The organism is Eubacterium sp. 14-2, from assembly GCF_000403845.2.
Classification (GTDB): Bacteria; Bacillota; Clostridia; order Lachnospirales; family Lachnospiraceae; genus Petralouisia.
This window is the reverse complement of record NZ_KE159568.1, coordinates 1,185,400-1,243,070: the sequence shown is the minus strand read 5'-3', so window position 1 is coordinate 1,243,070 and position 57,671 is coordinate 1,185,400. Positions and strand designations below refer to the sequence as shown.

48 protein-coding genes, 1 tRNA gene and 1 other RNA gene (1 of these 50 running past the window's edge) are annotated in these 57,671 nt (G+C 44.2%); 38 read left to right on the top strand and 12 right to left on the bottom strand.

What is annotated here, in order from left to right; genetic code table 11:
- Positions 1-783, bottom strand: the 5' portion of a protein-coding gene (locus C805_RS22550) for a putative DNA modification/repair radical SAM protein (protein WP_016216349.1). The gene continues 570 nt to the left of window position 1, outside the view; 783 of the gene's 1,353 nt are visible here — the first part of the coding sequence; the start codon lies at positions 781-783; its stop codon lies off the left edge, out of view.
- A gap of 187 nt (positions 784-970) precedes the next feature.
- On the opposite strand from C805_RS22550, the gene C805_RS22545 reads away from it, so the two are divergent.
- The 4 genes from C805_RS22545 (at position 971) to C805_RS22530 (ending at position 4,956) form a co-directional block, all read left to right on the top strand.
- Positions 971-1,903 carry a SpoIID/LytB domain-containing protein gene (locus tag C805_RS22545; protein ID WP_016216348.1) on the top strand — a complete coding sequence of 311 codons (933 nt, stop codon included), beginning with the start codon at positions 971-973 and terminating at the stop codon, positions 1,901-1,903.
- 122 nt (positions 1,904-2,025) lie between these two features.
- Positions 2,026-2,814 carry a M23 family metallopeptidase gene (locus C805_RS22540; protein ID WP_016216347.1) on the top strand — a complete coding sequence of 263 codons (789 nt, stop codon included), beginning with the start codon at positions 2,026-2,028 and terminating at the stop codon, positions 2,812-2,814.
- Between the two features lie 208 nt (positions 2,815-3,022).
- Complete coding sequence (locus tag C805_RS22535) at positions 3,023-4,462, top strand: hypothetical protein (RefSeq protein WP_016216346.1); 1,440 nt, start codon at positions 3,023-3,025, stop codon at positions 4,460-4,462.
- 224 nt (positions 4,463-4,686) lie between these two features.
- Positions 4,687-4,956 carry a GIY-YIG nuclease family protein gene (locus C805_RS22530; RefSeq protein ID WP_016216345.1) on the top strand — a complete coding sequence of 90 codons (270 nt, stop codon included), beginning with the start codon at positions 4,687-4,689 and terminating at the stop codon, positions 4,954-4,956.
- Positions 4,957-5,053: 97 nt separating this feature from the next.
- Here C805_RS22530 and C805_RS22525 read toward each other — a convergent pair whose 3' ends face one another.
- Positions 5,054-5,719 carry a PAQR family membrane homeostasis protein TrhA gene (locus C805_RS22525; protein WP_016216344.1) on the bottom strand — a complete coding sequence of 222 codons (666 nt, stop codon included), beginning with the start codon at positions 5,717-5,719 and terminating at the stop codon, positions 5,054-5,056.
- Between the two features lie 238 nt (positions 5,720-5,957).
- On the opposite strand from C805_RS22525, the gene C805_RS22520 reads away from it, so the two are divergent.
- The 4 genes from C805_RS22520 to C805_RS27625 all read left to right on the top strand — a co-directional run bounded on the left by C805_RS22520 (position 5,958) and on the right by C805_RS27625 (position 9,693).
- Positions 5,958-7,550 carry a DEAD/DEAH box helicase gene (locus C805_RS22520; protein WP_016216343.1) on the top strand — a complete coding sequence of 531 codons (1,593 nt, stop codon included), beginning with the start codon at positions 5,958-5,960 and terminating at the stop codon, positions 7,548-7,550.
- A gap of 110 nt (positions 7,551-7,660) precedes the next feature.
- Entirely contained in the window at positions 7,661-8,512 is an 852-nt protein-coding gene (locus tag C805_RS22515; protein ID WP_016216342.1) for an RNA polymerase sigma factor, read from the top strand.
- Between the two features lie 18 nt (positions 8,513-8,530).
- The gene (locus C805_RS22510) at positions 8,531-9,214 is read left to right on the top strand and encodes a DUF2461 domain-containing protein (protein ID WP_016216341.1); all 684 of its coding nucleotides are present in this window, start codon (positions 8,531-8,533) and stop codon (positions 9,212-9,214) included.
- A 170-nt stretch (positions 9,215-9,384) separates the two neighbouring features.
- Positions 9,385-9,693, top strand: a complete 309-nt coding sequence (locus C805_RS27625; RefSeq protein ID WP_081640369.1) for a DUF4368 domain-containing protein — start codon at positions 9,385-9,387, stop codon at positions 9,691-9,693.
- Positions 9,694-9,732: 39 nt separating this feature from the next.
- On the opposite strand, the gene C805_RS22505 is transcribed toward C805_RS27625, so the two are convergent.
- Together C805_RS22505 and C805_RS22500 are read right to left on the bottom strand one after the other, a co-directional pair.
- Complete coding sequence (locus C805_RS22505; protein WP_016216340.1) at positions 9,733-10,317, bottom strand: ANTAR domain-containing response regulator; 585 nt, start codon at positions 10,315-10,317, stop codon at positions 9,733-9,735.
- Positions 10,318-10,349: 32 nt separating this feature from the next.
- A complete protein-coding gene (locus C805_RS22500) occupies positions 10,350-11,561 on the bottom strand; it encodes a glutamine synthetase family protein (protein ID WP_016216339.1) in 1,212 nt (403 codons plus the stop codon).
- A gap of 445 nt (positions 11,562-12,006) precedes the next feature.
- On the opposite strand from C805_RS22500, the gene C805_RS26560 reads away from it, so the two are divergent.
- The 5 genes from C805_RS26560 (at position 12,007) to C805_RS22485 (ending at position 17,531) form a co-directional block, all read left to right on the top strand.
- Complete coding sequence (locus tag C805_RS26560) at positions 12,007-12,171, top strand: hypothetical protein (RefSeq protein ID WP_022751429.1); 165 nt, start codon at positions 12,007-12,009, stop codon at positions 12,169-12,171.
- Between the two features lie 36 nt (positions 12,172-12,207).
- The gene (locus C805_RS22495) at positions 12,208-13,965 is read left to right on the top strand and encodes an ammonium transporter (RefSeq protein ID WP_016216338.1); all 1,758 of its coding nucleotides are present in this window, start codon (positions 12,208-12,210) and stop codon (positions 13,963-13,965) included.
- Positions 13,966-14,187: 222 nt separating this feature from the next.
- The gene (purF, locus tag C805_RS22490) at positions 14,188-15,606 is read left to right on the top strand and encodes an amidophosphoribosyltransferase (RefSeq protein ID WP_016216337.1); all 1,419 of its coding nucleotides are present in this window, start codon (positions 14,188-14,190) and stop codon (positions 15,604-15,606) included.
- Positions 15,607-15,626: 20 nt separating this feature from the next.
- The gene (locus C805_RS26060) at positions 15,627-15,803 is read left to right on the top strand and encodes a carbamoyl-phosphate synthase domain-containing protein (RefSeq protein WP_022751428.1); all 177 of its coding nucleotides are present in this window, start codon (positions 15,627-15,629) and stop codon (positions 15,801-15,803) included.
- 396 nt (positions 15,804-16,199) lie between these two features.
- Positions 16,200-17,531 carry an MATE family efflux transporter gene (locus C805_RS22485; protein ID WP_016216336.1) on the top strand — a complete coding sequence of 444 codons (1,332 nt, stop codon included), beginning with the start codon at positions 16,200-16,202 and terminating at the stop codon, positions 17,529-17,531.
- A 172-nt stretch (positions 17,532-17,703) separates the two neighbouring features.
- Here C805_RS22485 and C805_RS22480 read toward each other — a convergent pair whose 3' ends face one another.
- The 5 genes from C805_RS22480 to tadA all read right to left on the bottom strand — a co-directional run bounded on the left by C805_RS22480 (position 17,704) and on the right by tadA (position 20,192).
- Positions 17,704-18,246 (bottom strand): NADH peroxidase, encoded by a 543-nt coding sequence (locus C805_RS22480; RefSeq protein WP_016216335.1) that lies wholly within the window; start codon positions 18,244-18,246, stop codon positions 17,704-17,706.
- Positions 18,247-18,342: 96 nt separating this feature from the next.
- Positions 18,343-18,741, bottom strand: a complete 399-nt coding sequence (locus C805_RS22475; protein ID WP_016216334.1) for a Fur family transcriptional regulator — start codon at positions 18,739-18,741, stop codon at positions 18,343-18,345.
- Between the two features lie 156 nt (positions 18,742-18,897).
- The gene (locus C805_RS22470; protein WP_016216333.1) at positions 18,898-19,371 is read right to left on the bottom strand and encodes a hypothetical protein; all 474 of its coding nucleotides are present in this window, start codon (positions 19,369-19,371) and stop codon (positions 18,898-18,900) included.
- A 28-nt stretch (positions 19,372-19,399) separates the two neighbouring features.
- Positions 19,400-19,661, bottom strand: an RNA gene (gene ffs, locus C805_RS26055) — signal recognition particle sRNA large type.
- Between the two features lie 51 nt (positions 19,662-19,712).
- Complete coding sequence (tadA, locus tag C805_RS22465; RefSeq protein ID WP_016216332.1) at positions 19,713-20,192, bottom strand: tRNA adenosine(34) deaminase TadA; 480 nt, start codon at positions 20,190-20,192, stop codon at positions 19,713-19,715.
- 76 nt (positions 20,193-20,268) lie between these two features.
- On the opposite strand from tadA, the gene C805_RS22460 reads away from it, so the two are divergent.
- Entirely contained in the window at positions 20,269-20,844 is a 576-nt protein-coding gene (locus C805_RS22460) for a GNAT family N-acetyltransferase (RefSeq protein WP_016216331.1), read from the top strand.
- Positions 20,845-20,850: 6 nt separating this feature from the next.
- Here the strand turns inward: C805_RS22460 and C805_RS25525 are convergent, their stop codons facing one another.
- Positions 20,851-21,930, bottom strand: a complete 1,080-nt coding sequence (locus tag C805_RS25525) for a DUF6128 domain-containing protein (protein ID WP_016216330.1) — start codon at positions 21,928-21,930, stop codon at positions 20,851-20,853.
- An 88-nt stretch (positions 21,931-22,018) separates the two neighbouring features.
- Entirely contained in the window at positions 22,019-22,663 is a 645-nt protein-coding gene (locus C805_RS22455; RefSeq protein WP_016216329.1) for a DUF5105 domain-containing protein, read from the bottom strand.
- Positions 22,664-22,919: 256 nt separating this feature from the next.
- Between C805_RS22455 and C805_RS22450 the strand changes: the two genes are divergently transcribed.
- Positions 22,920-23,855, top strand: a complete 936-nt coding sequence (locus tag C805_RS22450; RefSeq protein ID WP_016216328.1) for a helix-turn-helix domain-containing protein — start codon at positions 22,920-22,922, stop codon at positions 23,853-23,855.
- 658 nt (positions 23,856-24,513) lie between these two features.
- Here the strand turns inward: C805_RS22450 and C805_RS22445 are convergent.
- Positions 24,514-24,602: transfer RNA gene (locus C805_RS22445), tRNA-Ser, on the bottom strand.
- Between the two features lie 246 nt (positions 24,603-24,848).
- Between C805_RS22445 and C805_RS22440 the strand changes: the two genes are divergently transcribed.
- The 23 genes from C805_RS22440 (at position 24,849) to C805_RS22345 (ending at position 57,338) form a co-directional block, all read left to right on the top strand.
- Complete coding sequence (locus C805_RS22440) at positions 24,849-25,922, top strand: 6-phosphofructokinase (RefSeq protein ID WP_016216327.1); 1,074 nt, start codon at positions 24,849-24,851, stop codon at positions 25,920-25,922.
- A gap of 2 nt (positions 25,923-25,924) precedes the next feature.
- Entirely contained in the window at positions 25,925-27,520 is a 1,596-nt protein-coding gene (gene dnaX, locus C805_RS22435) for a DNA polymerase III subunit gamma/tau (protein ID WP_016216326.1), read from the top strand.
- 23 nt (positions 27,521-27,543) lie between these two features.
- Complete coding sequence (locus tag C805_RS22430; RefSeq protein ID WP_016216325.1) at positions 27,544-27,897, top strand: YbaB/EbfC family nucleoid-associated protein; 354 nt, start codon at positions 27,544-27,546, stop codon at positions 27,895-27,897.
- Between the two features lie 20 nt (positions 27,898-27,917).
- Complete coding sequence (gene recR / locus C805_RS22425; protein WP_016216324.1) at positions 27,918-28,514, top strand: recombination mediator RecR; 597 nt, start codon at positions 27,918-27,920, stop codon at positions 28,512-28,514.
- 90 nt (positions 28,515-28,604) lie between these two features.
- Positions 28,605-30,356 carry a LysM peptidoglycan-binding domain-containing protein gene (locus C805_RS25520; protein ID WP_016216323.1) on the top strand — a complete coding sequence of 584 codons (1,752 nt, stop codon included), beginning with the start codon at positions 28,605-28,607 and terminating at the stop codon, positions 30,354-30,356.
- A 111-nt stretch (positions 30,357-30,467) separates the two neighbouring features.
- The gene (locus C805_RS22420; RefSeq protein ID WP_016216322.1) at positions 30,468-31,652 is read left to right on the top strand and encodes a DUF5711 family protein; all 1,185 of its coding nucleotides are present in this window, start codon (positions 30,468-30,470) and stop codon (positions 31,650-31,652) included.
- 12 nt (positions 31,653-31,664) lie between these two features.
- Complete coding sequence (locus tag C805_RS22415; RefSeq protein ID WP_016216321.1) at positions 31,665-32,405, top strand: CvpA family protein; 741 nt, start codon at positions 31,665-31,667, stop codon at positions 32,403-32,405.
- Between the two features lie 945 nt (positions 32,406-33,350).
- Entirely contained in the window at positions 33,351-40,907 is a 7,557-nt protein-coding gene (locus C805_RS22410; RefSeq protein WP_016216320.1) for a fibronectin type III domain-containing protein, read from the top strand.
- Positions 40,908-40,932: 25 nt separating this feature from the next.
- The gene (gene srtB / locus C805_RS25515) at positions 40,933-42,096 is read left to right on the top strand and encodes a class B sortase (RefSeq protein ID WP_016216319.1); all 1,164 of its coding nucleotides are present in this window, start codon (positions 40,933-40,935) and stop codon (positions 42,094-42,096) included.
- 36 nt (positions 42,097-42,132) lie between these two features.
- Positions 42,133-43,689 (top strand): leucine-rich repeat domain-containing protein, encoded by a 1,557-nt coding sequence (locus C805_RS25510; RefSeq protein ID WP_016216318.1) that lies wholly within the window; start codon positions 42,133-42,135, stop codon positions 43,687-43,689.
- A 559-nt stretch (positions 43,690-44,248) separates the two neighbouring features.
- Positions 44,249-44,524 carry a flagellar biosynthesis anti-sigma factor FlgM gene (flgM, locus tag C805_RS22405; RefSeq protein ID WP_016216317.1) on the top strand — a complete coding sequence of 92 codons (276 nt, stop codon included), beginning with the start codon at positions 44,249-44,251 and terminating at the stop codon, positions 44,522-44,524.
- Positions 44,525-44,539: 15 nt separating this feature from the next.
- The gene (locus C805_RS22400; RefSeq protein WP_016216316.1) at positions 44,540-45,052 is read left to right on the top strand and encodes a flagellar protein FlgN; all 513 of its coding nucleotides are present in this window, start codon (positions 44,540-44,542) and stop codon (positions 45,050-45,052) included.
- 87 nt (positions 45,053-45,139) lie between these two features.
- Entirely contained in the window at positions 45,140-46,840 is a 1,701-nt protein-coding gene (gene flgK, locus C805_RS22395) for a flagellar hook-associated protein FlgK (RefSeq protein ID WP_016216315.1), read from the top strand.
- A 13-nt stretch (positions 46,841-46,853) separates the two neighbouring features.
- Positions 46,854-48,704, top strand: a complete 1,851-nt coding sequence (gene flgK / locus C805_RS22390) for a flagellar hook-associated protein FlgK (protein WP_016216314.1) — start codon at positions 46,854-46,856, stop codon at positions 48,702-48,704.
- A 15-nt stretch (positions 48,705-48,719) separates the two neighbouring features.
- Positions 48,720-50,249, top strand: coding sequence for a flagellar hook-associated protein FlgL (flgL, locus tag C805_RS22385; protein WP_016216313.1), 1,530 nt, complete (start codon positions 48,720-48,722; stop codon positions 50,247-50,249).
- A 12-nt stretch (positions 50,250-50,261) separates the two neighbouring features.
- Positions 50,262-50,726, top strand: coding sequence for a flagellar assembly protein FliW (gene fliW / locus C805_RS22380; RefSeq protein WP_016216312.1), 465 nt, complete (start codon positions 50,262-50,264; stop codon positions 50,724-50,726).
- A 1-nt stretch (position 50,727) separates the two neighbouring features.
- Positions 50,728-50,943 carry a carbon storage regulator CsrA gene (gene csrA / locus C805_RS22375; RefSeq protein ID WP_016216311.1) on the top strand — a complete coding sequence of 72 codons (216 nt, stop codon included), beginning with the start codon at positions 50,728-50,730 and terminating at the stop codon, positions 50,941-50,943.
- Positions 50,944-51,496: 553 nt separating this feature from the next.
- Positions 51,497-52,066, top strand: a complete 570-nt coding sequence (locus tag C805_RS22370; protein ID WP_016216310.1) for an RNA polymerase sigma factor — start codon at positions 51,497-51,499, stop codon at positions 52,064-52,066.
- Positions 52,067-52,241: 175 nt separating this feature from the next.
- A complete protein-coding gene (locus C805_RS22365) occupies positions 52,242-52,718 on the top strand; it encodes a flagellar protein FlaG (protein ID WP_016216309.1) in 477 nt (158 codons plus the stop codon).
- A gap of 11 nt (positions 52,719-52,729) precedes the next feature.
- On the top strand, positions 52,730-54,664 hold the full coding sequence (fliD, locus tag C805_RS22360) for a flagellar filament capping protein FliD (RefSeq protein ID WP_016216308.1): 1,935 nt from the start codon (positions 52,730-52,732) through the stop codon (positions 54,662-54,664).
- 15 nt (positions 54,665-54,679) lie between these two features.
- Positions 54,680-55,066 carry a flagellar export chaperone FliS gene (gene fliS / locus C805_RS22355; RefSeq protein WP_016216307.1) on the top strand — a complete coding sequence of 129 codons (387 nt, stop codon included), beginning with the start codon at positions 54,680-54,682 and terminating at the stop codon, positions 55,064-55,066.
- 1 nt (position 55,067) lies between these two features.
- Positions 55,068-55,544: a flagellar export chaperone FlgN gene (flgN, locus tag C805_RS22350; protein ID WP_016216306.1), complete on the top strand. Its 477-nt coding sequence runs from the start codon at positions 55,068-55,070 to the stop codon at positions 55,542-55,544.
- A gap of 39 nt (positions 55,545-55,583) precedes the next feature.
- Positions 55,584-57,338 (top strand): AAA family ATPase, encoded by a 1,755-nt coding sequence (locus tag C805_RS22345; RefSeq protein WP_016216305.1) that lies wholly within the window; start codon positions 55,584-55,586, stop codon positions 57,336-57,338.
- Positions 57,339-57,671 lie beyond the last annotated feature (333 nt).

The window sequence follows — 57,671 nt, the reverse complement described above, 5'->3', positions numbered from 1 at the left end:
AAAGGCCGAGTAAAAGACACGTTTGAGCTGAAATTTCTGATAGAGACTTTCTGCCACGCTCATAATCTGAAAATCATTCTCCGGTGTGGCGCCGATAATCATCTGGGTAGACTGGCCGGCCGGGACGAACCGGGGCGTTTCCCGGTAAACCATCAGCTCCTGTTTGTTGTCAGTGATACGGTTCTGAATCTGGCGCATGGGTTTTAAAATAGTAGTCCGGGATTTACAGGGAGCCAGCTGCCGCAGACTGTCTGCTGTGGGAAGTTCCAGATTGATACTCATACGATCCACCAGATATCCCGTCCGTTCAATCAGGGCGGGGTCAGCGCCGGGAATGGACTTCACATGAATATAGCCGTTGAAATGATGGATTCGGCGGAGCCTGAAAATGGTCTGATAGATGAGATCCATGGTATAATTGGGGCTGACCATAATACCGGAACTCAGGAACAGCCCTTCAATGTAATTCCGACGATAAAATTCCATGGTAAGGGTGCAGATCTCATCGGGGGTGAATGCGGCGCGCTTTACATCTGTTGTACAGTTGTTCAGACAGTAGGCGCAGTTAAAAATGCATTCGTTGGTAAATAATATTTTCAGAAGTGAGACGCACCTTCCATCTGCAGAAAAAGTATGACAGACACCGGGAGCGATGGTATTCCCAATGCCTGTTTTGGTGCCTTTACGGTCAATGCCGCTGGAGGTGCAGGCCACATCATATTTGGCCGCGTCAGACAGGATGGTCAGTTTCTCCAGCAAATCTGTATTTTTCTGTAAATTCATAAGAGAACCCCTCCAGTCCTGAATAATATGAAAGAACTCATGTTCTGTAATTATCATAACACAGGAGAAAGGAAAAAGCAACAGAAAAAGAACGTTTGTTTGTAAATTTCAGAAGGCCTGGGCTATGGGGATGAGAAGCTCATAATTTTTCCTTTTCCGGCATATAGTCAGAAAAGGGGGTGCTGTTTTGAAAGAAAAAATAAAAACGTTTCTGGCGGTCTGTGTGCTGATTCTCACGGTACCGTATATTGTAACCCTTTTGTTTCAGAATAATCAGACAGGCCCGGACAGGGAAAAACTCAGAGATGTGCTGGGGGAAAATACCCCTCAGGTAATGGAAACGGGAGATGAGGAGCTGGATGTGGAAGAATATCTCACCGGAATTGTGGCTAAAGAAATTCCGCTGGACTATCAGATGGAGACCATCAAAGCTCAGACCGTAATTGCCAGGACAGAACTGACGGCCGCGCTGGCCACGGAGGAAAAAATTCTGCCGGAATCCATGTCCAGGGAGGAAATGCTGGAACTCTGGGGCCAGGATGGATTCGAGGAAAATTACCGGATTCTGACGGCTGCTGCAGAGGCTACCAGGGGTGAAATTCTCTGCTATGATAAAAATCCCATTCAGGCTGCTTTTCATGCTGTAAGCGCGGGAAAGACCCGCAGTGCCAGGGAGGCTCTGCAGAGAGAAGATGAGCCCTATCTGGAGTGTGTGGACAGCGGCATGGACATCCCTTCTCCTGATTTTCTGAAAGTGATTTTTCTGGAAAAAGAGGAATTTTTAAAAAAGGTGAAAGAAATCTGTCCGGAATTTCAGGGAGAAGCAGAGAAAATCGCTGAGTCTGTGGTTGTGGCAGAGCGGGATTCCGGTGATTATGCCACAAAGGTAACAGTGGGAGAACAGACCATAACAGGAGAAGAGTTTCGAAATCATTTTAAGCTGAATTCTTCCTGTTTTTATCTGAAGGAGGTGGAAAACCAGGTGCGGATTGTCACAAAAGGCCTGGGACATGGCCTGGGATTCAGCCAGTATGGGGCAAATGCCCTTGCAAAAGAAGGAAAAGATTATAAAGCCCTTTTGGAATACTACTATAAAGATATTTCCATTGAGGAAAAATGAGGGGAAGTTTTCCGGTGTTCCATTTGAAAAAGTGAAGTAAAATTTTCTCATAAATCCTGTATAATACCAGTTTTTCCGGCAAAAATAAGAAGGAAAATCAAACAGAAATGGAAGGTGACAGGATGAGAAATAAAAAATTTGCAGCATTTTTTAACCGGAAATCCTATATTGTGGCAGCAGTGATTATGATTGTGGCAGCTTTTGGAATGACTGGACTGTACTATGCGCAGCAGGAGCGGGAACAGGAAGCTCAGCTGGCAAAAGAGAGAGAAGCTCAGGTGCAGCAGGCAAGAGAAGAGGATGCAGCCCGGATGAAAGCGGCACAGGAACAGGCCAGAGCAGAAGCAGCCGCTGAAGCCAAAGCAAAAATCAAAGCCAGAGAACAGGAAGAAACCACAGAAGAAGTCTCTAATATGATTAAACCCCAGGAAGATAATTTTATGGATGAACCTGAGGTGGTATCAGAAGTAAGCAGTCCGGTGGAACCGGAACTTCATTTTGATGCGGCAGCGGATCTGAGCTGGCCTCTGCAGGGAAATGTGATCCTGAATTATAATATGGATCAGACGGTATATTTTGCAACGCTGGATCAGTATAAGTACAATCCCGCTGTGATTATTCAGGCAGAAGTCAATACGCCGGTTAATGCGGTGGCTTCCGGTAAGGTAACTGCAATTGAGACCAGTGAAGAGACAGGAATTACCATGACTGTGGATCTGGGAGACGGTTACAGCGCCCGGTATGGACAGTTAAAGGAAATTCCCAAAAATCAGGGAGACTATGTGGAGAGCGGTGAAATTATCGGCTATGTGAACGAGCCCACTAAATATTATTCGGTGGAAGGCGCAAACCTTTATTTTCAGCTTCTGAAAGACGGTGCGCCGGTGAATCCCATGGAACATCTGGAATAAGAACAGGAAACTGCTGCATCATGGATGAAACCGTCAATGGTGCGGCAGTTTTTTTCTGGCGGAAGGGACGGAGAAACTCCGGAAATTTTATGGAATAACAGATTTTTTTATGCTAAAATACAAAAAAGAAACAAATGAACCTGGAAAAACACAGGATAACAGTCCGGTTTTATCTGAAACAGGACAGAAAATACAAAGGAGCGGGAGCATGGTAATATTTTCAACAATGTTTTATGTGAAAAAAGAATTAACGAAAGAGAAAATGGCAGAGCTTGCTTTTGAATGGGTAAATAAGAGCCAGCACTATGGATTTGGAAATCTTGTCTGGAACGGGGAAGATTTCTATGAACGGGAATGTGAAAAACAGAAATTTTCCCTGATTGTGTCAAATGATAACAGAACCATGGCAATCCGGCTGGAAAACAGGGACGGCGATATTCTCTGGACCAGTGATTTTACCTTTACAGAAAGCGATGGCAGAAATCTGCTGTTTGTACGTCTGAACCGGGACGCCATGGATAAGGAAAGCATTGTGCCCCACCGGTTCCATCGTCCAAGGCTGATGAAAGAGATACTGCGGGCAGGCTACGGAGCAGAAGATAACAGGCTGCTGATTTCAGATAAGGAAGTTCTGATTACCAGGCAGAATATAAATCTGGCGGAAGATGTGATATGCGGAAGAACAAAATATCTGCTGCCGGTGGTATATGTTACCAAACGGTTTATGGACAGTACAACCATTCTGGATACAGAGGAACTGGCAAAAGATCTGGCGGGGACAGCCCATGTACTGGTGGAGGAAAGTACGGACATAACGACAGAGCTGAAGAAAAGAACGGGAGGGGAAAATCCCTTTAACGGAGCAGTACATATTTATTATACGGACAAGGTGGGCAACAGGATAATCCCTGAGGCATTCAGTAAGTCCAATACGTTCAGAAATGACATTGTAGATGCTGTATGCAGGAGACTCTCTCAGGTGAAGGTTGAGGATAAATATACCTGGGAAACCATAAAATATCAGAAACTGCTGGAAAAGAGCCAGCAGTATAAGGAAGAAAATAAGGGATTGGGAGAAGCCTTTGAAAAAATATTGAAGTCAATGGAAGAAATAGTAAAATCAAAGGAGGATAAATGTGGGCAACTGGAAGCAGAGGCAAATGAACTGAGAGGCAAGGTGCAGTATTACGAACATGCACTGCAGAACAGGAAAGGCGGGCAGACAGGAGATATTGTATTTTCATGCAGTGAAACGGAATTTTTTGAAGGTGAAATCAAAGATATGATTCTGGAACTGCTGGAGCGGGAAAAGAAACAGATGGATGATGATCCCAATCAGGTGGGCTGGAGAATTTATCATGTGTTAAAGGCAATTTTAGCGGAAAATGAAATTACAGGAAAAGGGAAAATCCTGGAAACGGATTTGAAAGATATCTTAAGCAGGGTGGGCAGGCTGAATGCCAAAGACAAAAGAAGATTGCAGGAACTGGGATTTATCAGCAAAGACAGGAAACATAACAAACTGTATTTTCACGGAGATGGCAGGTATATGATTACACTGGGAAAAACGCCCGGTGACGGACGTGCATCTGCCAATGCGGCTTCAGAGGCAGTAAAAACCATTGTATGCCGCATTCAGAAAGTTTAACCGGGCAAAACAGGCACTGATTTCCATGTTTTTCATAACATAGAGTATAGAGGAAAGCGACAATCCGCAGCACGGTTTCATCATTCCGGAATGAAATTTTTTTATACTTTAAACGGAGATCGGTTTATGCCCATGTACCACGGAAAACATACCAGCGTTACGTGCTGCTTTGCATACAGGAGACTGCCTGCAGTCTCTGTACATAACAGGAGCCAACAGACAGAATGAAAGAAAAACAGAATGTTACTTATATTTTACAGTGCAGCGACGGTACCCTGTACACAGGATGGACCAATAATCTGGAAAAAAGGCTGGAGCGGCACAATGCGGGACAGGGAGCCAAATACACCAGAGGACGGGGCCCGGTGAAACTCATGTATATGGAAGAACATGAGACCAGGCAGGAAGCCATGCAGCGGGAAGCCTGGATTAAAAAACTTACCCGAAAAGAAAAAGAAGCCCTGATCCATGGACAGGCTTCCGTTATAAAGTGATATGGTATTGCCGGAGTCATACAAAAGGGGCAGGGAAAATCCCTGTCCCTTTTGTATTCTATAGGAAATTCCTCCGGATTTCCTATAGAATACAAAATCAGAGAAGAGGCATATTTGCCACAAAACAGTACATCATAATAAAATGACACACACTGCCGCCCATAACGAACAGATGAAAAATCTCATGGGAGCCGAAATTTTTATGTCTGGAATTGAAAATCGGCAGTTTCAGGGCATATATGACACCTCCGATGGTGTAAATAATACCTCCCGCCAGCAGCCAGCCAAATGCCTGAGGAGAAAGAGAGGTAATAATCTGGGTAAAGGCCAGTACGCATACCCAGCCCATGGCAATATATAATATAGAAGAAAACCATTTCGGGCAGGTAATCCAGAAGGCTTTTACAAGGATTCCCACAAGGGCGATGCCCCAGACCAGAGCCAGAAGACCATAGCCCGTCCGGCCTCCCAGAACAATTACGCATACCGGCGTATAGGTTCCGGCAATCAGCACAAAAATCATCATATGATCCAGTTTGCGCAGGATACGGTTTGTTGTTTCAGATAAATCCAGTGCATGATAGGCGGCGCTGGCGCCGTAAAGTAAAATCATACTTATAATAAAAATAGAAAGAGAAGCCACATGAACCATGTCCGGATTCATGGAAGCACGGATTAACAGCGGAGTGGCGGCAAACAGAGCCATCAGCATTCCGATAAAATGGGTAATGGAACTTCCTGGGTCTTTCAACTTGAATTTCATAATAACATATCCTCCTTTTTGCAACATCTTAAGTATGTCATCGACAGTTATAGTATATGTAAAAGTAATGAAAATATGATTACATAGTATTAAAAACTACATTGACCATAAACAGATACTACACCATAAAGAGGGTAAAGTCAATAAGATGAGGAATATTTTAGAAAATAATTTGACAATAGCCCATTTCTCTGCTATGATTAGCAACAGACTTTGTGTGAGAGATGAAAGGAATTATATGGAAACAGTAAGATTTGACGAATTAAATTTATATCCTCAGATATTAAGAGGAATCCAGGAGATGGGATTTGAGGAAGCCACGCCCATTCAGAGCAAGGCAATCCCCATTGTAATGGAAGGCGTGGACGTAATCGGACAGGCACAGACAGGAACCGGAAAAACAGCGGCATTTGGAATTCCGTTGCTGATGAAGGTGAATCCCCATGACAAAAGTACCCAGGCTATTGTTCTCTGCCCCACCAGAGAACTGGCTATCCAGGTGGCGGAGGAAGTCCGCTGTCTTGCAAAATACATGCACGGTGTGAAAGTGCTTCCTGTATATGGCGGACAGGATATTGTAAAACAGATTCGCTCTTTAAAAGGCGGCGCTCAGATCATCATCGGAACACCAGGACGAATTATGGATCACCTGAGGCGCAGAACCATCAAGTGCGAGGAAGTAAATACCATCGTACTGGATGAGGCGGACGAAATGCTGAACATGGGATTTCGGGAGGACATAGAGACAGTTCTGGAATATATCCCGGAGGAGAGGCAGACGGTGCTGTTTTCTGCAACCATGCCGAAACCCATTCTGGATATTACCAAAAAATACCAGAAAGACGCAGTGACCATTAAAGTAGTAAAAAAAGAGCTGACGGTTCCGAACATCGAACAGTATTATTATGATGTTAAGCGCAAAGATAAAGTAGAAGTCCTGAGCAGGCTTCTGGATGTCTATGATCCCAAACTTTCCCTTGTGTTCTGCAATACCAAACGGATGGTGGATGAACTGACCAACGCACTGCAGGGCCGGGGTTACTTTGCGGAAGGACTCCACGGAGATATGAAACAGATGCAGCGCGACAGGGTTATGAATCATTTCCGCAACGGCAACACGGAGATTCTGGTAGCCACTGATGTGGCTGCAAGAGGAATTGATGTGGATGACGTGGAAGCTGTCTTTAACTTTGACCTTCCCCAGGATGACGAATATTATGTACACCGTATCGGCAGAACCGGACGGGCAGGCAGAACCGGGCGCTCTTTTACCTTTGTAAAAGGAAAAGAAGTCTACAAGTTAAAAGACATCCAGCGTTACTGCAAAACCAAGATTCTGGCCCAGAAAGTGCCCAGCATGGAAGATGTGGTGCAGGTAAAACTGGAGAAAATCATGGATCACATCGGAACTGTAATCGAAGAAGAAGACCTGACCTCCATGGTAAATATGATTGAATCTCAGGTAAACGAGGCCGATTACACTGCCATGGACATTGCAGCGGCTTTCTTAAAGCTGGCCCTTCTGGGAGAAGAAGAAAAGGCCCAGAGCGGTCTGGAAAATTATGAATTCGGCGATACAGGCGCAGAAGAAGGCATGGTGCGGCTGTTTATCAATATCGGGAAAAAGCAGCATGTGAAACCGGGAGATATTCTGGGAGCCATTGCCGGAGAGTCCGGTATGCCCGGAAAACTGGTGGGAGCCATCGATATGTACGATAAGTATACCTTTGTGGAAGTACCGCGGGAATATGGAAAAGAAGTGCTGCAGGCCATGACCAATTCCAAGATCAAAGGAAAAAGCATCAATATTGAGCCTGCAAATCAGAAATAAATAATACAGGGGGTGCCCCGTCAGAACAGATGATGAAAAATTTGTTTTGGCGGGGTTTTCCTGTCACAGAACCGGACGCAGCGCGTCTGATTATACAGGAGGTAAAAAACATGAAAAATAAAACAAATGAAGAACTGTCCCTTTTGATTGACCAGGCAGTTGCCGGGGACAAAGAAGCTCTGGAAACCGTGATTTCCAGCGTTCAGGATCTGATTTTTAATCTGTCTCTGCGAATGCTGGGAACTTTTGCAGATGCGGAGGATGCGTCACAGGATATTATACTGAAAGTGATTACTCATCTGTCGTCTTTTCGGAAAGAAAGCGCATTTTCCACTTGGGTATTCCGTATCGCAGTAAACCATCTGAAAGACTACAAAAAACATATGTTTGCAAATTATCCCCTGAGCTTTGAATATTATGGTGACGATATCAAAAACGGAAAACTGCAGGATATTCCGGATCTGAGTCAGAATGTGGAACAGGCGGTTCTGGAAGAAGAACTGAAAATGGCCTGCACCAACGTACTGCTTCAGTGTCTTGATACAGAGAGCAGGTGCATTTTTGTGCTGGGAACCATGTTCCGGACAGACAGCCGGATAGCCGGAGATCTTCTGGATATGACGCCGGAAGCCTACCGCCAGAAACTGTCCAGAGTCCGAAAGAAAGTGGCAGATTTTCTGGAAACCTACTGCGGAGAATACGGAAAAGGAACATGTAAATGCAGAGACCGGGTGAATTATGCCATTCAGAATCACAGAATTAATCCGGCCAGTCTCGACTATGTATCAGCGGGAATCATTCCGGAAGAAAAAATGCAGAACGTAAAAGAAGCCATGGAAGAGATTGACGGTCTGGCCGCAAAATTTTCTTTCTGTAAATCTTATGAATCTCCGGAGCATCTCAAAAAGTTTGTACGGGAATTTCTGGATTCGGCTTCACTGAACATAGTGAAAAATTCATAGGAGAAGGGAGAATAAAAAATGAATACATCGTTGATACTGGATTACCTGAAGGAATTAAGCCAGAACAATAACCGGGAGTGGTATCATGCCCATAAAGAAGCATACCGGCAGGCAAATGCAGAGTTTGAGGAATTTTTGCAGGAACTTATACTGAAAATCGGAGAATTTGACAGCAGTATTCTGCACCATGAACCCAAAAGCCTGACCTTCAAGCTGGTGCGGGACACCAGGTTCAGCCATGACAAATCCCCTTATAATCCCTCCTTCCGGGCCCATATCGGACCTCAGGGCAAACTGCCGGTGCCGGTGGGATATTATCTTATGATAAAGCCTGGAAACCAGTCCTTCCTGGGAGGAGGCCTTTTTGCAGATATGTTCAAAGACGCCACAAAACTGGTGCGGGATTATATTCAGGAACATCCGCAGGAATGGGAAGAAGTCATCTGTCAGAAAGAATTTCAGGAGAATTTTCAGGTTCAGGGTGCTGCCCTGAAAAATGTGCCCCGCGGTTATGACAAAGAACACTCCCAGGCAGAATTTCTCAAATATAAAAGCTGGTACCTGGAATATCCGCTGAAAGATGAAATAATCCAAAACGGAGAAGAATTTCTGACACTTGCAGTCTCCATGTTCCGGAAGATGAAGCCCTTTAACGACTGCCTGAACCTGGCGCTGAAAGGCTTCCAGATGCCGGAGCGGTAAAATCAGAAAACAGAATAAAGTAAAATACAGCAGGCAGCCCCATTGCAGATGATGCGACTGCCTTATATTTGTAAATATAAAAGTGTTATTATTAAGCAGATTATGGTATAATTCAGTTTGACAATTGGGATTTTAAGTGAGACCACGAGTAAGTTTCCCTTAAAAGCTGAATGACGAACGTTTTTACAAGCTGTCAGATGGATATCAGGCTGATAGCCGTCACCAGGAAATACACCCGTATTGACGAGCTAACGCCCGAAACCTTAAATACCTTTGTGGATAAAATCCTGGTCCACGAATGCGAGAAAAAATACGGGAAACGGACACAGGACACTGACATCTGCTATTCCTGTGTGAGGATTGCAGATAATCCAACAGATGAAGAAATCATCCAATGGAATACGCTGTGTGGCATGGCGCCCTGGACTGGCGGGCTCCCCTTCTGCATACCCTGTTGCCAAAATATTGATTGGCAATAGGGTATCTGGCAGGAGGTGGCAAACGCTTTTATGGGGACATTACATATAAGTCTTAATGATTTCTTCAGCAATGGTTTGTTTTGTAATGCAGCGATCCATTGCCTGTTTCTCGATATAACGGTGAGCATCGGGTTCATTCATTTTTAATTCGCTGATTAAAATCCATTTCGCCTTGTTAACAATACGGATCTCTGCCATTTTTTCTTTGACAGACAGGGATTTCTTTTCAAATTGTCTCAGCCGCTCTCTGGCGCTTTCCATCCAGCTAAGAGCATGTATCATGGTTGGCTTTGATGTTGGCTTTGACAGCGTGAACACACCGTATTCAGCAACCTTGTCGTGAATTCCGGCATGTACATCGCTTTTTACCAAAAGCAGCACAGCAGATTGTTTACTGGTACTGGTGTCAATCGCAAAACGAACACCAATATCATCAGGCAAAGGCGCGTTGATAATGACAAAATCAAATGTTTTTTCAGCGAGTATCCGTTCGGCGGCGTTGACACTGGCAGCAGTATGGAGCGGGGAATATCTTGTTTCGGGAAGCAGGTCGGCAAAGGCAGAGGTGAATTTATCTGTTGCAGACACAATGAGTATACTGTAAACCCGTTCTCTTAAACTCATTTTGCACCTCCTTCTTTTTTCTTTGGCTTAAATTATTTATTACAGTAGATGTCTAATATAGCGTCCGGTATGTTTTTTTTGATAAAATTGCTGTTTGCAGCTATCGCACAGGCAGATTTAAGATTGCAGGGCAGCTGTTTAAAATTGGCAAGGGTATTTACATCTGCTTTATACAGATTGATATCCGCAGGAGCCGGCAGCTCCAGTTTATTCTCAATCCCATCAAGAATGGCATAGATTATCAGGGCAAATATCAGATAAGTATTTGCTGCCGGATCAGGAGAACGCAGTTCAACACGACGGTATTCGCCGACAGCTGCAGGGATTCTTACAAGCTGTGAACGGTTTTCGCTGGACCAGGAAATATATTTTGGCGCTTTGTTGCTGCCAAAACGACGATAGGAACTTTCAGTTGAATTTAAAAATACTGTCATATCAGCGACTTTATCCAAAATCCCTGCAATCAGGTATTTCACATTGTCTGCATCATAAGATGATTTGACTGATATATTGATATGGAAGCCGTTTCCTGGTTTGTTTTCCAATGGTTTCGGGCTGAAATCAGCGCAAAGGCCATTCCGCCGGGCAATTGTTTTTACAACTGTCTGAAACGTCATGGCGTTGTCTGCGGCGGTCAGAGGATCAGAATAGCGAAGATCAATTTCGTTTTGTCCCGGTCCTTCTTCATGATGTGAGCTTTCCGGCTGTATTCCCATCTGCTCCAGAGTCAGGCATATTTCGCGGCGAATATTTTCACCTTTGTCTTCCGGGGCGATATCCATATAAGTTGCGTTATCATAAGGTTCTTTGGTTGGATTTCCATTGTCATCCAACATGAACAGGTAAAACTCCTGCTCTGCGCCAAAGAAAAACTGATGTCCGGAAAGTTTTGCTTTTTGAATTGCGTTTTTTAAAATAGAACGGGTATCACATTCAAATATTTTGCCATTCGGATAAGTAATGTGACAGAACATTCTTACTACACTTCCATGCTCCGGTCTCCATGGCAGAGGCGTCAATGTGTCTGCTTCAGGATGCAGGAACAGATCAGAATGGTTTTCATCGCCAAAACCAGCTATGGCGGATGCGTCAATGGCGATGCCATATTCAAAAGCACGGGAAAGTTCCTGTGGCATAATGGATATGTTTTTCTGCCTGCCGAATACATCGCAAAAGGCGAGGCGGATGAATTTTACATCTTCTTCATGTACATATTGGATGACCTCTTCTTTGGAATATTTCATAAGCCTACCTACTTTCTTTTAATTTGCTGCATATCTTTCAGAATAAATCAAAAAAAGCAAAATTATCCACTACCAGGGCAGGTGATTTCTACTCTGAAAATGAACGCCTTTGCTCACACTAATTTATATTAGTACAACAGATGAAGCGCTTTGTCAATATTTTTTGACACGATAAAAAAATAAAAAAAGGATTGACAAATGATTTTTAAGGGTGTATTATCCAACACGTAAAGGCAAGGGCGTCTTTGAGGGAAAGTTCTCAGAGACGCTTTTTACTTTTCAGTGAAAATACATAAAATTTGGGATAAAAGGCAAGGGAGTCTTTTGCGGCGCAGGGAAAAGCGCCATGAAAGCTATCCCTGTCTTTTTATTTTCAAATTGAAAGGAGCAGGATTATGAAGAATGTATCAGATTTTTTGGATGTAAAGTATTCGATGACAGAGTGATGAAAGCAAATTTATCGGCAAAACTGACAATTGAAGCAAATACCATGAGCGATATGGCAAAGATGGGAGAATTAAGAGTTGCCTGTGATGAGGCAGAAACGATGACGGCAAAGAAATACTGGCCATTTCCAATTTATGGCGATTTACTCTTTGGCGTAAAATAAGTTGATAAATTTAACTTCTGATTGGAGGAAGAAGATATGGAAGAAGCTATGAAAGCATTTGTGCAGGAAACAGTATCCGCCGAAGTGTTCGGAGTCTGGTTTTTAATTGGCGCTGCATTGGTGTTCTGGATGCAGGCAGGTTTTGCAATGGTAGAGGCGGGTTTTACCAGGGCAAAAAATACAGGAAATATCATTATGAAGAACTTGATGGATTTTTGTATTGGAACCGTAGTATTTATACTGATTGGTTTTGGTTTACTGATGGGAGAAGACCTGTGGGGATTTATCGGAAGACCGGGATTTGATTTGTTTACTGCATATGCGGAGTTTGATTTTTCAAGTTTTGTATTTAACCTTGTATTCTGTGCCACAACGGCGACCATCGTATCCGGTGCAATGGCGGAACGTACAAAATTTCTGTCCTATTGTATTTATTCCGGTGTAATTTCTGCCTTGATCTATCCAATTGAAGCACACTGGATATGGGGAGGAGGATGGCTGGCGCAACTTGGATTCCATGATTTTGCCGGTTCCTGTGCGATCCATATGACAGGCGGTATTTCTGCATTAATTGGTGCAAAAATTCTTGGTCCCCGTATCGGAAAGTTTACCAGAGATACGAGTGGAAAAGTTGTGAAAGTAAATGCAGTTCCGGGACATAGCATAGCATTCGGAGCGCTTGGGGTATTTATTCTTTGGCTCGGATGGTATGGATTTAATGGTGCGGCTGCAACTTCTATTGCACAACTTGGTTCTGTTTTCCTGACAACAACAGTCGCACCTGCGGCTGCAACTGTTGTATGTATGCTCTTTACATGGATCAAATATGGAAAACCGGATGTTTCCATGTGCTTGAATGCATCGTTGGCAGGGCTTGTTGCAATCACAGCACCGTGCGATGTGACGGATGCATTTGGTGCAATTGTGATTGGAGCAGTTGCAGGCCTTTTGGTTGTGTTTGGCGTGTGGCTTCTTGACCATATACTTCGCATTGATGATCCGGTCGGGGCAGTTGCCGTGCATTGCATGAATGGGATCTGGGGTACACTTGCAGTTGGATTATTTGCTACAGATAAGGCTCCCGGATACAGTATTGCAAATGCTTCGGGAGAAACTTTAACTGGTCTGTTTTATGGCGGTGGGTTTGACTTGTTGAAACTTCAGTTTATCGGCTTTGCCAGTGTAGCAGTATGGACAGCAGTTACCATAACTATTACATTCCTTGTAATCAGAGCAATTACAGGCCTTCGTGCAGACAGGGAAGAAGAAATGGCTGGCCTTGATGCAGCAGAACATGGCCTTCCTTCTGCGTATGCAGGTTTTGCAATGCTTCCGGAGTATATTGAAGAAGGAACTGATTTTGTTGCGGTATCCGGTGATATCCCGGTTGCAGAAGCGATTCCGGTTAAGAAAGTTCCTGCATTTGAAGAAGGAACTCCGAAACTTACAAAGATTGAAATTGTCTGCAGGGAATCCAAATTTGAAGCTTTAAAGAATGCAATGATGAAGTTGGGAATTACTGGTATGACAGTATCCCATGTCCTGGGATGCGGGGTTCAGAAAGGCAAACCGGAGTACTATCGCGGCGTACAGGTAGAGGCGAATCTTCTTCCCAAAGTACAGGTGAATCTTGTAGTTAGCGCGATTCCGATCTGTAAAGTGATTGAAACAGCGAAGAAAGTACTTTACACAGGGCATATTGGAGATGGAAAAATTTTTGTCTATGATGTAGAAAATGTAGTGAAAGTAAGAACCGGAGAAGAAGGATTTGACGCCCTTCAGGATGTGGAGTAAAAGCCAGGACAGATGGAAACTAAATATTGCAATGGCGGTTTCATCCGGAATTTAAAAGCCGTCCCAGGAAGCGGCGCTTACACGGATATTTGGCGAAAGCCGCGAGGGTAAGTGCCCTGTGGGTACAAATCCCCTGCTTCCTGGGGCTGCACCGGAGCATGCGAAGAACTGCAGCTGCGACTTATGAGCAGAATACTCTATATAACAGGAGGAAATAAAGTTATGGCTATCCATGAAGAATGCGGCGTATTCGGAGTGACAGGTACAAAAAAGGAAAATGTTGCAGGCATTGTTTATTATGGGCTATATGCCCTGCAGCACAGAGGACAGGAAAGCTGCGGAATTGTTGTGAATGATGACGGTGCATTTTCTTCCTGCAAAGATCTTGGGCTTGTCAGTGAAGTATTTTCTAAAGATACATTATCTCATTTCCCGATGGGGAATATGGCGGTGGGACATGTAAGGTATGGAACAACTGGAGGAAATACAAGAAATAACTGCCAGCCTGTTGAAGTCAACCACCAGAAAGGCAAGATGGCGCTGGCGCATAATGGAAATCTGAGCAATTCTTTGGAACTTCGCGACAATCTGGAATTATCGGGAGCAATTTTCCATACAACCAGCGATACGGAAACCATCGCTTATGTGATTACAAGAGAAAGGCTTAGGACACCATGTATAGAGGAAGCAGTCAGCAATACAATGAATTTACTGGAAGGCGCTTATTCGTTGGTTTTGATTTCTTCTACAAAGATGATTGCGGCAAGAGATCCATACGGGTTCCGGCCGCTTTGTTATGGAAAAATGGCAGACGGGGCATATGTGGCTGCATCCGAAAGCTGTGCATTGTCAGCGGTAGGAGCAGAATTTATCCGTGATGTGCTGCCGGGAGAGATTCTGGTGTTTACAAAAAACGGTGTGGAATCAAGGAGAGAACACTGTGAAAAACAAAACCAAAGAACCTGTATTTTTGAATACATCTATTTTGCAAGGCCGGATTCTGTTATAGATGGCATATCTGTGCATGAATCCCGTATGAAAGCCGGAGAATTACTGGCAGAGAGTTATCCCAAATGCGCGGATATTGTGATTGGAGTTCCCGACAGCGGATTGGATGCCGCATTGGGGTATGCGAAAAAATCAGGAATTCCTTATGGGATTGGGTTGATAAAAAATAAATATATTGGAAGGACATTTATTTCTCCAGGACAAAATGAACGTTTGGACAAAGTCAGGATTAAGCTGAACCCTGTCAGGAATGTAATCAATGGAAAAAGAGTTGTACTGATTGATGATTCCATTGTCAGAGGGACAACCAGCAAATGTATTGTAAATCTTTTGCGTGATGCCGGAGCGAAAGAGATCCATATGAGAATTTCCGCGCCTCCATTTTTATATCCCTGTTATTATGGAACGGATATTGATTCGGAAGAAAAACTGATTGCATGTCATCATAGCGTGGACGAGATTGCACGTATGATTGGAGCAGACTCTCTGGGATATTTGCCGGTAGAGAAACTGAATAAACTGATAGACAGTGAAGACTATTGTGCTGCCTGCTTTCAGGGAAAATATCCCACGAAAATCCCGGCAAATTTATGTAAGGACCGTTTTGAAAGGAAATTGTCTGAACGGGTTTGAGATAAAGAAATGCATATACGATGAAAACATATGACAGAATACTTATTTTGTCCGATGGCAGCGAATACTGTGGATATGGTTTTGGTTCTAGGCTTGAAAAAATTACGGAAATTGTATTCAATACCTCTCCGGTAGGATATCAGGAAATCCTTATTTATTTGGCGGAAGAACCATGCAGATTGTGGCATACTGGGTAAACCATCGGAAGGCAGCGTTGAAATCCTGAATGCAATACGCGCCGGATATGTCAGTTATGTCATCAATACCCGTAATGAAAGCCATGAGGCGAGTAAGATTGAAGCTACATGTCTCCTTTACATTTCCTCTTCTGCTTTTATGAATATTTGTATAAGACTTGACAAACCTAATCATTTCTGTTAGCTTATACAATAGTTATCGGAGGACTTATAAGCGTAAGTATAAGACCGGATAAGATAGCGGGCATACGGTTTGTCGGAGGGTTACTCTTGCGTATGAGAGTGCCGGATAAGAAAACCGTTCCTGTTCGTTTTTCTTATCCGGTTTTTTATCTTATAGGAAAGACCTTGTCACGCTAACGTGTGAAAGTATTTGCAAAAAAGGAGGAAAAGGCAATGAATTTGCTAAATGGAAACATCAAACCAATCTATTTCAAGTATTTGTCTGCTGCTTTTGGAAGTGCAATGATTACTTCGGTATATTCACTTATGGATATGGCAATGGTCGGACAATATCAGGGCCCGGACGGAACGGCGGCATTAGCTGTTGTTGCTCCTGTATGGAATATTATTTACAGTCTGGGGCTGCTCATGGGAATTGGCGGCTCTGTAATTTTTAGTACAGTCAGAGGAAAGGAAACACAGAAAAGCGGAAACGAAAATGAGTATTTTACTGTTGCAATTACAGGCTCTGTCATTCTTGCTTTCGTGTCATGGGCGGCAATTATATTTTTTGACAAGCCAATCTTATTGTTTTTTGGTGCGGACAGCAGCCTGCTTTCATTGGCTGAATCTTATTTAACGCCAGTAAAAGCAGCCATTCCGCTGTTCCTGTTCAATCAAATGCTGGCAGCGTTTCTGCGAAATGACAATCACCCCGGACTTGCAACTGCCGGCGTATTAGCCGGGGGATTGTTCAATGTTATTGGCGATTACATTTTTGTATTTACTTTTGACATGGGGATTTTTGGTGCGGGACTTGCAACGGCAGTTGGCTCCGGGATTTCGTTTGTGGTTATGCTTTCCCATTTCTGGTCTGGGAAAAATACGCTGGTTCTCCGAAAACCGACTGGGATTGCGGGAAAATTGCGGGAAATATCGGTTACTGGCTTCCCGACATTTTTTATTGATATTGCAATGGGGATTTTGACAGTGCTTTTCAACCGTCAGATTATGAAATATTTGGGCAGTAACGCACTTGCTGTTTATGGCCCTGTTATCAATGTAAGCACGATTGTTCAGTGCTGCGCTTATAGTGTGGGGCAGGCTGCACAGCCAATTATTTCTATTAATTTCGGCGCAAAGAAATGGGAGCGTATTAAAGAAACTTTGCGGTATGCCCTATATACTGTTGGAGCGTTCAGTATATTTTGGACTGCCCTCAGTTTGATTTACCCTGATTTGTATATTTACATTTTTATGAAGCCAACAAAAACAATTTTGGATATTGCACCCGCAATAATCCGTTGTTACAGTATTTCTTTTATATTGCTGCCGCTGAATATTTTCTCCACTTATTATTTTCAGGTACTGATGAAGCCAGGAGCCGCTTTTTGTGTATCTGTTTTCAGAGGCCTCATTGTCAGTGGAATTTTAATTATGCTGTTACCGATTGTGGCAGGGGCAAATTCCTTATGGTTTGCAATGCCGGTTACAGAATTAATAGTTGCCGTTTATGCTGTATTTATGATGAGTAAATATACAAAAACGTTATCAAAAAAGGTATAAGCGAAATATGTGGAATTCAGCGATTCATTATACATATCAGGGGACAATGTAATGAAAAGTAAAAATTCAAACCCACTTTCAGACACAACCATCTGCACAAAAATAAGGGTATGTCAGATTGCTCCAACATACCCCTGAATTCTCAAAAATGTTGATTTTACAGCATTTCCTCTTAGCCGAAGTATCTCTTTAACAGGCCTGCAAATGCTTTTCCATGTCTTGCTTCGTCACGAGCCATCTCATGAACGGTGTCATGAATAGCGTCAAGGTTTGCAGCTTTTGCACGTTTTGCCAGGTCAGTTTTTCCGGCAGTAGCACCGTTTTCAGCTTCAATTCTCATTTCCAGATTCTTTTTGGTGCTGTCAGTTACTACTTCACCAAGAAGTTCTGCAAATTTAGCAGCATGTTCTGCTTCTTCATAAGCAGCTTTTTCCCAGTACAGGCCGATTTCCGGATAACCTTCTCTGTGGGCAACTCTTGCCATTGCCAGATACATACCAACTTCCGTACATTCTCCGTTGAAGTTTGCTCTTAAATCTTCGATAATATCTTCGGAAACACCCTGAGCAACACCGATTACATGCTCGGAAGCCCATGACATTTCTCCGGACTGCTCTGTAAATTTGGAAGCAGGAGCGTTACACTGAGGACATTTCTCCGGTGCTGCATCTCCTTCATAAACATAACCGCATACATTACATACAAATTTTTTCATAATGATTTCTTCCTTTCTGTTCCTTTGTTTTATATGAGTAAAAATTAAAAACAGTAATTATTACTGAAATTAAAATAGCATATCTTAAGATTCCTGTCAAGAGATATTTTTATTTTTTTCTTTTTCCATACAATCTCTGCAGGTACCCAGAAAATAAGTGATATGCCCGTGAATTCTGCCCTCAAATTCATTGCCGGCAATGATGTTGATATGGTCGATATTTTCCATTTTTAAATCCATCACACTGCCGCATCCGGTGCAGAGAACATGATAATGGGGAGATGTATTTCCGTCGAAACGGTCAGGGCCTATACCGGTCGAAATTTTTCTGATCTCCCCCAGCTCTGTCAAAAGAGATAAATTACGGTATACGGTTCCAAGACTGATATTGGGAAATTCTTTTTTCACATTCATGTAAACCGTTTCGGCAGTAGGATGCTCACAACAGTCAGCAAGGAATTCCCGGATGCTTTCCCGTTGGCGGCTGTATTTCATCAATGTTCCTACCTCCTGTAATAATGATAATTATTATTGATTCCTGTCTAATATAATACCCCGGCGCAAAAATGTCAAGTGCCGGGGCAAAGTAAAATATTTCCATATTTCAGATAATGATGACTTTTGTTGCGCTGTTATGCAGTCACAGAGGGATCAGCAGTCCTTACTGTTTTCAGAAGATGACCCAGAACCGCTGTCAGATTGTTCCGAACCGGAGTTGCCGGAAAATATACCATAACTTCCTTTACGGGCAGGCAGGTTGATATATTTTTTGATGGCAAACAGAATTCCGATACTCAGAATGGTAATGAGATTTTCCACCACCGTGGTATGATCCAGAATCATATGACGGGCCACAAGAAATATCAGAACCTCCAGCACCGTATCTTCACTGGGCTGACAGAGCATTTTCAGAAACTCAATGCCAATCAGTATATTGAACACATGTCCCACAAAAATCAGGAAAGCAGTATTAGAACTCCTGTCATTCCAGTAATCCAGAAAAGAACCGCCCAGAGAGCTGCATGCAATCAGAATGGCGGCCAGAACCACAAGGGCCATCAAAAGCTCCAGGAAATTACAGGATTCATAGAGGATATTTCTGATTTTGCGCAGTAAATTATTCAAAGAAATTCTCCTTTTTTGAAATTTAAATCCGAGCGTTCTGCTTTGAATCCTGACCATGGGCGTTACTTTTACAGTTAGCTCGGCCCAGGCGCCCTTACGGCACATGAAAGATTCTGCTTAGTGCTGCTTTGTTCCCAACCTGACACGGTTCACAGAGTTCCATTGCGTAAGACCCAGACGTCATCACCACTTATAAAAGGCAGCCCCACAGGCAAAAACCCGGGGCAGAACATCACTCCAACTATAGCGGATTGTTGGTACAGGGCACCGCTACCGCCCCAGCTGCTCGGAGTCTTAAGTATATCCTTTTTAAAGGAAAATGTCAACTGTTCCGGAAGGGTTTATTCCATTTGTTTCTCCAGACGCTTCGTTTCCCGCAGTTTTCGGAAAAATTCACTGAGCATGGTGGAACATTCTTCTTCCAGTATACCCCGTACCAGCTCCACCTGATGATTGAAGGCAGATATCTGCAGCAGATTCAGCACGGAGCCGGCACAGCCTGCCTTGGGATTCATGCTGCCCATGACCACCCGGTCCATTCTGGACTGGACAATGGCTCCTGCACACATCTGGCAGGGTTCCAGAGTCACATACATGGTGCAGCCCTCCAGCCGCCAGTCTCCCAGCTTTTTACTGGCCTTTTTTATGGCGGAAAGCTCTGCATGGGCCAGGGTGTTTTTGTCCGTATTCCGCCGGTTGTAACCTCTGGCAATGATTTTATTTTCATATACAATGACGCAGCCAATGGGGACCTCCTGAATTTTTTCTGCCTTTCTGGCTTCCCGGATGGCGGCCTTCATAAATTTTTCTTCCTGGTTCATAGGCGCTCCTGTTTTTTTCTCAATAATTGTGGTAAGATAATAATATTATTATACAGGAAATCAGGAGAACATACAAATGAATCTGATGTATCAGACCAAACGTCTGGAATTAAAAATACTGCCGGATACAGCCGCTCCCCAGGTACTGAAATTCCATCTGGACAATCAGGAAATATTCGAGGAGTATGAGACGGACAGGCCCCTGCAGTTTTATACGGAAAATTTTCAGAAAAAGCTCCTCCAGTGCGAGTACAATATGGCGGTAAAACAGAAAGCCATCCGGTTCTGGGTGTTTGAGAAGGGAATGACAGAGAAGGTCATGGGCACCGTTTCTTTTCAGCATATTAACCGGGGCTATTATCAGTCCTGTGAACTGGGATATAAATTTGATCACCGCTGCTGGGGCAGAGGATATGCAAAAGAAAGCATTTCCAGAGGAATCCGCGTGATGTTTGAGGAATTAAAACTGCATCGGATAGAAGCCAGCGTGCTTCCGGAGAACACAGCTTCCGGAAAACTGCTGCGGGGTCTGGGATTTGAGCTGGAAGGAGTAAAAAAGCAGAGCGTCAGGCTCCATGGGGTCTGGAGAGACCATGAACTGTACGCTCTGCTTTCCGGTCCGGATACTTCCCGTCAGGACAGCGGGCTGTGAAATAAATTATCCTTCGTTCAGATAACGATACCAGTAACCGAATTCCCCGGTGTTTACTGGAACAGACTTCTCGTTGCGGAATTCCGGGAACCCGAAAAGGGTTGCCATAACGCGCTCCGGATTCTGGTATATGCCTGGAATACCGATAAACCAGCGTTTTTTCCCTTTTTTTTCAGTCATGCCCAGAATCAGATAGCGGTAGTTGAAAAATCCGTGGAGCAGGAAACTGTTATTCCCCAGATACCAGTATTGACGCGGCAAAAGCCGCAGATCCTTTAATTCCAGACGGACACAGAGCGTAGATTCATCACCGGCAAAAGGCGTCATCACCGGATAATTTTCGAGAATAAAATCCCATTTCAGGCTCCAGTTTTCCGGCAGAGGCTCCGGTTTCGGGTCTGCTCCTGCAGGAGTATGGGGCTGAGGCTGGAAAGAACGTTCTGGTCTGGAGATTTCGATTAACTTTGGTGCGGCTTCTGCGGCCCTGAGATCTGCATCAGGAACAGAAGAAGGAGCAGGAGAAGCGCCGGTGTCGGAGCTGGACAGGGGAAAGGGGGACAGGTGATCCTCCGGGGCAGCCTCAGGTGGAATACTGCCGGTGGAAGCTGCCTGCACCGCCGGTTCCTCTGCCGGGGCAGGTTCCGCAGGGCGAGCCGGCTCCGGAGATTTATTTTGTGGCTTCGGTTCTGATTTTTTCCGTGGTTCCAGGAACTGTTCCCTGACGAATTCCCGGTCGTTCCACTGGCTCACAAACATAATTTCCGAATCCAGGGGAATGAAAATTCCGCTGATATCATCCAGCCGATAGCCGCTGTCAGACAGAGGTTCCCCCTTTAAGATGGTTTTAAAATCTCCGTTTCCCCGTGAAAGCCCCATGGTTCCCAACAGAATACCGGGAAATTTCTGCTGATTTTCGGCATAGAAATACACCGGAATCGGAGAAAGGCTGTGACCGGTGTTTTTCATATGTATTTCCACAAGACATTGGCTGTCTCTTTTTTCTATTTTGGCAAATCCTACGTTGTGGCGTTTGATTCCACGCTCATATAAATAAAGATATGTAATCATTCGATGGAATTCAGACATTTTTCTACTCCCGAAAAACTTTTTACATCTTATTCCCATCGTATGAAATTTATGCATGAAAATATGCAGGCGCCTGGACGATACCCTGCTATTCTGTCTGTCCGGTAATGGCCAGCGCCAGGTCGGAACCGAAAGAGGACATATTGGCAGGAACCCAGGTGTTGTTCTGGATAACACAGTCCACAGAAATATCAGTGGTTTTTTCTGAGGGCGTCACTTCATGGTAAGCTGTGATTAAATTCTGCGTATAGGTGTCCATCAGAAATTTGTTCTGTTCTTCTGTGGAAGCAAAACTTTTATGCCGGGCGTCTTCCTTGGCGCTGAAAAAAGCGTCCGCATCCAGGCTGGATTCATCAAAATAAGTGGTGTGAATTACAACGGTTGCCTTTCCGTCCGCTTCGGAAATAATTTCAGCAGAAGCCTTCATTTTGGCCAGGGCGGTTTTGCGGGCATTGCACAGTTCATCCAGTACCGCTTCTTCTATTTCCTGCCCGCTGGCAGAAAAATTGGCCCGGAGCGTTTCTTTCAGAGAATCGTCATAAGTCTGGCGGGCAGTATTAATATCTTCCTCCGTCATTCCCAGAGAGGTGATTCCCTGGGTATCCCCCAGAATATACAGATCATAAATTGCCCTGACAGAGTCAGCGGCATTTTTTTTCGGTTCTCCGCAGCCGCTCAGGAAAGTGGCGCATAAACACATGGCAAAAAACAAAATGGAAAAATATTTTTTCATGGGAAATCCTTTCCTGCATAAAAATGGAAAACATTCTGATTAGTTACCTGATTTTCACTATTATTATAAATGGAAATAAAATAAAAGGCAAGAAAAACAGAATTCAGGGCGGGAAGAATCCGGCCTGCCTGAAATGAAAAAGTGACTCAGTCCGGGCTGTAATTAGAGAATCGCGGATTTCGTGGACAAAGAAAAGCAATTGTTCTATAATGACAGACGTGGAGGAGAGACAGGAAAGGCAGGGGAATAATAAGGAATGGCGGTATATGAAATCGGAAATTATATCCACGATATGAGGGTGGAACGTGGATATTCGCAGGAAGAATTATGTTTTGGAATCTGTTCTGTGGGAAATCTGTCCAAGATTGAAAACGGGACGCGGCTGCCAAATCGGAAAACCGTGGAAGCACTGACACAGCGTTTGGGCTGCGGAGAGACGTTTCTGCAGTATTCCAGCAGAGAGGAAATGCAGCAGGTGGAAATATGCAGCCGGATTGTCCGTAAAATTACCAATTATGACTATGAGGGACTGGAAGAGCTGACTGACAGATTTGAGCGCACCATAGCAAAGGGAGATATTCTGAATTCCCAGTATTGCCGTTTTACCAGAATTATATTGAAACAGCGGAAAAATGAAGACTGGGCAGGGATTATTGAAGAACTGGAGGAAACTCTGCGCATGACAAAACCCAATGGAATTGAAGTGGAAACTGCGCTGAAAGGGCTGCTGACCTATAATGAAATGGTAATTCTTATCAATATTGCAAGAGCATACCGGAAACTGGGCAGGCGGGACAAAGCCATAGAAATACTGTTCGGGCTGAAACAGTATATGGATACGCATATCATAGACCGGAGAGAAAAGGCACAGAAATATCCAATGATTCTGTTTAATCTTTCCAATCTGCTGCTGGATGAAAAGAAATATTCTCATGTGGTGGAACTCTGTAATCAGGGAATTGCCATGGAGAAAGAAAATAACCGTTTTTGCCTGTTCCCCAAATTCCTCATTAACAGAGGGCTCGCCCTGCTGGAACTGCAGGAAAGAGAACAGGCAAAAGAGTCATTTATAAAAGGCTTCTGTGCTTTTTATGCCCTGGGAGACAGGACACAGTGTGAAAAGCTGCAGAATTTTCTGAAAGAAAACTGGCAGATGGAATCAATAATACTCCATGAGATCGTCGAAATATGACAGGGTACTGATTCCAGGCAGCTTCGGACCTGATTTGAAAGAGGTCAGCGATGGAAAAAGCGCAGACAAAAGACAAAAAGATAAACAGGTGCTTATGATTGTTTTTTTCATAAAAAAACCTCCTTTGTGAATGTTTACAGCCATGTGTTTACCTGATGTAAACACTGATATGATGTGGGAAGTATAACACGATAACCCACGGGCAGCCATGAACTTTGAGGAAAAATTAGGAAATATTTCCTATTTTTTCGGAGATAATAAAAGGAAAATTTCGGAAAAATCTATAAATTTCCGACAGAAACCTGAAATTTTCCTCAAAGTGTATGGTGATTCCGGTGAAACGCCTGTAGAATAATCACAAGGGGTGTGAAAAGGGGAAAAGATCTCAATAAAACTTTAGCTCCGAAAGAAATCTTTGTGACTGGAAAGGAAAAGTACCAGAAGGGTACAGGGTTCCGCCGGCTGCAGAGATTTTTTTCTGTTCTTTTATAAAATGGTGAGTATGACAGGATTTTTCATGAATCTGATGCAGAAAGAACAAAGTGGGCAGGCCCTGCGCATATTATTTTATCTTACAGGAAAGATACTTTCACGCGTTAGCGTGACAAGGTCTTTCCTGTAAGATAAAAAAAGCGCTGAAAACTCAGCGCTTTTGTAACGGAGGAGGGGGGATTTGAACCCCCGCGCCGGGACTACCGACCTGCTGGTGTTCGAAGCCAGACCCTTCAGCCGCTTGGGTACTCCTCCAGAATGGTAAATAAGATGACGGCCCTGTAATTTATGACGGAAGCCAACAACTGCCAGGACACCGTAACATCTCCAGATATTATACCAGAAATTTTCAGAAATGCAAATGGAAACAGAAGAAAAATCTTGTGGTGGACAAAATAATGAGCTATAATATTTCCGTCAGGCAGGAAATACCTTTCCTGCCATAATGATGGAAAATGAATGAATTACTGGAAATGAAATATGGTAAAGGATGTGAAGATTATGAAAAGAATTGGAATGCTGACAAGCGGCGGCGACTGCCAGGCATTAAATGCGGCAATGCGCGGAGTGGTAAAAGGACTGAGCAAAAATGTGGAAGATCTGGAAGTATACGGTTTTTACGAAGGGTACAAGGGCCTGATTTATGGAAATTACCGTCTGCTTACCGGCTCGGATTTTTCAGGAATTCTTACAAAAGGCGGTACGATTCTGGGAACTTCCAGACAGCCATTTAAAATGATGCGGGTACCCGATGAAAAGGGCCTGGACAAGGTGGAAGCCATGAAACAGACTTATTACAAGCTGCGTCTGGACTGCCTGGTGATTCTGGGAGGAAACGGAACCCAGAAAACAGCAAATCTTCTCAGAGAAGAAGGATTGAATGTGATTCATCTTCCCAAAACCATTGACAATGATATTTACGGTACAGACGTAACCTTCGGTTTCCAGAGCGCCATCAATATTGCAACGGAAGCCATTGACTGTATCCATACCACAGCCGCTTCCCATAACCGTGTGTTTATTGTGGAAGTAATGGGCCATAAAGTGGGCTGGCTCACACTGTACGCAGGAATTGCCGGAGGCGCAGACATAATCCTGCTTCCGGAAATCCCCTATGATATTGATAAAGTAGTTTCTGCCATCGCAGGAAGAAATAAAGCGGGAAAAGGCTTTACCATACTGGCAGTGGCCGAAGGAGCCATTTCCAAAGAAGACGCGGCCCTTTCCAAAAAAGAGCTGAAAGAAAAGAAAAAGAGCAGAAAATATCCTTCCGTTTCTTACGAAGTGGCAGCCAGAATCGAAGAAAAAATCGGAAGCGAAGTGCGTGTGACCGTTCCGGGACATACCCAGAGAGGCGGAAGCCCCTGCCCTTATGACCGTGTACTCTGTACCAGACTGGGCGCGGCAGCTGCCAGCTTAATCCTGAAAGGGGAGTATGGCTATATGGTAGCCATGGTGAACGGAAATACGAAGAAAGTTCCCCTGGAAGAAGTGGCCGGAAAATTAAAAACAGTAGAGCCTGATTCCAAAATTATAAAAGAAGCAAAATTAATCGGCATCAGCTTTGGTGATTAAATATGTCATATACGGCCTTATACCGGAAATTCCGTCCTCAGGAATTTGAAGATGTCCGGGGACAGGAACATATTGTAACAACCCTGAAAAATCAGATCCGGGCAGAACGGGTGGGACATGCCTATCTGTTCTGCGGAACCAGAGGAACCGGGAAGACTACCATAGCCAAAATATTTGCCAGGGCAGTCAACTGCGATCATCCGCGGGAAGGAAGCCCCTGCGGCCAGTGCCCCTCCTGCAGGGCCATTGGCGCAGGCAGTTCCATGAATGTGATAGAGATTGACGCCGCATCCAACAACGGTGTGGATAACATCAGGGAAATCCGCGAGGAAGTGGCTTATTCTCCCACGGAAGGCAGATATAAAGTCTATATTATTGATGAGGTTCATATGCTTTCCACAGGGGCATTCAATGCACTGCTGAAAACGCTGGAAGAACCTCCCTCCTATGTGATTTTTATTCTGGCCACCACAGAAGCCCATAAAATACCTGTGACCATCCTTTCCCGCTGCCAGCGGTATGATTTCCGGAGAATTACCATTGACGCCATAGCCGCACGGCTGGAAGAACTCATGGAAAAAGAACAGGTGGAAGTGGAACCCAAAGCCATCCGCTACATTGCAAAAGCGGCAGACGGCTCCATGCGGGATGCCTTAAGCCTGCTGGATCAGTGTATCGCCTTTTATCTGGGAGAACGTCTCACCTTTGAAAAGGTGCTGGAAGTGCTGGGGGCTGTGGACACAGAGGTGTTTTCCGACATGCTGCAGAAGATTCTCAGACAGGATGTGGCCGGCGTCATTATCCTGTTGGAAGAACTGGTGGCACAGGGCCGGGAGCCAGGACAGTTTGTGACAGATTTCACATGGTATCTCAGAAATTTGCTTTTATTGCAGAGTTCTGATAATATGGAAGACGTGCTGGATATTTCCAGTGAAAACCTGCAGCTTTTAAAAGAAGAATCAGCGATGGCAGAACCGGAGCAGCTGATACGCTATATCCGTATTTTTTCAGAGCTGTCCGGCCAGCTCCGCTATGGCACCCAGAAAAGAATCCTTCTGGAAATTGCCCTGATTAAACTGTGCAGGCCCCAGATGGAACGGGATTATGAGTCTCTGGTTCAGAGAATTTCCAGTCTGGAAAAACAGATGGAACAGGGCATACCTGTTTCCCGTGGAAAAATTTCCCAAGGAAGCAGCGGAAAGAATCAGGGAGAACCTGCAGCTGTCCGGTCAGAAGAAACTGCAGAGAATGAGCCGGCGCCCCGTATGCCAAAAGCAGTACCGGAAGATATTCAGAAAGTGGTGCAGAACTGGCGTTCTATCATTGAAGGTTTGTCCGGCGGACTGAAGAATTATCTGAAAACCGCTCATTTAAGCCTTTCGGGGGAAAATCAGCTTCTGATTGTGTTAGAAGACGAGGTGGCAGAGGCATTTGTGGGCACGGAAACTCATATGCAGGAACTGAAGCAGGTAATATCGGAAAGAACGGGAAAAGAAGTGGAAGTAAAAATCCAGCTCCATGAAACCGGACGTCCGGCAGAAGATACTTACGTGGATCTTGGAAAACTCATAAATATGGAAATAGTCATAGAAGACTGAAACAGAGATTAGGAGGATATACAATGGCGAAACGCGGAGGATTTCCGGGAGGAATGCCCGGTAACATGAATAATCTGATGAAGCAGGCCCAGAAAATGCAGAAGCAGATGGAAGAGGCCACCAAAGCGCTGGAGGAAAAAGAGATTACAGCAGCCGCAGGAGGCGGAGCTGTGGAAGTGACCATTTCCGGTAAACGGGAAGTAACAAAGGTGAAACTTACGGAAGAAGTAGTGGACCCGGACGACATCGAAATGCTGGAAGACCTGATTATGGCGGCTACCAATGAGGCCCTCCGCCAGATTGAAGAGGCGTCCCAGCAGTCCATGTCGAAAATCACGGGTGGACTCGGCGGAATGGGCGGCGGATTTCCATTTTAATTTTATGCAGGGAGGAAAAAATGGATTATTACAGCAGCCAGATAAGTAAACTGATTGAGGAGTTATCTTCTCTGCCCGGAATTGGAAGCAAGTCGGCACAGCGGCTTGCTTTTCATATTTTGCATATGCCGCTGGAGCATGTGGAGAAACTGGCTTCTGCCATAACAGAAGCCAGAAGAAATGTAAAATACTGTAAAGAATGCTACACCCTTACCGACGACCAGCTCTGTCCCATCTGTAAAAACAAAAACCGGGACCATAAGACCATTATGGTGGTGGAAGACACCAGGGATCTGGCGGCTTATGAAAAAACCAACAAATACGAAGGGGTGTATCATGTGCTCCATGGAGCCATTTCCCCCATGCTGGGCATAGGCCCCGGAGATATCAAATTGAAAGAGCTGATGCACCGGCTGCAGGCAGATGTGGATGAAGTAATCATAGCCACCAACTCCAGTCTGGAAGGAGAAACCACAGCCATGTATATCAGCAAACTGATTAAACCCACTGGAATCAGAGTATCCAGAATTGCCAGCGGCGTGCCTGTGGGAGGAGACCTGGAATATATAGACGAGATGACGTTGCTGCGGGCCCTGGAAGGAAGAACAGAATTGTAGAAGAACGTCGAAATGTTTTTCTGGGGTGTGACAGAGATTTCCAAAAACTGCAAACAGAATATGCTACCATGTGGAAAAAGAGGTGAAGACATGATAGAAATTGTTTGCAGAGAGGGTTTACCGGAAGAAAAAGAGAAGAAAATAAGCCTTCCCAAAAACATCCGTCAGATGGGCAGCCCTGGGGGAAGACATAAGATATACCTGGAAGATTATGTATATACATATCTGAAAACCATAGCAGGGAAAAAAGAAACCTGCGCCGCTGTATTTCTGGGAAACAGTCAGGTGTTCAAGGATATCCGCTACACATTTATCAGCGGGGCACTGGAGTGCGGAAACGGCGTATTCCAATGGGATAATATCTGTCTGGACGACAGTTTCCGGGAACATATGGAACGGGAAAAGGAGCAGCATTTTCCTGAAAAAGAGATTGTGGGCTGGTTTCTGGGAAAAGCGGGACAGGCCATGGAGCTTCCGCCTGTGGCAGAAGCCGCCCACCGGAAATATTTTTCAGGCAGGGACAAGGTGCTGATGCTGATGGACGTTCTGGAAGACGAGGAGGTATTCTTCATCTATGACCAGGGCTACCTGCAGAAACGGGAAGGTTATTATATCTATTATGAGAAAAATATTTCCATGCAGGAATACATGATCAGCAAAAAAGAAGAAGAACAGCGCCTGGAGGAACTGACGGAACTGGCAGAGGCAGAAAAGGGCACGGAGTTTGCCCGGCTGCACCGGGAATTAAAAGCCGGAAACGAAGGACAGGAAGAAGCCAAAGGGAAAAAAGCCCGGTCTTTGGAGAAGATGTCCGTTTCAAAGCAGCCCGGAGAAGAAGCGGTACAGGAACAGAAATCATCAGAGACAGATTCCGTACAGAAACAGAAATTATCAGAAACAGATTCCATAGAGAAACAGAAATCATCAGAAGCGGATTCCGTACAGAAACAGAAATCATCAGAAACGGATTCCGTGCAGAAACAGAAATCATCAGAAACGGATTTCGTGCAGAAACAGAGAGAAGTCCAGAGTGAAGAATTTCGGGAACTTTACCGGGAACTGGAGCGGGAATCCGGGCCGGAGCCTGGAAATCCGGAAAAAATATTCGCCAGAAACAATCTGGAAGAACCCAGAACCCATGCTGAGGAAGCGTTGGAATCCTATCGGAATATGATACTGGAACGTCAGGGAAAACAGCTGGCCAGACAGAATCGCAATTTCCTCTATACAGCTTCCTCTTTTTTCCTGGTGGTTGTTTGTGTTCTTGGTATTACCACCATAAACAATTACCGGAAAATGCAGGAAGTAGAGGATGTTCTGGATGTTATGAATCATGTGGAATCAGAGGGAAAACGTTCCGGAAATGAGAACGGGCCGCTGGTGGAAAGTGTGTCTTCTCAGGTATCTCCCCTGGAGGAAGAGGCCTCTGCCCAGGAAAACGGGCAGGAAGACCAGGGAGCCGGCAGCGGAGAGGCAGCCGGACAGGAGCCCCGGCCCACAGAAGGGGAAGCAGCCGGGCAGGAACCTGCACAGCCGGAAACCGGTGAAGGACAGACAGGTCAGGAAACCTCCGGGGAACCCTCCGGACAGGCCCCAGACAGTCCGGAGGGAACAGGGACAGATGCTTCCACGGAATCTCCGGCAGAGGATAATACTGCTCAGGAAACCTCCGGCGGACAGCCGGCGGAACCCAGATATTATACCGTGCAGCCGGGAGATACCCTTGCTTCCATCTGTATCAGTATTTACCATACCAAAGACATGATGGGAAAAGTCTGTGAAGTAAACGGGATTGAAAATGGAGATAAAATTTACGCAGGACAGAAACTGCTGCTTCCATGAGATTCTGAACATGATATTTATGAAAAAATGTGCAGGAACCATAAGAGTGTGTTATGATAAGAGCAGACTTTCCATGCACAGTTGACGGATTTCATACCTGGAGGTGTAGTTTTGGCAGATAAAGCATACCGGATTGTAAAATCGGATGTAAAGGAAATGAATGAGAAAATCCACAGGCACCGGAGAAGAATTCTGGGTATCATCACGTTTGTAACGATTCTTCTTCTGGCCGGAAGCGCCGGACTGTATATATATTTGCAGACCAGGACCTATACCGGCTACGAAGTGCTGAAAACCGTAAAAAGGGAGGATTCTTCAGGAACACAGTTTGACGTGTTCAATGGGAACATTCTGAAGTACAATAAGGACGGTGCATCTTTGGTGGACACAGATAATAAAACGATCTGGAACCAGACTTATGAAATGCAGTCACCCATGACGGATTCCTGTGAAAACTATGTGGTAATCGCAGATAAAAAAGGCGACCGGATTTATATTATGGACAGGTCGGGGCCCTGCGGAGAAATCAAAACTGCCATGCCCATTCAGCGGGTGCAGGTGGCTAGCCAGGGTACGGTGGCGGTGCTGATGGAACAGGAAGGCACCGGGTACATACAGGTTTATGACAAATCAGGAGAATACCTGGCAGGCGGGGAAGTACACACGGAAAACAGCGGTTATCCCCTGGACCTGGCCATATCCAATGACGGAAAAAAGCTGGCGGTGTCATTGCTGGACGTAAACGAAGGAACTGTAAAAACCACCATTACCTTTTTCTATTTTGATTCCATGGGACAGAATGAAATTGATAATATTGTGGGCCAGTATTCCTATTCCGAGATGGTGGTTCCCAAAGTGGAATTTCTCACAAACGATGTTATGGTGGGATTTGGAAATGGAAAAACAGTGATTTTTGACGCTTCCAATAAGCCGAAAGTCAGAAAGGAACTGGAACTGAAAAGAGAAATCCGCAGCATTTTTTATAATGACGCCTATATGGGCTTTGTATTTGATAATGAGAATAAAGAATCTTCTTATCATATGAATATTTACGACCTGCGGGGGGCAGAAGTTCTTTCCCAGGATTTCCGAATGGAATATCAGGAAATCGGTTTTCTGGAAAATGATGAAATCTGCATCCGAAATGATCTGGAATGCGCCATATATACCCTGCGGGGCATTCGCAAATATCATGAGAATTTTGAGAAAAATATCTGGAAGGTAATGTCTGCCAACAAAGTCAGAGATTATATTTTCCTGACAGATGGAGAAACACAAAGGATCAGACTGAAATAGGAGTACAGGAAAATGGACAACATATTACTGATAATTGTGCTGATTGTTCTGGGGTGTTTTACCCTTCACGGCTATATCAGAGGAATGGTGCGGATGGTTTTTTCTCTGTTTGCCATTGTTCTGACCGTTGTTCTGGCATCTCTGGCCGCCCCGTATACAGCGGAATTCCTTCGGACACAGACGCCGCTGTACGATACCATCCAGGAAAAATGTGCGGAGGCAGTGCAGTCTGTAATCGAGAAAAATATGGAAGAAAAACTGCCGGAGCAGGAGGAACTGCCCGGACAGCAGGAAACACCAGAGCAGAGTCAGGAAGCAGAACCGGAAAAGCTGCAGCTGTTCGGCATGGAACTTCCCCCGGAAGTACAGGAGCTTTTTACCGGAAATCTGGCAGAACAGGCCAGAGCACTGATGGAAGACAGCGGACTTTTTGAAGAGGCTGCAAATTCGATTGCAGATGCAGTGCTGCTGCGTCTGTCCTGGACCCTGTCCTTTCTTATCATAAGTATTCTGTTGGGCGTTTTGATTCATCTCCTTGATATTATTGCAAAATTGCCGGGAATCAACAGTATCAATCATGTGGGCGGCCTTATTGTGGGAGCGCTGGAAGGGCTGGTAATTGTGTGGATTCTGTTCTTTGTGATTACCCTGTGCCAGGGCAGTCACTGGGGAAGCGGAATGATGAAAGAGATCCAGGAAAATCCCCTGCTGAAGCTGCTGTATGAAAATAACGTGATTGAGCAGATATTCTGACAGGATATCCTGGGTGCTCTATATAATAACAGAGGAATTGAAGGAAAGCAGCAGTGGATTCATCGTGTTATCAGTCTTGCAAAACAGATTCAGAACGATGAAGAACAAAAATTTGTATTTTCCGGTCTCCTGGTAGTAAGTGACAAATTTATCAGCGGTGAAGACGCGGAGGCCATAAGGAGGGAGATTACCATGACGAAAATTGGAAATGCGTGTTCCGGAATCACAGATTCTGGAGTTGTATTCGGCAGATGATTTAAAAGCAGCAAAACAGCGGCAGTAAGGTTTTATAATGAAATATCCTTTATTGAGTATTAACAGCTTAATAAATATAGATTTTGAAAAAAAGATTGTAAGAAAGTGTCATATTTTATCTCGTTCAGTTGTTATTATAAGCAGGGAGTATAAATTATTGCAGAATCCCCCGGAGCCTCCCCTCAAAAACGCTCCGGGGGATTCCTGTGTCCTGTCAGAAGACGGGCGGAACTTTTCCTGCTGTCAGGAAAAAAATACCGTGAATCTGCAAAATCTGCAGAAATTACCAGTCATATAAAAAATTTCCTGAAAGAATACCGTAAAAAAATAGCTTTCTTCGGAGAAATGTGTTATAATTCATAAACGGAGTATTGTATCCGGAGCAGGTAAGATACGGTTTTACCAACTTTTACAAAAGAGAAAGCTGTTCCGGATGTAATTCTCCTTATACTGACAGTTCAGACAGAACATACGTTTTAGCGGAGGAGATAATGTACAGGAAAATTTGCGGGAAATGTACAGGAAGTTCCCATAACGCAGATGAGAATACGGGATAACAGAAATACATATAAGAAAATTGCAGTAAAACTATTATGAATACAGGCAATAATGCCGAAAAAAATTAATAATATAAATATAGACAGACCGAAAAATGGTATGCGTGTGGGATGAAGCAAGGAGGAATGGACTATGCATAGGGATGTTGGGAAGAGGATAATGGCAGTGTTGTTAAGCATCTGCATGATAGCCGGGATGGTGGACTGGTCCGGCTTTACGGCGCGTGCGGCGGATGAGGTGTTGGATATTAGCGAAATAGTTATAAAAGATACAGGAACTAAAGTATATAATGGCAGGCCCCAGAAACTGGCACCGGAGGATTTTGAGGTGTGGGCAGCGGATGAGAGGGGGAACCGACAGCAGGTGACAGATCCTGATGGTTATACCCTGTCTTACAGTCAGAGTGAAAACAGTATGATAGACGCGAAGACTTATACGGTAACGGTAACCGGAAATACGGAGGCAGGATATAGAGGAACTACAACCGGGAGTTTTGTAATCAGTAGGAAAGATATTGGGGTTTCTTCTGTTACGGTAGCGAATATTCCGGATAAAAAAGCAGTAGCCGGGCAGATAGTCCATCCGGAAATAAGTATATCGGATTCAGAGACTGGAAAATCATTAAACCTTACCTCAGATTTTACCCTTAACTGGATAAAGGATACGGTCGCAGATACAGAATCGGCTGCAATCGGTGAAGTAGAGATTGTCGGGCAGGGTAACTATACGGGGAAGAGAAATACTACTTTTAATATTGAAAGAATCGATGCTGCAAATCTGACGATTCAATTAAAGAATGGGTATGCCGGCTCCAATACAGGTATACTGGAAACGAGTGGTGGTACGTTCAGAGCACTTTATACTGGCAATAAGCTGGAACTTACTGAGCATGATGTAGATGTGAAATATAATAGTGATTCTATTCCCTGGGATAACTTGGAATTTATCTATAATCCGGATCGAAACAGCGGATATGTGGGCGTTATGAATGTACAGGCCAAAGTAAAAAGCGGGGATTATGCGGGACTGGTAAGCAGCAATACAGGAGAGTTTACAGTTTATAGAAATATAGGTAACAACAGATTTCCCATAACATACAGGAATCTGACTGCGAAGCTGGGTTCCGGAAGTGGCCTGGAGGTGGATTATGAGAAATCGGAATTTATTGATAATAATGCCAGTGATGCAGTAAAGGAAATACCTGCTCAGGATAAATTTGAAGTTACGGTTCAGAATGGCTGGCAGTCTGAACCGGTAGTGAATGGAAAACTGCAGTGGAGGTGTAATGTTAAGGGAATAGGAAATTATTATACGGGGACGGCGCAGGATGTGCCCATCACTCTTGAAATCCCGGAATTATCCGATTCCATGATACATATCCTGGACGGTGGTGTGGAAAACACAAAAAGGGAGTATGTATTTGACGGTTCCACAAACCGGGTGAGCGATATAGTCGCTGATTATACAAGACGTCTCAGGGTTGGAAGCGAAACAGAGCCTTATACCCCTGTCGATGATTATACTGTTAAGGCGAAAACATCCGGTACAGATGCAAATACCTATTATCTTACGGTAACCCCTACATCTACCGGAAAACTGCGGGGTAAGGCAGTGGATGTACCCATTAAGATTACACCAATGCCCATGGATTCTGCTAATGTTAATATTACTGTCCCAAACGGAACTTTCACAGGCCAGCCGGTAACGCCCACGCCGACCCTTACTTATACAAATGGGAATGGTGTGGAAGTGCCCATGACCGGAGGAGGCGTTGATTATACCATAGGCAGATATGTTAATAATATTAATGCCAGTCAGAATGCAGAGATACCAATTACCGGAAATCATAATTTTACAGGTACTGTCAACCAGAAATTTACTATTGACCCCATGATACTGGATATTTCCAATACAACGATTACAGGAGTGACCGATGGAGAAGAGATAGAATATAACGGTGGGCAGCCGATTGAACCAAGGCTGACGGTTACGGTAAATACCAGACAGCTGAATATGGGAACGGATTATACCGTAACATATCGCAACTCCGGTGGAGGAGAGACCCATTCCCAGGTATCTGATAATGAGATTACCATGACTATTACAGGTACGGGGAACTATACAGGCGGTAATTTTACAAGAAGATATAAAATTGTGCCACGTCCTTTACGGGCCAATGAACTGGCTGCGGTTTACGATGCAAACCAGGAATATACCGGAGAAGAAATTATACCGGAGTTCAGCCTTACTTACCAGAACGGAACGGTCAGAAAACCAATGACCCTGGGTGTGGATTATATGAAGGAGCACAGTAACCACATAAATGTTACAACTTCTGAGAGAAAAGCGAAAATTATTGTAACAGGACAGGATAATTTTACCGGAACACTGGAATATGAGTTTAATATCAATGCCTGTAATCTTGGAACACTGGCCACATTGGGGGTTACAGCAATAGATGAGACAGGTCTTGAGAAAGATCTTGTGGCCGGAAGCGTAGGAGATAAATATCTTGAGAACTATTATCTCTACACTGGCAGGCCCGTTCCGGAAGAGGGAAGTGTTCTGAACGGTTTCCGGATTACTCATAATGGCCGGACAATAGATTCCAAAGATTATAAGGTAAGCTACAGGGACAATACGGATATAGGGAAAGCAGTCCTTGTGATTGAAGGGACGGAAACCAACAACTATACAGGAAAACGGGAACTGTATTATGCAATTAAGGGCAATCTGAATGATTTTAATGTAACCGGCGGAAGAACTAAGATTGAGATTGAGCCGGAAGAATATACGAAGGACACTATTGTGCCCAAAAATGTAACAGTCACATTCCGCACGGAAAAGGAAACGAAGACGCTTATACGGGGAACGGACTACGAAGTGACCAATCCAAGGAGCGGTAATGCGGATCCGGATCACATAAGTCCTGTCAGTCGGAATGAAACGGCGACCATCACTGGTCAGGGATTATATGTAAATTCATCAACCGCGTCCTTTATTGTAGATCCTCTGAGTCTGGACAAAGACAGGGATGTTCTGGAAAAGGATCATAATTATGAGATTAAGGATGTAGAGCCGAAATACACCTATTCCGGTCTTCCTATTACACCGGATCCTAAGATTACCCATAGCGGCAAACCGGTAGAAAAAGACACAGAATACGAACTGGAATACTATGCCTATGCCAACGGGACTGCCGTTGGAACGAAAATAGAGGATATAAGAGATGGAAGTAACTTTCCGGTAGGCTCCCATTATGGTCTCAGAATAAACGGAAGAACCAATTACAAAGACTACATCGAACTGCCCTATGAAATTACACAGTACAATCTTAAAACAGACGGTGTGGAAAATGGGAAAATTGAACTTGAAGGTACGTCGGCGGCAGTAGTGCTTGATCATGTGAAATATCCGGATGCTTCTTCCGATACAGCCTTGTCACCGCCATTGCCCGGCGATGCTCTGGCCACCAATATGGAACTGGATGAAAACGGCCAGCCCACAGATACACCCACTGACGGAATTGTCTGGAAAAATCTTCAGGTAATGTATACTCCTGTGGATATAGAAGGTAATACCGTACCAGGTGATGATGGAACTCCGTTAAAATATGCTTTGCGTTATGGCATAGATTACACTGTCACCTATGAGAACAATACGGAGCCGGGTACTGCATCCTATACCATCAGAGGTGTGGAAGGCAGCAACTTCACAGGTGAATTTACAGAAGAATTTAAGATTCTTGCAGACCTGAGCAGTGAGAATACCACAGTGGAGGCGGCAGACTGTACGTTTAAGCCTTCTAATGATGCGGCAAGACCGGCGAATGAACCGGAAGTTACCGTTAAGTATGTGGTTAAAATGGTAGACGGAAGGGAAAAAGAGATTTCTCTGAATACAGAAGGTCAGGATTATACGGTAAGTTATACTCACAATGACCGGGCTACCAAAGGACCGGAGGATGATCCGGAGAATGAAAATGCGGCGCCGGAGCATGATAGTACCAATGCGCCTACAGCTACCATAACTGCAACTGCCGACGGATTTGCTTATGGAAGCAACAGCGATACCTTTGAAATTTTCCAGCGGGTGCTCAGCGAAGAAGAAGACTCTGGACTGGTTGTGGAAGGTGATCTGGAGTATGAATATACGGGTGCTCCTATTGTGCCGGATCTTGAGATAACCTGTGATGGAGTGGCTCTTATAAGAGAAGATTCCGGGACGGTACCATATGATTATGGAATTACAGCCGAACATAATCTGAATGTATGGACCTTTGAAGATGCGGCTCAGACCATAAGACTGAATCCCACAGCCACCATTTCAGCAAGAAAGGGTGCAGACGACGGTAAGTATACAGGAAATTATTTTGGAGAATTCAAGAAGGAATTTACCATTACGCCCAGAAGGCTGGACCGTGATGCCGAGGGCGTTACAGTTGAAGTGGTGAATAAGAGAACGGATCTTTACAGCACAAATAAGGACGGAGAATGGGAATGTGAATATACCAGAAAACCGATTACGTTCCCGGACAGCGGGGAATCGGTGCCATATCCGAATAAAAATGGACTGGATATTACATGGAAGAAAGGAAATGTATCTGCGAAGCTGACAGAGGGAACCGATTATACGGTAACCTATGAAGATAATGTAAAAATCGGAGATGCAAAAATCTGGATTGAAGCTCCGGATAACCTGTACAGCAATTATACCGGAAGATATGACCAGCATTTCAAGATTATGGCTACCATTGCGGAAGTAGATAATGACAATCCTCTGAATGGTGTACGCTATATGGAACTGGTAGGCTACGGAAAGAACGATCGTCCCAATGTTTATTATGGCGGCGGAGTAGAAGTGATTCCGGAACTGAAGTTTGAAGATATTTCCGGACCTCTGTCCGGTGACAGTGAGGAATCTTATATTCTGGAACAGGATAAAGATTTTGTAATTCTTACGCAGCAGAACTGTGCCCAGTATGGAGAGAAGGAATACAGTACCAATAACGTGAATGTCAGCGGCGAAAATGAAACAGCGAAGCTGGTAATTAAGGGAATCGGTTACTACACAGGAATCGTGAAACGAGAGTATAAAATCATACCCAAGGATTTCTCTGATATCAGAAGCGGAATTACCGTGCAGTTTGTGGGAAGTAAGACCGGTGAAGGGTATGAGAACGGTTATGTGTATAACGGTCAGGCTCAGCGGCCCACCGTTAAGGTATTTAACAACAATATAAAAGACCTGGAGAATCCGGGACCGGATTTCAATCCCTATGATTCAAGACGGGAACTGAAATCTACAGAATATGAAGTTGTAGGCTATTACGACAACAAGGAATTGTCTACGGAGGACAAAAAGGCCTATGTGCTTATCAGAGGAAAAGGGCCTAATTACAGCGGTGAAAACAGATTTTACTTTATGATTATCCGTAAACCCATTGATGAAGCTGACTGCGTGATTGCGGAGAAACCGGTGTATAACGGAAGACCTCAGACACCGGAAGTTCAGGTATCCTATATGGATGCCGGTAAGAAAGTAACGCTGGTAGCAGGCACTGACTACGATATTGCCTATGAGAATAATACGGAGGCGGCTGATGCCAGTGCTGAGAATGCACCTGAAATTGTTCTCACCGGAAAAGGCGGATACGGTGGTGTGGCAAGAATTAAATTTACCATCAGTCCGAAAAATATTAACAGCGAAGATATTACAGCTACCGGCTCTGCCCTTTATAAAAATGGAGAACCGGTGGAAGCCAGAGTGGCTGTAACGGATAACGGCGCTCCGGCAGAGCGGGCCACACTGGTGCGGGATACGGACTTTACCCTTTCTGACCAGAGTAACCAGATAGGTATTGGAGAACAGGGAACGGTAACTGTGACAGGAACAGGCAACTACACCGGAACACGAACAGCTACATTCCGAATTCTTCCGCCGGACGGAACATTCCAGATAGAACCCATTGAGGCTCAGGAATATAATACGAAGCCTGTTCGGCCGAAGGTAAAGGTAAATCTCCTGGTAAAGGATTCCGATATGTCTGTGGAACTGACTGAGGGCCTGGATTATGATGTTGCCTACGATAACTGCCAGAATGCAGGAGTTGCAACCGTAACGGTTACGGGAAAAGATATTTTCCTGGGCAAACGTGTTACAGCATCTTATGCCATCAATCCCAGGAGTATCGGGGCAGAAGGTGTGATTGACGCCAGCATGACCATGGGACCTGTTAAGGATTATCAGTTTACCGGTACAGCTATTATACCGGCGGTAGATCTCAGATTCCAGCTGCCGGCAGCAGAAGGAGCAGCAGCGCCCGGTGAAGAGGTTCCTCTGGTGGTTGGAAGAGATTATCAGGTAACCTGTGTCAACAATACTTCCATAGGAGTTGCCACAGCTACCATTACAGGTATTAACAATTATTCCGGAACCATAGTCAGAGACTTCCGGATTCTGGGTAACATGAATATGGCCACAGTAGCGCCTATACCCACTCAGCAGTATACCGGAAGCGCCGTGACACCGGAGCCCATGGTAAGTATGGGCGGAATGGCGCTGGTAAAGGGTGTTCACTACACCGTAGAGTACCGGAACAACGTGGACCGCGGAACAGCCAGCATTATCCTGACAGGAATTGGTGAATGGCTTTCCGGAACAAAAACAGTAACCTTTGATATCGCAAGAGAGCTTTCAGACAGTACCGCAATCCGCGGTGTTGCTGCAGCCTACACTTATACGGGAGCAGCCATTGCACCGCCGGTTCGTGTGGAAGATGGAGGGGTTCTGCTGGTAAACGGTGTGGATTATCAGGTGATTTACGAGCAGAATGTCAATGCGGGAACTGCAACCATTACCATTATGGGAATTAACAAATACAGCGGAAGCAGAACCGTAACGTTCCGGATTACACCTCAGCAGCTGGGAAGAGCCACGGTAAGTCCCGTAGCAGAACAGGTTTATGACGGGCAGGAGAAAAATCCGCCGGTAACTGTTACCACAGGAGCCACAACTCTGGAAAACGGCAGAGATTACAATCTGGTATATGTAAACAGTGCAACTCCCGGAATGGCAAGCATTATCATCAAGGGAGAAGGTAACTTTACCGGAACACAGACCGTAAACTATAATATTACGGTACCGGAGATTACGGGTGTGAAAACATCCAAATACACTAATAAGAGCATTACCCTGTCCTGGACGAAAAACAGCGTGGTAAGCGGATATGAAATTTACAATTCCAAAAACAGACGGGATGTGAGAATTACCAAACCCGGCACCACAAAAGGCACCATATCCAAGCTGAAGGCAGGAACAGCCGCAACTTTCCGGGTACGTGCGTATGTCAATAAGGACGGACAGTATTATTATGGTCCATTTACAAGTATTAAAACAGCTACTGCACCGAATTCCACCAAAATCAGCAGCATTGCTTCCTCGAAAGCAAAGCAGGTGACTGTTAAGTGGAAGAAGGTCAAGGGTGCAACCCAGTATGAGGTCTACCGAAGTACCAGGTCGAAGAGTGGCTACAAGAAAATCGGAACTACCAAGAAGACCTCTTATACAGATAAAAAGGCAACCGGAGGCAAGAAATATTACTATAAGATCCGTGTATGCAAGAAGATTGATAAGAAGAATTATTACAGCAGTTACTCCGCTGTGAAATCAGTAACAGCGAAAAAATAAGCAGGGAAGGAAGGAGATTGATACCATGAGCAGAGTATATTGCATTGGAAAATTCCAGTTCGATTCCTATGAGAAATATCAGGAAGCTCTGGATGATATTGAGAAAATCAGATATATCTCCAAAAAAATGGATATCAATGAGCCTGGAGTGGCCCAGAGGCTTTATTCACTGATTCGGGAAGGTAAAATTATATTCAAAAGTGTGATAGGAGATGATTATCTCCTGTACCTTTCCGATATGGTGGCAGAAGACTACAAGGCTATTTCCAGGACCACCTTCACCGGCCAGATCACGGGTAAACTGAAACAGCTGTCGCCCGGCCAGATTGCAGGAGCCATCTGCATGGTCGGTGCGGTGGTGTGTTTCCTGATTTTCCTGGGAAGTGAATATCATGACCAGCAGAAAATCCGGGAACTTGAGAAAATAAAAGATGAACAGGAGATTTCCGTAGCCTCTGACTGGCTTTCCGCCAGGTTTATAGAAGCCATGAACGGAGATGATACAGAAGAGGAGCCTGTAACAGCTCAGACAGGTACGGTGGAAAATACTATTTACGGAGCAGAGCTGGAGCAGGAGACTGTGGAGAAACCCCAGGGGCCACCGATTTTGCCGGAATACCAGGGACTCCATGAACAGAATTCAGATTTTGCCGGATGGCTTACCATACCGGGAACCGAGATTGATTATCCGGTTATGCAGGCAGTACCGGAGAGCAGTGATTTCTATCTTACTCATAATTATGACGGGCAGGAGGATATCAACGGCTCCATATTTCTGGATTCCAGAAATGATTATGAACAGCAGGACGATAATCTGATTATATACGGACACAACATGAAGAGCGGAATGATGTTTGGGGGATTGAAAAATTACCTGGATGAAAGCTACAGCCTGGAACATAAGATGGTGACCTTTAATACCATTTATGAGAAAGCACAGTATGAAATCATAGCCGTATGTCTGTCAAAAGTATCCCAGGAAGGTGAAGAAGGAATCCGGTATTATGACTTTATCAACGCCGGAAATGAAGAAAACTTTAATCATTACCTGGATTACATAAAAGAGATGAATATAATGAGCGGGGACATTAATGCCTCGTATGGAGATAGATTATTAACTCTTTCGACTTGTAACAACTATACGGAGGATGGAAGGTTATTTTTGGTGGCGAAGAAGTGCTCGCCTTAACAGCACATACACCAATAATTCAAGGAGGACAAGAGAATGAAAAAAATAATTGGCAGATGTTTCAATGGAATATTGATACTGGCCTTAACCTTTGTGCTGTGTCCGGTGATACCAGCCATGGCGCAGGAAGACCTGAGTGCATATATTATGGAAGGCTCGGTAATTACCGGTTACAGCGGACCAGGCGGGGATATTACCATACCGGCCTCTGTGACAGGAATTGCAGATTATGCCTTTGCCGGCAATACATCTATTTCAAGTGTTACCATTCCGGGTAATGTTACCAGTGTGGGAAGTTATGCTTTTTCCGGATGTACCGGACTGACCAGCGCAGTAATCAGCGGGCCGGCAAGCCTTGGAGGCGGAGCTTTTTACGGATGTTCCGCTTTAGGCTATGTGGAACTTCCCGCAGGACTTTCTGCCATTGGCGCAGAAACCTTTGACGGCTGCGGAAGCCTTGGCGTTGTCAATATTCCGGAGGGTGTAACTTCTATCGGAGCCCAGGCATTTAATGGCTGCGGAAGCCTTGGCAGTATCAGCATTCCGGGGACTGTAACAGAGATTGGAAGCAGCGCATTTAATAATTGTGTCGGCCTTTCCGAGATTACATTCCCATCATCCGTAAGTTCCATGGGAAGCGGTGTTCTGGCAGGCTGCAGCGGATTATCCTCTGTCAGCCTTTCAGCAGGAATATCTTCTATTCCGGAACTCACTTTATATGGTTGCAGCAGTTTGTCCAGTATTACAATTCCCGGCTCTGTGGGCAGTATCGGTTCACAGGCTTTTGGAAACTGCAGCGGTATTGGAAGTATCAGTATACCTGCTTCTGTTTCATCTATAGATTTCAGCGCCTTTGACGGCTGCAGTAATCTGGCAGAAGTAAATATAGAAGGCGGAAACGGAAGCTATGCTTCTTCAGACGGTGCAGTCTATGATGCAGGCATGTCTCAGCTTTTGTTCTGCCCCATTGGAAAATCTCAGCTGACTTTGCCTGACAGTATGACTTCCATAGCATCTTCTGCATTCAGTAATTGTCCTTATGTGTATAATCTGGAGATACCCGGTTCCGTAACCACAATCGAGGTAGATGCTTTTACCGGAAGTGGAATCAAAGCAGTTACCATTCCTCCCAGCGTTACATCCATTGGCTCTCAGTCCTCCTGGACGCCGGATGTAATCCGCGGATATACAGGTTCTCAGGCAGAGCGTTTTGCAGATGAGAATGGATATATTTTTGAAAGTATAGGAAATCTTGGGGAAGATCCGGAACCGGACCCTGAACCAAAACCGGATCCTGAGCCGGAACCGGAACCCGAACCAAAACCGGATAACAACGATAGCAATAACAATAATAACAATAACAATAATACCGGTGGAAACAGCGGCGGAACCACGCAGACAGGAACCGGCGGCGGAACAAATGCCGGAACCAGAACTTCTGTTTCCAGAAATATGGGAACTGCACAGGTGGGCAGCGGAACTCCTAAGACAGGAATTGCTTTTGACGCAAGATATGTGCTCTGCCTGGGTGTATTCTTTGCCGGTGGATATCTGGTAATCAGTAAGAAGAAAAAGAAAGTTGATGTGGAATAAGGATATTTATTTTATAGGTGCTGCACATCTGCGATTAATTGCAGATGTGCAGCACTTTGTTCTCTTATAGGAAAGACCTTGTCACGCTAAAGCATGAAAGTGTCTTCCTATAAGAGAAAAGTAATATGCGCACTCGTGCAACAGGTATTAGTCGCTAAAGCGACTGCACTCGGCGCAGCAAACCGTCCAGGTCCCTCATGAATGAGGGATTCAGGGAGCTGATGCGGACCTGTCCGCTTTGTTATCTTATAGGAAATTCCGTTGGATTTCCTATAAGATAAAATAATTATCGCACTGCGGCGGAAAAGAAATATGTCGCTAAAGCGACCCGCCGCAGGCGAAGAATGCGCATGACGCATTCTTTTTTATATATCAGAGAAAGCGGAAAAATTCTTTCAAAGCATAAGGGAAATTGCAGTTAAGGCAATTCCTTTTTATTGTTGCCCAATATTTCCTAAAGTTTCTATCCAAACAACCGATAAATAAATTAGATAACAATTCAGACAGCTGGATATACTAACAGTATAGAAAGAGAGACAGAAAGGGAGGAGATGCCTTTATGCGTATAGAAGCATATAATCAGATAGGCCAGGTTTTTAATACGGGGAGAGCTTCCAGAATTAAAGGCAGCGGAGCCGTCTCCAGAAGAGATGAAGTGGAGATTTCACAGGCAGGCAGGGATTATCAGGTTGCCAAACAGGCAGTGGCAGAAGCATCTGATATCAGAGAAGATAAGGTTGCCGCGTTGAAGAGCAGTATTGCATCCGGAAACTACAAGGTGGAAACAGGAGATTTTGCTGCTAAATTACTGGAAAAATATGAAGCATATTTTTAGAAATGAGGTTTTCACGTGGCCAGTTTAATGGAAGATTTTATCAGTATATTGGAGAAAGAGAACGGGGAATATGAGCGTCTGACTGAACTGTCTCAGGAGAAACGGCAGATTATTATTGACGGGAATATCCCCGCTCTTGAAGAAATTACCAGCCGGGAACAGGAAGTGACCAGTGTTCTTAAGAATCTGGAAAATAAAAGAGAAGAAGTTGTCAATGATATGTCTATCGTACTTAGTAAGAAGCCGGAAGAACTGACTATTACTAATATGATAGCCTTTTTAAATAAACAGCCGAAAGAGCAGCAGCAGTTAAAGGAACTGAAGGAGAAGCTGCGTACCACACTGGAGAAAATGGCAGATATCAATGCACAGAACGAAGTGTTGCTGAAACATGCCATTGAGATGACTGAATTTGATCTGACGCTGTTTAAGAGTATGCGTCAGGCCCCCACTACTGCCAATTATGACAAACGTGCCAATAACACCGGAGACCTGCTGGGAAGCAGCGGGTTTGACGCGAAGCAGTGAGAGCGTCGGACGGTGAATATGTATAACAGAATTACAACAGGGAAGGCAGAATCAGCAGGGAAGCGGAAATAGAAGGAGAAAGCAGATATGGCAAATGGAATGGGAAGTTTGTATATCGGTGCATCCGGGCTGCAGAACAGTCAGAATGCGCTGAATACTACAGCCAATAACCTTGCAAATGCAGATACCAAAGGATATGTGAGGCAGCAGGTATTATTTGCAGACAGAGATTATGTAACCTTTCAGAGTGCCGCCATCAGTAAACAGCAGGCGGGACTTGGACTGGCGATTGCCGATGTGATACATACCAGAGATTATTTCCTGGACAGATATTACCGCACGGAGAATGGTCGTCAGTCTTTTTATGAGACAAATTACCTGGCTGTACAGGACGTGGAAAATATTTTCCAGGAACTGGAAGGAGAGCAGTTTCAGACTCAGCTGGAAGAATTCTGGAAATCTTTTGCAGAGCTGAGCAAAGGTCCCAATACGGAAGTAAACCAGAACCTGGTGGTTAAAAACGCAACCCTGTTTATTGAAAGAGCGCAGGGTGTTTATCAGAATATGAAGGAATACCAGAAGCGGATTAATATTAAGATCCGGGAAGGTGTTGACCGTATCAACGAACTGGGTCATACCATTCAGAATCTGAATAAAGAGATTATGAGAATCGAATCCGGCGGTGTGGAGACAGCCATGACCCTGCGGGATGAGCGTGATAATGCGCTGGATGAACTTTCCTCCCTGGCCAAAGTGGAATTTCGGGAAGATGCCAACGGAGCAGTCAGAGTCCGGCTGGAAAATGTGGAATTTCTGGATGAAGTCCATGTATTTGAAATTGGTATTCGGCAGGATGATGTGACAGGTTTTGTAACGCCCTACTGGCCCCGGTTGTCAGACCTGAGCAGAGGAAAATACGCGGATGTGTTTGACTTTGATGTGGATATTGCTCCGGAATTGAATTCAGATATCGGAGAACTGAAAGCCCTTGTACTCAGCAGAGGAGACAGATTTGCTACCTACCGTGATATTGCCGGGCTGTCTGCAGACGAATACAATGACGGAGCCGGTATGTCTGTTATGCTTTCGGCGGAAGCCGAATTTGACCAGTTTATTCATGAAGTGATTACAGCTGTCAATGATGTGCTCAGTCCCACCAAAACCATATCATTTACAGGGGCAGACGGTACGCCGTACAATAATGTCCGTGTCTGGGATGAAGATAAAGGATGCCTGGGGGCAGACGGACAGAAGCCCGGCAGAGAACTGTTTGTAAGACGGGGCTGTGACCGTTACAGAGAAGTTGCAGATAATCAGGTTCCGCCCAACATTTACTATGTGTATAATGAAGAAGATTCACCCGATACCTTTAAAATGTATACTATTCAGAACGTTGACGTGAATCCGGATTTGCTGGAGACAGAGTCCGGAATGCCCCATCTGAATCCGGATGGGACTCCTGCCTGGGATATGGCTCAGCAGCTTGTGGATATCTGGGAAGCCAAGAAATATATCAGTAATCCCAATGATACCAATCCCTGTAATTTCAAAGAATATTACAAGAAAATGATTGTGGATATCGGCACAAACGGCAATGTTTACAAGTCAATGGCCGAAGACCTGGAGGCTGAGGTGGCTTCTATTGAGAACAGCAGACAGCAGGTATTTGGCGTATCTTCTGATGAAGAACTTCAGAATATGATTAAATATCAGAGTGCTTACAATGCAGCCAGCCGGTTTATCAACGTGATTTCTGAAATGCTGGAACACCTTGTGACCAGACTGTAACAGGAGGAAAAATATGCCATCAACATTTTTTGGACTGACCATAGCGGGTTCCGCTTTAAATACATTTCATGTGGCCACCAACACGGTTGCCAACAACATTTCCAATGTGCACACGAAAGGTTATACCAGACAGGAAGCTGTGCGTGTGGCTGCAGAGGCCCTTCGTACCCATCAGCGCTACGGTATGGCGGGCAGCGGAGTCTGCACTACGGAAATTATACAGAAACGTGATTTTTATTATGACGTAAAATACTGGGAAAACAATGCCAAAATCGGGATGTTTGACGCTCAGTTATATGGAGCACAGCAGATAGAGAATTTTCTGGAAGATGAGGATGCTGTCAAGGGTTTTGGTTCTATTCTGGATGAAATGTTTGACGCATTGGATGATGTGAAAAACAACGCAGAAAGTCTGGATGCCAGAAAAGCATTTATAAGCAAGTGCCAGAATTTTACTAATTTCTTTACCAGCATGAATGTGGGACTGATTCGCATTCAGGAAGATGTCAATCAGGAAATTGCCACACAGGTGGCGCAGATTAATGCCATCGGCCAGAAAATTTCCATGCTGAACCGTCAGATTAATATTATAGAGCAGCAGGGTACCAATGCCAATGATCTGCGCGACCAGCGCGCGGTTCTGATAGATCAGCTTTCCGAGCTGGTACCGGTGGAAGTGACAGAGTCCAAAGTAAGCAACAGCAATTATCCGGATATGTATACCGGAGGAACCAACTACATTGTGAAAATCAACGGACAGACGCTGGTGGAGAACTTTGAATACAATACGCTGGAATGCAGGGCCAGGGATTATAAGGTCAATGCCTCAGATGCAGAAGGGCTGTACGACATTTACTGGACCAGGAATAATGTGCCCTTTAACGCTTCAGGAAGAACCTGTACCGGAAGGCTGAAAGGTCTGTTTGATGTCCGGGACGGCAATAATAATGAAGCATTTCAGGGAAGGGTACAGTCTCTGAATATGGTTGGCACCGGCGATGACAGACATTATCAGGTTACCATCAAAAATCCCAGTATCACCAGTGTTAATCAGATGACCATGGATTCCGAGGGAATCATTACAATTAATAACAGGGATTTCGCTTATACGGGATTTTCCTATGATTCGGAAACCCAGACCTATGTGTTTGACCTGAAAATAGACACCATGAGCGCAGAGACGGAACAGGATTTACTGGAACGGACAGCAGTAATTGGCGGAGATATTGACGCCATGGGTGTACCTTATTATCAGGCTCAGTGCAACAGTTTTCTGAGGGAATTTGCAAAACAGTTTAACGAACTGCACAAATCAGGGGTTGACCTGAAGGGGAATGACGGTATTTCCTTCTTTGTGGCAGAGAACCCTGCGGATGGTTCAGAGTATAATTTTGCTGATTTTGATCTTGATAAAACAGACAGCATGACCTCTACGGGAAATTATTATTATATGCTGACTGCCGCAAATATTAAAGTGGCCTACGACCTGGAGCATGACCCCAATTTCCTGGTAACCATGAATAAACCCGACATGCCGGATGACGTGGCGACTCAGGATATTGTGGTGGAGATGCTGAAACTGAAAAAAGATGTCAAGGTTTTCCGCGGCGTGGGAGCAGATCAGTTTCTGGCCTGCCTGATCAGCGACAATACCGTAGATACCGAGAAAGCGAAAACTTTACTGAAAAATTATGAAAATATTGGTGAGACAATTCTGCAGAAACGTATGTCTATTTCCGGTGTGGATGAAGATGAGGAGGCTCTGGATATGTTAAAATTCCAGAATTCCTATAATCTGGCCTCCAGGATGATTCAGACCATGTCAGAGATGTATGACCGTCTGATTCTGGAAACCGGTGTGTAAGGAGGTTTGATAATTATGATGCGTGTAACTAACAGCATGATCAGCAGAAACAGCATGACTAACATTAACAGTAATAAAGTAAACGTGGATACACTGAATACTCAGATGACCACTCAGAAAAAGATTATCCGGCCTTCTGACGATCCTATTATTGCAGTTCGGGCCCTGCGTCTGCGCAGTAATCTGAGTGAGCTGAATCAGTATTATGAGAGAAATATACCGGATGCCAAATCCTGGTTCGAGGTAACCGAAGGAGCCCTTGATAATATGGAAGAAATTCTTCGGAATGTTTATGAGAAATGTGTGGACGGTTCCACAGATGTGAAAACCCAGGAAGACCGCGCAGCCATTCTGAAAGATATGCAGTCTCTCCGTTATCAGGTGTATGCGGAAGGCAACACAGACTGCGCCGGAAGAAGTGTATTTACCGGCTATAAGACCAACAGCAAGCTCACTTTCCTGAAAGAGGAAAAAGATACTTCCTATGAGATTACAGAGCCTGTATCTTTTGAAGATATTGAGGAAAAGCGTTTCTACAGCAATGAGGTGAAAGTGCCCAATTCTTCTGCAGAAGTTCTGACAGGCGTAGCCCTCGGTGATATGCCGGAGGAACATGTGATTAATAGAATCCGTCTGTCTTATGAGGGACTGGGAGATATTGAGGCAGGGGATATCAAATATATTGATGCGGATGGAAATGTACAGGAGCTGGATGGAGTTGGTTACGATGATGACGGAAGACCCATCACAGTGACCACAGATATGACCTATGATCAGTGGGTGAAAGATGGATATCCTGTGGGGTATGGCGAGGTAATTTATTTCAAGGAAACCGGAGAACTGGTAATGGGAAAAGGAGTGGCAGATTTCCTGGGCAGTGAAAAAGCCCAGCTGAGCGTCACCTATACCAAACAGGGATTTAAGGAAGGCGAGGTAAGACCGGAGCATTATTTCGACTGTAAGAACACCACAGATCCCAAAAATGAGATTACTTATGTAAAAGAAAATCAGGAAATTAAATTTACAATTGCATTCGGTCAGGAGCTGACCATCAATACACAGGCCAGTGATGTCCTTGACGCTTCCATCGGACGGGATGTGGACGATCTGACCAATGCGGTTCAGGCGGCAATTGCGGCGCATGATAAAGTAGATAAGATTAAAGAAATGATGACCCAGCAGCAGTATTCCGACCCTGCTTCTCAGGAGGCATTGGGTCAGTGGCTGGAAGCAGCGGAAAAAGAAGCGGTTTATGCAGACGAGAATATGCAGAAACTTTATGCAAGAGGAATAACGAAATTTCAGGGGTATCTGGATCAGGTGAAACTTGCCAGAACAGATATGGGCAGCCGGGAAGGACGTCTGAATCTTACGGAAAACAGGATGGCTAACCAGCAGACGACTTTTGAACAGCTGAAATCCAGAAATGAAGATATGGAACTTTCAGACATCATCATCGAATATACAGCGGCCTATAACGCATATCAGGCGTCCCTGCAGGCGTCTGCCAAAGCAAACGGCCAGACACTGCTGAATTATCTGTAACAGGAGGAAGCTATGCAGATTGAGACAAGATTATTCGGAGAGATAGATATAGAAGATGAGAAAATAATCTTTTTTGAAAAAGGCATTATCGGTTTTCCGGACTGCCAGAAATTCACACTGATTTACGATGAAGGAGAGGACGGGGCCCGCAAAGGAATTTCCTGGCTTCAGTCTCTGGATGAACCGGCATTTGCCCTTCCGGTTATGGATCCTCTGCTGATAAAGGAGGATTATAATCCTCAGGTGGAGGATGAAGTGCTGGAGCATCTTGGGAACCTTACAGCAGAAAATACTTATGTACTGGTAACTGTGACAGCCAAAGAAGATATCACACTGCTGAGTGTGAATCTGAAAGCACCTATTGTAATTAATACAGATGAACGGAAGGCTCATCAGGTAATTGTAGAAGATGATTTTCCGGTAAAATTCCCAATATACGAGATTTTGAAGGCTAAAAAAGAAAAGGCGGGTGAATAGGATGCTGGCATTAACCAGAAAAAAAGGAGAATCCATCATTTTAAATAATGATATTGAAATCAGTATCCTGGAACTGCGGGGGGATCAGGTGAAAGTTGGAATCAATGCACCGAAAGAAGTTCCTGTGTATCGCAAAGAAGTATATCTTCAGATACAGAAAGAAAATGAGGCCGCTTCTTCAGCAGACAGCCTGGCAGCCCTGAAAGGTATTTTATAAAAGCAGATAACGGAAAAAGATGGTTTTTTCATTTTTGTGCCAGAAGAACCAATGGATTGATTACAAAATAATAAGCCCACAGGAATTATGGATTAAGCGCCGGATTCCTGGGGGCTTTTTTGTTCTTCTACAGGAAATTCCTCTGGATTTCCTGTAGAAGAACAAAACAATGATGCGCAGCTCGCGGGGGTGATGTTTATTGCTGCGCAATCCGCTCGCGCGCGGAGAATGCGTATAGCGCATTCTTTTTTATGCAGCAAAGGCCCTGTCACTTTAAAGCACAAAAGTATTTTCCTGTAGAAGAAAAAAATCTTATCGCACCCCAAATGGCGCAGCAAACCGTCCAGGTCTCTCATGAAAGACGCCGGATTTTTATATTTTACTGAAAAAACATGGAAATTCTCGGAATACAGGAATTAATTCTTCAAATTTTCCGGTGTGGGGATTGAAAAGGGTGAAAACAATGTGTAAAGTTTATATATAAGACGGCAACAGAGATTTTGCACCATTTACAAACTTACAAAAGAGAAAAGAAATTACTGGAGGGGGAAATATGTTTCAATATCTGCTTCTGTTGGAAACAGATGAAGAACGGGAATTTTTTACGGAAATTTATGAGAAGTACCAAAACGACATGTTCCGTATTGCAAATGGTATTCTGCACAATTCTTCCGATGCGGAGGATATGGTACACGAGACATTTGTGTCGCTGATACAGTATGTGGACCGGATTATTAATTCGGAACCCTACAAAGTGTGGTATTATATCAAAATCACTCTGCAGCACAGAGCCATTAATCTGTACAGGCAGAGAAAGCAGCGGGGAGAAGTGGGACTGGATGAATCATGGACGCAGGAGGATATTTTTGACAAAGACGTGGCCCTGATACTGGAAGAGGCGGAAGAGCACAACCTTTTGCTGAGTCTGGTGAAAAGGCTGAAAGTTTCCTATCAGGAGGTGCTGATTTTACAATACTATTATGATCTGAGTACAAAGGAAATTGCAGATGTTCTGGGAAAAACAGAGGACAATGTCAGGCACATTTCCAAACGTGCAAAAGAAAAGCTGAAAGTTCTGGTGGAAGAAAATCACATGTGGAACGAAAAAAAGAGCGGATCCTGAAAATCCGGAAAATCATATTCCGCAGTTTCTGTAATAACAGATAACGCATCTTCAGACCGGGAGCAGAGGGACGTAAACTGAAAATTAAGTGATAGTTCTTAATTTTTCCGGCAGACGACCGATATATAATAAGAGATAAAACTATAACGGTCATGTTTCACACGGAGGTGATAGTATGGAAGTTCGAAAGGTAAGTACATCATCCGCGCCTTATCAGGGAAGTGGGCCGGAGGTGCCTGTTAAGCAGGAAGCAGTTACCAGACGGGAAACATCAGGAAGCCCTGAAGCATCGCAGGCAGAGAAGAAAATGACTTTGCCGGAACCTGTGAATCCGGAGAAGATCAGGGTATCGGAAAAGAACGGAGTTTCAGAGAAAACAGGAGCTTCTGGAGAAGAAAAGCAAAATCCCATAGAAGCGCAGGAGATGTCGCAGAAAAAAAACAGCATGAAGCGTGCAGTGGAAGAAGTAAACCGGAAGGCGAAGAACTCAGAGCTTATTTTCGGAATACATGATGCCACAAATCGGGTTACCATTAAGGTGGTAGACAAAGGAACGAAGGAGATTATCCGGGAATTTCCGCCGGAAGAAACGCTGGATATGATTGCAAAGGTATGGGAATTAGCGGGAATTATGATAGATGAACGAGGATAGGAGGAAGAAAAATGCCAATCAGACTTTCTGGATTAAACTCAGGACTTGATACAGATTCCATCGTACAGGAACTGGTATCAGCGTATCGTACCAAACAGGATAAATACACAAAGGCTCAGACCAAACTTTCCTGGAAGCAGGAATCCTGGAAAGACATGAATACCAAGATTTACAATTTTTACAGCAAGACTCTGTCAAATATGCGCCGGGTAGGTAACTTTAATAAGAAGACAACTACCGTATCTGACGAGACTAAGGCAAAGGTAACAGCAGGGGCCGGCGTTGTCAACGGAACGCAGACTCTGGAAGTAAAGAGGCTGGCAACTGCCGGGTATCTGACCGGAGGAAAAATTAAGCAGGCTTATGGCGGACAGATTACAAACGATACAAGTCTCTCTGCTCTGGGCGTGAAAAGCGGGAATCTGACTTTTGATGTGGGTGGTGAAAGAAAAACCATATTTGTGAATGCAACAGATACCGTGGCTGATTTGACAAAAGCATTAGGCGAAAAAGGTATTTCTGCAAATTTCGACGTAACCCAGCAGAGATTTATTTTAAGTTCAAAAACTACCGGAGTAGGAAATGATTTCAGTTTTGTAGTAAACGAAGGGGATACGGCAGCATTTAATATGCTGAACAGCCTTGGACTGGCAACAGAAGAGAATTTTGAAGCAGCCGGAGGAGATTATGCGTTCTCATCCAATGGCATGATTTCAGGAAGCAGTAAATTTAATGGTTTGGATCTGGACAGTACCTCTCCGTCCAATGACCTGAACAATCTTCTGGCACTCAGTTATAAAATTCCCACCGGAACCATGAAGTTTAACGTGGGAGGTGTTGAAAAGACAATAACCGTTGATGAGAACAGTACATGGAACAGCCTCATCAATGATTTTGATGCCGCCGGCATGAAGCTGGAATACGATTCTGCAAAAGGCGGATTTAACCTGAGTTCCAAAAACGGAACGGATGCCGTGGAACTGGTTGCAGGTAAAGGCCCGGACGGCAAGCCGGATGACAGTTTTAAAGTTGCAGACAGCCTTGGACTGGCTACAAAGAAAGACTATCAGGACGCCGGTGCGGTTGAAACTTCAGGTATGAATCTTGCCACCAAGCAGGATGCTACGAATGCTCAGATTATTCTGAATGGCGCGCTGTTTGAGGGAGAATCCAATGATTTTTCCATCAATGGTCTGAATATTACAGCTACAGGCGTCAGCAATGGAGCAATGACTATTACCACATCCACAGACGTGGATGGTGTCTATGATATGATTAAGAGTTTCTTTAAGGAATACAATGAACTGATGAATTCCATGGAATCTGCTTATAATGCTCCTGCTGCCAAGGGATATGAACCTCTGACGGATGATGAGAAAGAAGCCATGTCCGAGAAGGAAATAGAAAAGTGGGAGACCAAGATCAAAGACTCCATTTTAAGACGGGATGAGACACTGCGCTCCGTAATGAGCAATATGTCCATGAACATGGCAAAAGTTTTTGAGGTAGACGGCAAAAAATACAGTCTTGCTTCTTTCGGAATTAAAACAGCAGGATATTTTAATGCGGCAGAAAATGAGTCTTATGCATATCATATTGACCATGATGAAGATGATGCTGTTTCTTCCGGTAATGATGACAAACTGCGCAAAATGATTGCCGAAGATCCCGACGGAGTGGCAAGTTTCTTTACACAGCTTGCAAATACTGTTTATGACGGCCTTCATGAGAAAATGCAGGCTACCAGTTCCAGCAGTATCTATAAGGTTTACAATGACAAACAGATGCAGGCCGAGTATGACGAATACACCAAGACTATTAAGAAATGGGAAGAAAAATTACAGGCCATGGAAGAAGCCTATTATAAGAAATTTGCTGCCATGGAAACTGCACTTGGAAAACTGCAGTCTCAGACAAATTCACTTTCTTCATTGTTCGGAGGCTGATAAGGAGGACATAACGTGATAGCGAACAGAGGATATGATGCCTATGCAAGGAACAAAATTATGACAGCTTCCCCTGCGGAGCTGACATTGATGCTCTATGAAGGGGCAATCAAATTCTGTAATATTGCGATAGTTGCAATTGAAGAAAAAAATGTGGAAAAAGCACATAATAATATTACGAAAGTTGAAAATATTATTTCAGAATTTTTGTCAACACTGGATCATAAATATGAAGTTGCCAGAGATTTTGAAAATGTTTACAATTACATCATGGACCGTCTGGTCGAGGCAAATCTGAAGAAAGACAAAGAGATTCTGGAAGAAGTGCTGTCCCATCTTCGTACCATGCGCGACACCTGGAAAGAAGTGATGGGGCAGAATAAAGCTGCAAAGGCGGAATAATATGGGAAATGATTATGTAAGCGTTATGATTCAGAGCCTTCAGAAAAAGGTGCAGGTTCTGGATGAAATTATTGAGAAGAATAAAGAACAGCAGCAGATTCTGGAACAGGAAGAGTTTGACGGAGATGCCTTTGAGCAGAACGTGGAGGAAAAAGGGAACCTGATTGATCACATTAATTTTCTGGATGAAGGGTTCGAAGAACTGTACAGTCGTGTGAAAGCTGTTCTGGAAACAGAAAAACAGGCCCATAAAGAAGATATTCTGCTTATGAAGCAGCTTATCACGGAAATTACGGAGAAATCCGTGACGATTCAGAGTGAAGAAGTCCGTAACCGGAGACTGGTGGAGCGTCGCTTTTCTCAGGAACGGAAAAAAGTAAAAAGTATGAGGAATTCTTCTACGGTAGCGAAGCAGTATTATACCAATATGGCAAAGCTGAATTATGTAGACGCTCAGTTTATGGACAAAAAGAAATAAAAAGCAGATACCCCTCCGGACGGATGTCCGGAGGGGATTGTGTTATGTACAGATGGAAAAACTGATATCCGAAAAGAGGTGAAAATTGTGAAAGAAAGGAAAAAACTCCCGATAGGAGAAGAATTTTTTCGAAATATCAGAACGAAAGGATTCTATTACGTGGATAAAACAGGTTTTATCAGTGAACTGCTGAGAACCAGAGGCAGTGTAAACCTTTTTACGCGTCCCCGGCGCTTTGGGAAAAGTTTAAACCTGGATATGCTGAAAACATTTTTTGAGATTGACACGGATCCTTCATTGTTTGAAGGGCTTGAAATTGCAGAAGAAAAAGAACTGTGTGAACAATATATGGGAAAATATCCTGTTATCTCTGTCAGTCTGAAAGACGTTGGAGGGGAAAACTTTCAGGCTGCATATGATGCGCTGTGTACGGTTGTCAGCGAAGAAGCTGCAAGATTGGATTTTCTTATGAAAAGCGACCGATTAATGCCCCATGATCAGGAAAAGCTGGAACACTTGATAAAAAATCGGTTGGAGAAATCCTCTGATCTCCATCATAGCCTGAAACTGTTAACAAGACTGTTGCGAAAACATTATGGGGTATCTGCTATTGTACTGATTGATGAGTATGATGTGCCGCTGGACAAAGCATATCATAATGGATACTATCTGCAAATGGTAGATTTGATTCGTTCCATATTCAGCCAGGCCCTTAAAACAAATGAGAATCTTGAGTTTGCAGTGATAACAGGCTGCCTTCAGATTGCCAGAGAAAGTATTTTTACAGGACTGAATAATTTCAAAGTTCGGACAGTTTCGGATGTCCGTTTTGCAGAATATTTTGGTTTTACAGATCAGGAAGTAACCAAATTGCTGGACTATTATGATTTGGGAGAGAAGATCGCATTATTCAGAGAGTGGTATGATGGATATCGATTCGGAAATGTTCATGTTTACTGCCCCTGGGATGTACTTAATCAGTGCGATAAATTTTGTGAATCAGAAAGTGCCTGGATGGAATCACATTGGGAGAACAGCAGCAGTAACAGTATTGTGAAAGATATTCTGGAACATTCTACCGAAGCCACGAGAACAGAAATGGAAGCGCTTATATCTGGTGAATCCATAGAAAAACCGCTGATTTCAGGACTGACATATTCAGATTTTGACAACGGGAACAGGCAGAAAAAGCAGATGTATCTGTGGAGTATACTTTATGCAACCGGTTATCTTACAGATGCAGGGGAATCAGCTGGCAGGATTCACGAGCTGGTTATTCCGAACAGGGAAATTCTTGGAATCTATGAAGAAAAAATTCTGGCCTGGTTTGAGAAGAAAATGGTGAGTAATACGGAGCGGTGGCAGAAGTTCTGCACAGCAGTAAAAGAAGGGAATGGGAATACGGTTCAGGTATTGTTCAATAGTTTTATGGAAGAATCCATCAGTATTCGTGATACTTATGTCAGAAAAGAAATGAAGGAAAATTTTTACCATGGAATGCTGCTTGGGCTGATGAGGGCAGAAGAGAGCTGGATTGTAAAGTCAAATGCAGAATCCGGGGTTGGTCATATGGATATTATGCTTATCATTCCATCGGAGAAGACCGGATGTATTATAGAAATAAAATATGCTGAAAACGGAACCTTTGACGCTGCCTGCAGTCAGGCGATGGAACAGATTGAAAAAAAGGGATATGAATCACTTTTGAAACAGGAAGAGATAAAAACAATCTATAAATTTGGCATTGCCTGCTATAAGAAAAGCTGTAAAGTGGCAGTGGAATGCAGTACATGACAAAAAGTAAAATTAAATGTAAAAAAGTATAAACTCTTTTCAAAAAGAACCGATAAAAATAATGTAAGTCAGAAGTGCAACTGTTACAACTGAAGAAAGAGTTGCATAAAGTTTCCGGAAGGCTGTTCAGAAGCCTCAGGGAACAGAACGAAAAACTGCTTCGGCAGAATGGTCATCTGTATTATATACAGGCAGATGATTATAAAAATATCACATGCAGCATGGAAGCTGCGTTAAATTCAAGGAGGAAAACATTATGGCAATGGTAGTACAGCACAATCTTACAGCAATGAACGCGAACCGTCAGTTAGGCGTTACCACAAGCACACAGGC

Excerpts from the sequence above, each read along its gene's own strand:
- fliD (WP_016216308.1), top strand. The coding sequence starts at position 52,730 with ATGCCAATCAGACTTTCTGGATTAAACTCAGGACTTGATACAGATTCC.
- C805_RS22480 (WP_016216335.1), bottom strand. The coding sequence starts at position 18,246 with ATGAAAAAATTTGTATGTAATGTATGCGGTTATGTTTATGAAGGAGAT.
- C805_RS22530 (WP_016216345.1), top strand. The coding sequence starts at position 4,687 with ATGAAAGAAAAACAGAATGTTACTTATATTTTACAGTGCAGCGACGGT.
- C805_RS25520 (WP_016216323.1), top strand. The coding sequence starts at position 28,605 with ATGATAGAAATTGTTTGCAGAGAGGGTTTACCGGAAGAAAAAGAGAAG.
- C805_RS22475 (WP_016216334.1), bottom strand. The coding sequence starts at position 18,741 with ATGAAATACAGCCGCCAACGGGAAAGCATCCGGGAATTCCTTGCTGAC.
- C805_RS26560 (WP_022751429.1), top strand. The coding sequence starts at position 12,007 with ATGAAAGCAAATTTATCGGCAAAACTGACAATTGAAGCAAATACCATG.
- C805_RS22515 (WP_016216342.1), top strand. The coding sequence starts at position 7,661 with ATGAAAAATAAAACAAATGAAGAACTGTCCCTTTTGATTGACCAGGCA.
- flgN (WP_016216306.1), top strand. The coding sequence starts at position 55,068 with ATGGGAAATGATTATGTAAGCGTTATGATTCAGAGCCTTCAGAAAAAG.
- C805_RS22415 (WP_016216321.1), top strand. The coding sequence starts at position 31,665 with ATGGACAACATATTACTGATAATTGTGCTGATTGTTCTGGGGTGTTTT.
- flgM (WP_016216317.1), top strand. The coding sequence starts at position 44,249 with ATGCGTATAGAAGCATATAATCAGATAGGCCAGGTTTTTAATACGGGG.
- C805_RS22440 (WP_016216327.1), top strand. The coding sequence starts at position 24,849 with ATGAAAAGAATTGGAATGCTGACAAGCGGCGGCGACTGCCAGGCATTA.
- C805_RS22510 (WP_016216341.1), top strand. The coding sequence starts at position 8,531 with ATGAATACATCGTTGATACTGGATTACCTGAAGGAATTAAGCCAGAAC.
- C805_RS22485 (WP_016216336.1), top strand. The coding sequence starts at position 16,200 with ATGAATTTGCTAAATGGAAACATCAAACCAATCTATTTCAAGTATTTG.
- C805_RS22500 (WP_016216339.1), bottom strand. The coding sequence starts at position 11,561 with ATGAAATATTCCAAAGAAGAGGTCATCCAATATGTACATGAAGAAGAT.
- C805_RS22460 (WP_016216331.1), top strand. The coding sequence starts at position 20,269 with ATGAATCTGATGTATCAGACCAAACGTCTGGAATTAAAAATACTGCCG.
- flgK (WP_016216314.1), top strand. The coding sequence starts at position 46,854 with ATGCCATCAACATTTTTTGGACTGACCATAGCGGGTTCCGCTTTAAAT.
- srtB (WP_016216319.1), top strand. The coding sequence starts at position 40,933 with ATGAGCAGAGTATATTGCATTGGAAAATTCCAGTTCGATTCCTATGAG.
- C805_RS22535 (WP_016216346.1), top strand. The coding sequence starts at position 3,023 with ATGGTAATATTTTCAACAATGTTTTATGTGAAAAAAGAATTAACGAAA.
- C805_RS22365 (WP_016216309.1), top strand. The coding sequence starts at position 52,242 with ATGGAAGTTCGAAAGGTAAGTACATCATCCGCGCCTTATCAGGGAAGT.
- recR (WP_016216324.1), top strand. The coding sequence starts at position 27,918 with ATGGATTATTACAGCAGCCAGATAAGTAAACTGATTGAGGAGTTATCT.
- C805_RS22520 (WP_016216343.1), top strand. The coding sequence starts at position 5,958 with ATGGAAACAGTAAGATTTGACGAATTAAATTTATATCCTCAGATATTA.
- C805_RS26060 (WP_022751428.1), top strand. The coding sequence starts at position 15,627 with ATGAAAACATATGACAGAATACTTATTTTGTCCGATGGCAGCGAATAC.
- tadA (WP_016216332.1), bottom strand. The coding sequence starts at position 20,192 with ATGAACCAGGAAGAAAAATTTATGAAGGCCGCCATCCGGGAAGCCAGA.
- flgK (WP_016216315.1), top strand. The coding sequence starts at position 45,140 with ATGGCAAATGGAATGGGAAGTTTGTATATCGGTGCATCCGGGCTGCAG.
- C805_RS22495 (WP_016216338.1), top strand. The coding sequence starts at position 12,208 with ATGGAAGAAGCTATGAAAGCATTTGTGCAGGAAACAGTATCCGCCGAA.
- C805_RS22450 (WP_016216328.1), top strand. The coding sequence starts at position 22,920 with ATGGCGGTATATGAAATCGGAAATTATATCCACGATATGAGGGTGGAA.
- csrA (WP_016216311.1), top strand. The coding sequence starts at position 50,728 with ATGCTGGCATTAACCAGAAAAAAAGGAGAATCCATCATTTTAAATAAT.
- C805_RS22455 (WP_016216329.1), bottom strand. The coding sequence starts at position 22,663 with ATGAAAAAATATTTTTCCATTTTGTTTTTTGCCATGTGTTTATGCGCC.
- C805_RS22430 (WP_016216325.1), top strand. The coding sequence starts at position 27,544 with ATGGCGAAACGCGGAGGATTTCCGGGAGGAATGCCCGGTAACATGAAT.
- C805_RS27625 (WP_081640369.1), top strand. The coding sequence starts at position 9,385 with ATGACGAACGTTTTTACAAGCTGTCAGATGGATATCAGGCTGATAGCC.
- C805_RS22370 (WP_016216310.1), top strand. The coding sequence starts at position 51,497 with ATGTTTCAATATCTGCTTCTGTTGGAAACAGATGAAGAACGGGAATTT.
- C805_RS22525 (WP_016216344.1), bottom strand. The coding sequence starts at position 5,719 with ATGAAATTCAAGTTGAAAGACCCAGGAAGTTCCATTACCCATTTTATC.
- C805_RS22505 (WP_016216340.1), bottom strand. The coding sequence starts at position 10,317 with ATGAGTTTAAGAGAACGGGTTTACAGTATACTCATTGTGTCTGCAACA.
- fliW (WP_016216312.1), top strand. The coding sequence starts at position 50,262 with ATGCAGATTGAGACAAGATTATTCGGAGAGATAGATATAGAAGATGAG.
- C805_RS22410 (WP_016216320.1), top strand. The coding sequence starts at position 33,351 with ATGCATAGGGATGTTGGGAAGAGGATAATGGCAGTGTTGTTAAGCATC.
- C805_RS25510 (WP_016216318.1), top strand. The coding sequence starts at position 42,133 with ATGAAAAAAATAATTGGCAGATGTTTCAATGGAATATTGATACTGGCC.
- flgL (WP_016216313.1), top strand. The coding sequence starts at position 48,720 with ATGATGCGTGTAACTAACAGCATGATCAGCAGAAACAGCATGACTAAC.
- purF (WP_016216337.1), top strand. The coding sequence starts at position 14,188 with ATGGCTATCCATGAAGAATGCGGCGTATTCGGAGTGACAGGTACAAAA.
- C805_RS25525 (WP_016216330.1), bottom strand. The coding sequence starts at position 21,930 with ATGTCTGAATTCCATCGAATGATTACATATCTTTATTTATATGAGCGT.
- dnaX (WP_016216326.1), top strand. The coding sequence starts at position 25,925 with ATGTCATATACGGCCTTATACCGGAAATTCCGTCCTCAGGAATTTGAA.
- C805_RS22540 (WP_016216347.1), top strand. The coding sequence starts at position 2,026 with ATGAGAAATAAAAAATTTGCAGCATTTTTTAACCGGAAATCCTATATT.